This is a genomic window from Marinigracilibium pacificum (assembly GCF_012926615.1).
Lineage (GTDB): Bacteria > Bacteroidota > Bacteroidia > Cytophagales > Cyclobacteriaceae > Mangrovivirga > Mangrovivirga pacifica.
In genome coordinates, this window is the sequence record NZ_JABBNU010000015.1 from 1 (window position 1) to 57,671 (window position 57,671).

Below are 57,671 nucleotides of genomic sequence, written 5' to 3' on the forward strand. Positions count from 1 at the left end.
ACTTACCACTTGGTGGTAGGCTTTTGTCAGGTTCTTTGCATGTAGTACTTTCTCTATCATTAAGTGTTAATCTTGTCCGCTTAAGTGAAGGCTATACCAGTTTACTGGCATTCCAACACGAATTAAGACTCGTTTGACGTTCAGCCCTTCCCAACTTTGTGAGTCCTCTGTCGTTATCCGTTTCGGTGACAGCTCATTTGCCTATTGGTACTATGGCTTACCGCAGAGCGGTACAGGTCCTGCTGACTTCTCAAACTAATATTGTTTGAGATCTCCCCAGGTAAGAGCAGATTCCTTCCTCCGATTCCTGCGACATCTACCTAGTAAGGATTGTTGGTTACGGGCTTTGCAAAGATGTGCTTACTTACCCTCCTAATCAGGCCTCTGTATGTCGTTTCTGTACGTCAGTACCGGATTTTGTAGTCTCGCTTCCTTCACTGCATACCTCACGGTAAACCAGCTTGCGACTTACTAACAGGCTTCACCAACTCGCCTGTAAGGGACTTGCACCCTCTGGAATATTATGGTATATTCAACACCAAAAAAAAACTGCCCATGCTGGGCACACACAGATGCTAAAAATCCATAGACTTACTGAAGTATTTGCCAATGTTGTGAGGGTACGATACTTACCCGATATTTACTTATGTCCAGTCTACGGATTTTAGCTGGCCGTTGGCAGTAATGCAAAACAGACTAAAACCATAAAAACGATTTAAAATTAGAACAAATGAATTGGATAATATTAATAATTGCCGGACTCTTTGAAGTCGCATTTGCTGCTTGCTTGGGAAAAGCTAAAGAAGCAACAGGAACTGAATCTACATATTGGTATGTTGGATTTGTGATTTGTTTAGCTATTAGTATGTTTTTACTTATAAAAGCGACTCAAGAATTGCCGATTGGAACAGCTTACGCAGTTTGGACAGGAATTGGTGCAGTTGGGACAGTTCTAATTGGAATTCTAGTATTTAAAGAACCAGCAACCTTTTGGCGACTATTTTTCATTACGACTTTAATTGCCTCAATTCTAGGACTGAAAGTAGTTTCACACTAAAAAACACGAACTAAAAAAAGAAAAGCACATACTGCCAATCGAGTAGGCGGCTGACAGTCCATTGACTGCCAGTGCGCCTCTCACACCACCGTACGTACGGGTGTCTCGTATACGGCGGTTTATTAAGCATACTGTAACCGCTCTTTACACCAGCTACAGCTTTGTCTTAGTTTAAGGTTAGGCTATGTAGCTTAAAAACCATCATTCCTAACCGAATTTCAGACTACCTAATATTCAGCCCTTCCCAACTTTGTGAGCCCTCTGTCGTTATCCGTTTAGGTGACAGCTCATTTGCCCATTGGTACTATGGCTTCTGCTGACTTCTCAAACTATAATAGCTTGAGATCTCCCTCGGTAAGACGAATATCCTTGTGCCTATTCCTGCTACATCTACCATTTCGGTATTTCCCTTTCCGGGCTTTGGACTTCAGTATGATGTGCTACCTCATCCAACCTAATGGCCTCTATATGTAGTTTCTGTCCGTCTGTACAGACACCGCAGTCTGGCTTACTTCAGTTCCAGAATCACTTCTGACAACCTTGCCACTTGCTTTGCTTCCAGGAGTCACCCCAGCGCATCCGGGACTTTCACCCTTTGGAACACTCACATTCATGAGTTATATTCGCCATTCAAGGCACACACAGTAGCTAATCGTCATACCCCACCCCGAGGGATGGTGTTCGCCGCTTAGCCTTGACGTTGGTAAAAATTAGAAAATCAGTAATGAAACAATTTAATAATGTTGAGTATTCTAAACCAATAGAATTATTTGGGCTTTTAATTTCAACATTTATCCTATTTTTTCTGCTACTTAGAGCCTTTTCTATATTTCTTTCTGATTCTATTTTCAGTTTAATTATTTCTTTATCTGGATCTATTATATTCTATATTCTATTAAAAAAGAGAATTATCAAAAAAGCTGATTTTTTAGTATCTAATAAAAGCCTTAAGTGGAATAATAATGAAATAGAATACTCAAAAATCTTATGGTACAGAATTAATTGGATGAAGGGAGCTTCCATTAAACTCAAACTAGTTGATGGATCGGTATTTAGATTAAGTGCAAATAGTACTTTCATTAATTCTGAAGACTTTATAAAGTTAGCTCAGCATTTAGATAAAAAACTAATTACTTATGGAGATGAAAAAATTATAAGAAAAAATTCTTTCGGAGAATCAAAGAGTGGATTCATTATTATGATTTCACTTACAATTATATTAATCGGTTTAACAATTTTCAAAATCACTAATGATAAAGAATTTAATATATCGAATATTGGATTAATAATTATTAGTTTATCTACTTTATGGAGTGGAATTAAATTAAAATAACATTTTACCAACAACATGTATGCAGTTATGGCGGCTGTAGAGTCACCTCAAGCGCCGGATTCTCGCTGGATTTCACTGGCCTATCGGACGCGAAATCGGCACGATAATCCGCCCCAAACTCAATAAGGTAATGTAGTAGCCAATTTAAGAAATGACAAAATTCCGATTGACTTTAGTAACAGAAAACCAAAAATCTATTGAAAAAGGAAAAAAATTTGCGGAACTGATTTGCAAAACTCTAAATCATAAAAACGGATATGAAATTTCAAAATATGAAAAGTTTGAAAATTCATATAGAATCGAAATTAGTGGACATATAGTGGACAAAAAAAACTCTGTTACGGAATCAATCGAATTAACTGACCGAATATGCTCACTTTGGATTGTGACTTATAAACGAGCCGAAAATAATATTGAATTAATGTTTAATAAATCGGACTTTTCTAATTTCCTGAGAAATGAATTTAATGTGCTAAACTGGGCGGAATTTGGAATTGAAAACGAATAAAAAACTGACTAAACCATTTTATAACTGCAATTACGTCGGATTCGACTACGCCCGAATCCTCTAGTAATTGAGAGCGTCAGTGCTAAACCAAAAAAAAACACATTTTAACCCGTAACTAACGTTTATACAAGACCGTCACTCAGAATAAGAGATGAAACAGCAATTAATATTAGTAATATTCATTTCCATTTATTGGACAACTTTTTCTCAAAATTCCAACCAAATAAAATCTGGAGTATATGGTTATGGAACTTTGAAAATTGCAGTCGATGAAGAAAGTGATTCAATTTCTGGGTATTTTCAAAATTCGATTAATAGAAGTGGTAATTGGGATTGTAGATTCTATTTTAAAGGAAAATTAGAAAATGACACCTTCAATATCACATTAGGTAGTATATCTGATTTCCCAGTTAGAATTGAACCTGTTAAAGGGAAAATTTATGGAAAAAATGACCAAATCACCCTAAAATTATCAGATGCATTTGATGCAGATTGTTGGAGGGTGATTCAAGGGGCTGAATATTCTGGATTTAGTTTTCCCTTAGATACCGAAAAAAACTGGACATCTATTGAAATAATTAAAGAGAAAACATATTTCTATAGTCAACCAAGCTATGAGAATAAATCAAATTCATACGTAATTGAAAATGATCTGATTTTTATTTCTGACAAAAATAATGGATGGTTATTTGGCGAATATCATGGTAAAGTCATTACTAAAGGATGGATACAAAACGGATCTATAAAAAAATAAAGCAGGTAACAGTATTAATGAAGTTATGTCGGCTTTAAAGTCAGCTCAAGCGCTGGATCACTCAGAATTATTAACATTACTATAATCTTTTTATTTGGCCAGGCTTTCGTTCGAACCTGCAACACGTGGGACAAAAATACTTTTAAATGTCTATTCATAAATTTAAACCCCAAAAACCATCTCCCCTGCTTTAAAAGTAGACTTTTTAATAACTACCTATTCAATCATGCCTAAAAAGGGATTATAATTAACACGGCTAAAAGGTTAAATTGATAACGGATCAAAAAATATCATTAAAAATTTGGTAAGTAATAAATGAACCACTTTTTTAATAACCAATTTACTTATTGCCATAAACTCCTTTATTGATCAATAACTGTAATATCAAATTCATTAAGCCTTATTAATAAGATTAAGAATTATAATCATTGGAAATTTTAAGTATTGAAAACAGTTGCCAGCAATTCCAGGAGATATGAAAATATTGGTCTGAAAAAATTCTATAAATGACAAATACAATTTCCCGGATTTATATCATAATGGGTGTATCTGGTGTTGGCAAAACAACCATTGGTGAGCTTTTGGCCAAAAAATTGGGACTTCCTTTTTTTGATGGAGACGATTATCATCCTGACCAAAATATAAAAAAGATGGCTGATGGTCAACCATTAAATGATATGGACAGGGAAGGTTGGCTTAAAAGTCTTAATGTTTTAGCTAAAGATCAGGCACAGAAATCAGGGTGTGTTATCGCATGTTCTGCCTTAAAAGGAAAGTATAGAAACTTACTGGAAGGTGGGTTAAGTAATCCTCCTCAATGGATTTATCTAGAGGGAAGCTTTACACTAATTTCAGAACGATTAAAAGAAAGAAAAGGGCATTTTATGCCATCCGGTTTACTTCAATCTCAATTTGACACCCTGGAAATACCAGAAAATGCATTCACTCTAAATATAGAACACCCTCCGGAAATATTAACAGAAATGATCATTCAGCGTTTTAAAGACCAGGCTGAATTCGGTTTAATTGGCCTGGGAGTCATGGGCAAAAGCCTATGTCGTAATTTTGCTTCAAAAGGAGTAACAATATCAATGTATAACAGACATGTTCCCTGGAAGGAAGAAAATATTGCTATAAATTTCAAAAGACAGTTTAAAGAACTGGATAATGCATTGGCATTTGATGAAATACCTAACTTTGTAAGCTCCCTGCAGCAACCCCGGAAAATATTTCTGATGGTAAATGCCGGACCGGCAATTGATAATGTCATCAAGGAATTAACGCCTTATCTGGCAAAAAATGACATCATTATTGATGGTGGCAACTCCCACTATGAAGACACTTCCGAAAGAGAAAAAATCTTATCTGAAAAAGGTATCAGTTTTATAGGTTGCGGAGTTTCGGGTGGAGAAAAAGGTGCTTTAGAAGGACCGTCGATTATGCCTGGAGGTAATCGGAAAGCCTTTCAAGAAGTAAAGACATATCTGGAAAAAATTGCAGCTAAAGATAAAAGTGGTAATGCTTGCTGTACTTATATTGGGAAATCGGGTAGCGGACATTTCACAAAAATGGTGCATAATGGTATTGAATATGCTGAGATGCAGTTACTGGCTGAGTTATATCAAATATTCAAAACTAAAGGCTACACGCCTAATGAAATTGCTAATATCCTTTCTGAATCCGAAGCAGAAATGCAAAGCTATTTACTGGAGATCACTATTGATATTTTACGAAAAAAAGAAGGAGATCACTTCCTTATTGACAAAATTCTGGATAAAGCTGGCAATAAAGGTACCGGGAACTGGACAACAATTGCCTCTGCAAAATTAGGAATACCATCTACGCTTATCGCAGGCTCATTATTTGCCAGATATATATCTGCATTTAAAGATGAAAGAATAAGGATGGAGAGTATTGTGCCTTCCGAAATAAATACTATCAACATCAATGATGATATCATTTTAGAAGCCTATCAATTAGGTAGAATCATTAATCATATACAAGGTTTTAAACTACTTAAGGAAGCCTCAAAATCATACAATTGGTCACTTGATTTAAGCGAAATTGCCAGGATATGGACTAATGGATGTATTATAAGGTCTTCGCTAATGGAAAAACTGGTGGATATTCTTAGGAATGAGGATGAGCTAATTCTCAATACAGAGATAATTTCTTCAATTAAAAATTTAAAACCTTCTCTTACAAAGGTGGTAGCCAGATGCATAGAAAGCAACTTGCCTGTCCATTGTTTGAGTGAGTCTATTAATTATCTAAATGGAATTTCACAGGCCAATTCACCCGCTAACCTGATACAGGCACAAAGAGATTATTTTGGCGCTCATACTTATCAAAGAGTGGATGATAAAACAGGCAGCTCTCATCACACAGAATGGTAAAATCAACTTGAATATGGATTACAATTTACTTTTAGCAGTTTTTACAGGGATAGCCGTATTATTGATTTTAATACTTAAAGTAAAACTACATGCTTTTCCCTCACTACTAATTGCAAGTATTACTGTTGGTGTGCTGGCGGGACTTGAGCCAATTGCGATTATGGATACCATAAACCAGGGCATGGCCAACACCTTGGGTTTCGTTGCTACGGTTGTTGGACTTGGCGCAATGTTTGGAGCCATTCTTGAGCATTCTGGAGGAGCCAAAATCGTTGCTGATTTCCTGATAAAGAAATTTGGAGTTAAAAATGCTTCCGGAGCCATGGCAGTGGCAGGATTTATAATCGCTATACCTGTATTTTTTGAGGTTGGTTTTATATTGTTAGTACCCATGATCTATGCGTTGCATAAGCAGACCGGTAAATCATTGTTAGTTTTTGCACTTCCACTTTTAGCTGGTCTGGCAGTAACCCATGCATTTATGCCACCAACCCCGGGTCCAATTGCTGTAGCCGATATTATTGGTGCTGATTTAGGTTGGGTTATTTTAATTGGAGGACTTGTTGGCTTGCCCTCAGCAATCATTGGAGGTATACTTTATGGTAAATTTATTGGCAACAAGATTTTTATCGGATTACCAGCTTTATCTAATATTAATAATTCAGTTAGCGAGGAAAACAACAAAAAACAGCCCAATATTTATACCATATTAGTAATCATTGGTATTCCGATCTTTCTAATTCTCCTTAGTACTTTTAATAGTAGCGGATTACTACCTGTATCAAACCAGGCATTTAGTAAAGCTATAACCTTAATAGGACACCCCTTTGCAGCATTAATCATAGCTAATATTGTAGCATGGTATTTATTAGGGATCAAATTAGGTTTCACTAAAGAAGAATTACTGGATATCAGTACCAAATCATTGGGTCCTGCTGGCTTGATTATTTTAATCACAGGAGCTGGCGGTGTATTTAAGCAGGTTTTAGTAAATACGGGTGCCGGTGAAATGCTAGCCAATAATTTATCTGAGATAGGTTTTCCAGTTTTGATTTTTGCATTTATTGTAGCTCTTTTGATTAGAATAATGCAAGGATCATCTACGGTAGCGATGATTACTGCTGCCGGATTAGTTTCACCATTAATTATGGATGATACAAGTAGCTTTAGTCTGGCATGCCTGGTGATTGCTATTGCTGCAGGTGGCACGTTTATGTCGCATGTAAACGATAGTGGCTTTTGGATGGTAAAGGAGCTGCTAGGAATAACAGAGAAACAAACTTTTAAAACCTGGACTATAATGACTGGCATAATAGCTGTTTCCGGGTTTATTATGGTTATGCTAATACATTCTCTCTTTCAGTGAAATTTTCATATTTCATAATAAATTTTAGTTGGAAACGACAACTTTGGTCAACAAAAATAAATATTAACAAAAATAACAACGATTTATTTAGGTGGTAAAAGATTTAAATTTAGATTGTAATTCCTTTGTTAGAGAGCATCAAAATGTGAAAAGGAGTAGAAATATTAGAAAAGCAAATAGCTAAGAAATAAAAAAGTGAATTATAGCAACCGTTCTTCCTAAATGGTGAATTTATTGACAAAATCATTGTTCTTTATTTAGAAATTGAGAATTGGATTCATATTGCAACTACTAATGAAACAGTAACATTTAATGATTTAATAACTATGCTGACCTGGATTTAACGGGATTTTCTGAATTAGTGGACAAGGAGTTCCAGGAACTGTATGCGGTATAAAAATTTACTTTGAAAATGGATTAACGTTATTTATGTATTCAAATCCAAAAGAAGAAACATAGGCAATATTTAATGGGAAAATCCCAAATAATATAAAAGAAAAAATGCTCAGAACAAGTTAAATAAAAGACTTTGGAACGAAGTAAAATCCAAAATTTATCTAAATATGAAAATCCAAACCATAGTATTTATTGCATTCTTGGTACTTTGTGCTTGTAACAATCAGCCTGATATGGCCAACCAACCTACTCTTGCTGATTATCAAATTGGTGAAAAATGGGTTTGGAAATATAAGGGTGTAACAACTGAAGGAGAAGTACGCTCGGAAGGAGAAGACACAAGAGAAATAATCAGTGTAGATGGAGTTTTAGGTATGACAATTGGAAACGATACCATTCCTGTTGCTGATATTGTTAAGCCCGATGAAAGTGAAACGCCTAAGTACGACTGGCCTCTTGAAGTAGGTAAAAAGTGGAAATTTGTAAACAATTGGACAAGTCAAGATGGAACAACCGGAAGTCAAAATCAGGATGCGGAGGTTTTGTCATATCAGGAGGAAACCGTGGAAGCCGGAACATTTATGGCCTACACAATTAAATATACTGGTAAAATAACTAATTCAAGAGGCTATAACGCAGATGAAGAGGAGGTGTGGTTATATGCCCCGGAAGTAAAAACGTTTATTAAGCTTACCCAAAACCAAGGTGATTTTGTCTATGTCGAGGAACTAATAGAATATTCAAAACCTGAATAAAGCTTAATGTTACAGCAAATAAAATTTCACTTAATTACTTCACTTCAAATATCTTGGTTGAAAAAATTATACCCTTAAGTATTGTAATAATTCTATCAAAGGCAAATCATAAGGGCTCATTATTAACTAAATGAAATCAAGCACTCTCCATATCGCTATATTTTCAGCAGTTATAATGCTATCAGTCAGTTCTTGCAGTATGAATAATGCTAAAGATCAGGAGAAAGTTGAGAATAAAATAGACCTGGAAGCCAATTCAAAATTGTTTTTGCTATCAAAAGGATTAACAACTGACACTCTGGAAAGAGAATTTTTAAATCTTCTTGAAAAGGAACCTCAATTGAACTCAGTTGCAGTAATTGTAAATGCGAGCTCAACAATTCAAAAAAAATATAAGAAAACAGAAAAGGTAAAAATTCAATTTACTAAAATGGGATTTGACTCAACCAAAATAGAGTTGTTTGATCTAATGAAAACCTCTCACAGGGAACTTTCACGATTTGACATCATTTACATACTCGGAGGCAATCCATTTCTGCTTCTTAATGAGGTTAATAAAAGTGGTGCTCATAAAACTCTTGAATCACTAATGTTTAAGGATAAAATTCTAATGGGTTATAGTGCAGGATCTTTGTTACTTGGTCCCAATTTATCATTAATGAATCATGTGGATTCTTTATTAGGTTTCAACGAAATTAATTTAAAAGAACTCTCATGTATTGGTTTATACGACTTTTACATTTTTCCTCACTACACTGAATTCACAAGTCAAGTTCCGGAACTAGCTGCAAAAATTGAAAATTTTGAATCCCTATCTGATAAACCTTTACATAGATTAAATGATAATCAGGGAATTATTATTCAGAATGGAAACATGGAAATTATTGGGAATTAATATTTCAACTTTATCTTAATCCTACAAAACTTCATACCTAATGTAGCTTCAAATAGTTTGACTACTCACTTCCATTAGTTAACTTACCCAAATATGGAAGCTATTCAGCTTAATCATTAATCACCCGATAGAAAGTCCGATATAACTTATATATCAACAAATTAAAAATGATACTATCAATCACCCTAAGCATTATCTTCCTTAGCCTAGGAATTATTCATTTTAATTGGGTATTAGGAGGTGAATTTGGATTTTCAGCTTCATTACCTACAAATGAAAAAGGGGAAAGAGTATTAAACCCGAAAAGACTTGAAAGTGCAATCGTCGGAATTGGCTTGACAGCTTTCGGACTGTTTTATTTTACAGATTCAGGTCTTATAAATATTCATTTACCCAATTGGGTTACAGAATATGGCGGGTGGATAATTCCTTCGATTTTCATTCTTCGTGCTATTGGGGAATTTAAATATGTTGGGTTCTTCAAAAAAATAAAAAATACTGAATTTGCTAAATGGGATACAAAGTTATTTTCACCTCTGAGTTTATTGATTGGATTACTTGGCATAATTATTCAAATCTCATAAGTGAGATAGCAAAATAAAGTATTGATTCAATGCTCCCAACCCTGAGTCTAACTACCGTTCAGGCTGTTTAAAAATCCGTGTTTTAAAGATTTAAAAAGGTTTATTTCCATAAAGACCTACCAAAAAATCAAATTCCACTTATATCAATAAATATTTAGTCAGGATATTGCATCATAAGACTTTCTGCACAACCCTATAAGCTCCAAAAACGACCCTTTTCATCTTAAAAGATTTCTCACAAACTAACACCACATATTTAAATCAATAACCGACTGTTTTTCAGTTAGATATAATGAAAAAATTATCTATCTTCTACAAAAGATTAACCCTACACTAAAAAAAACTAAATCATGGGAAAAACAACAGTTAAGTCAACAACCAAATCAACTACTTACCCCAACTGGATGCAGGACAACATATCCTTATTAGGAAATAAGCGGTTAGCCGACATATGTATCACTGGATCTCACGACTCGGGAATGTATAAGCGCACAGTAGGTGGCACATTTGGAGCTTTAGATTGTAATACATTAACACAAAAGTACGGAGTAGCAGATCAGTTACAATATGGCGCAAGATATTTTGATATCAGACCATGTATCGCAACCGGAGGATCTTATTATACCGGCCATTATTCAGAAACCGGAGGTTTATGGCTTGGTGCTAATGGAGAAAGCATTACAGATATCATATCCGACATAAATATTTTTACAGAAAGCTCAGATGAACTTATCATTTTAAATCTTTCTCATGCAAAAAACACTAATGACGGCTATCGCGATTTAAATCAATCAGAATGGGATGCTCTATTTGAAATCTTGAAAGTGAACCTTAAATGCCTGTTCTCCATACCTGGAGATCTGCCTGATCTAGTTATGAATCAAACGCTTAATACATTTATCGGAAATGGTTCCGCTGCAGTTGTAGTAATTGTAGAAGCAAATGGTATCGACCTTGGCTCATATGCTAACCAGGGATTTTATCCTTATGAATCTTTGAATGCAATCAACAAATACTCAAATACAGATAGCCTAGGCAAAATGATAAGCGACCAGGTCGAAAAAATGAATTTGTATGCAAATGATTATTTTTTACTTTCCTGGACATTAACACAAGATGCTAAAGATGCTGTCTTGTGTAAAACTGGTCTCGCAGACAGTATCATTGACCTGGCCAAAAAAGCTGCAAAAGGACTTCCTAAATTAATGCCATATGTTACAGCTAATAACAAACCGAACATTTTATATATGGATAATATAGGGTATCGTGATTATGTCTCTGTAGTTATGGAAATAAATAACATATAAACTCTATTTCTATATTTCTTTCATTTTTAGTTTTAAAAATAGAATAAAGCCAAATCAAAACAACCGACTATTAAGTAGGTTGTTTTGATCTTAACTTTGTATCATAAGTATTCTCATAGTAGAAACCCAACATATTATCTTAAGTACTCTTTTTGCCAATCAATAGAAAAGTATAACCATTATTCTACAAAAAAGCTTTTCAAGGCAAACCTCATTTTGGTGTATGAAAATTATGATTTAATTCTGAAAGACAATAGTGAGATTAATGCGTACACAGAAGAGCTAAAAGATGACAAAATTCTTGTTCTACTAAACTTTTCAGATCAAATAGCAATAGCTACACTGCCCAATACCATTTCGAATGGAAGAACTATGATAAACAATTACAAAACAGATCCTTTCAAGGAAAAACAAGCAATAGAACTTGAGCCTTATCAGGCTTTAATTGTGGAAATAGAGTGAACTTGAATATAAAAATTACAAATTAAATACTATGCTCGAGATTAGACTTAACTGTGAAAACTGCGATAAAACCCTGCCGAATGAAAGTGATGAAGCAATGATATGCACCTATGAATGTACTTTTTGTAAAGACTGTGTTGATAATGTCTTAAAAAATGTATGCCCAAACTGTGGTGGTGGATTTGAAAAAAGACCCACAAGACCAAAAGCACAACTCATAAAACATCCACCAAAAACGGATAAAGTATTAAAGCCGGTTGTAGAGAATAAATATTTAGAAAAGAACTTAAATATCGATCCCAGAGAAAGATAAGTGATTCACACCAGACCACACTTTTTATAATCTCAACACACTACACATAACAATGGATAACATATTTGAATACTATTTAATTGACTGGTTGGGCATATCCTTAAGCCTCCTCGCAGTCTATATGCTGGGCAACAAAAACCAATGGGGATTCATAGTATTTGCTGTTTCTAATATAGTCTGGATTTATTTAGGTTTGGTTCTCATGAATAGTTTAGGGACTGCTATTGGAAATGCTGTTTTTTTAATTATAAATATTCGTGGATTTATTAATTGGTATAAGCAATTTAATACTTCTGAAAATTCTAATTTGGTAAGAGATTAAACTATCAGTAAACCCGCTTATTCTCAAATTTATTGAAGCTTATACTCATCAATTCAATAATCCAATTTCAAGATATATCCATTGTTCATTTGTTTGAACCAAATTATTGTTAAATGAGCTAGTTATTTCACTGAAACTAAATGAAATTCAGCTATATAAAGAAGGCCTAATGAGAAACTTAATATTATTAATTATATCATTCTTAGCTATAATATCAACAATAGCACAGGAGACCAAGAATTTCAAAAGGCCTCAGGAACCACAAAAGCCATATCCATATCTGTCAGAAGATGTGACATTTCATAATCAAAAGGCAGATATAACGCTATCAGGAACATTGACCCTTCCAAAAAATAAAACTGATTTCCAGACTGTTATACTGATTTCAGGTAGTAGTCCTCATACTAGAGACGAAGATATAGCAGGACACAAACCTTTTTTAGTAATCGCTGACCATCTGACAAAAAACGGTATTGGTGTACTAAGATTTGACGACAGGGGTGTTGGGAATTCCGAAGGTAAATATAAAACTGCAGCTTACAATGACCGAATCAGTGATGTTTTAAGCGCTTTTGACTACCTAAAAGCTAGAAAGGACATCAATAGCAATAAAATTGGATTAATAGGCCATAGTGAAGGAGGTCTGATTGCAGCTATGACGGCTGAAAAATCTCAGGATGTAGGATTTATCATATTAATGGCAGCACCTGGATTAACGGGTTATGATATGATTTTACTTCGGACTGAAAAATCAAACAAGCAAGCCGGAAAAAGTCCAACCGAAATAAATAAGGAAACTATCCTTTTGAAAGGCATTTTTGAGGTCATCATGAAAAGTGATAATTTGGATGAAAGCAAAATTGCCTTAACTGATTCTCTACAAAATCAATTGAAAACAAACCCTGCACAATTTCCTAAAGGATTGAAAGCCGAAGATCTTGACCTAATGGTTGGAACATTTTCAGCACCATGGTTTCAAAGGATATTAAAGTCAGACCCTAGTGCCAGCTTAAGAAATGTGGAGTGTCCTGTATTAGCTATTAACGGTAGAAATGATAAGCAAATTCTTCCAAAAGAGAATCTGGGTGCTATTAGGCAGGCATTAGAGCAAGGAGAAAACACAAGTTTTGCTATAAGAGAAATCTCAGGCCTAAACCATATGTTTCAAGAATCTGAATCTGGATTGGTAGATGAGTTTTCAATTATCGAACAGACTTTCTCCCCTATTGCACTAGATGTTGTTACTAACTGGATCAAAGATAACAGCAAGCATTAATAAAATTAACTGAAAATGAAAACCCAGTTTCATTTAATCCTGACCATAAGTTTAATTTTCATTGGTTGCACACAAATGAGCGAAAGTTATACTGATAAAAATGCAGGTATTAATGGTGGTTTTGAAGTATCAAAAAATGGAATCCCTGCGAATTGGTTACTTTATACCCCCAAAACTGTTCCTGAAGGAAATTTCAAAATAATTCTTGATTCAAAATATAAAAAGGAAGGCAACCAATCCTTAAAATTTGATATAAAATCATGCGCTGGTATTGAAGGTTGGCGATCTCCAGGGTTAACCAAAGAGTATAATAATATGACAGAGGGTCAATATAAATTGAGCTTTTGGGTAATGAATAAAGGCACAGAATTTAGTGTTAAAGCAGGAGGTGTTTCAGATAAGAGTGGAAGTATGAAGAACCTCATAAAATCAGATGAACAAATTAACAATTGGGAATTCTATGAATGCAATGTTAGTGTTCCAAAGGGTGAATGGTTACGCATAGAAATTAACCTATTGAAACCAGGAGAATTTTGGATCGATGATCTAAAAATTGAGTAGAATCTAAAAACATTAATCCGTTATGAATCCCTGCCTTACCTCTAGTTATTAAAACATTTTTTCCGGAAGGGGAAGAGTTAAACCCTAAAATGGATTTAAAGGATCAGAATAATTTGTTCTTTGTAATTAAGCTACCTAACAAAAAAGCTCCAACTAAAATTGAAAATAACTTTAGTCAGAGCCCTTAATCAATTTATTATCTTATGTGATTTAATTAACTCTTTAAACAAATCTAAATCACAAATCATTTCATATTAAGCAAGTTTCTTTTCTAAAAGATTACTTGCTATAAACCATAATATCAGCGATAGTAAATAAATAAAAAGTCCATAGAGAGTAGTAATCATTGATACTTTAATCCCACTATACACTAATGCTGGAGTAACACCAGATGTAGATTCAATAAATGAAAAGGCATCATACATCCCCATTAACTGTCCCAAAATACCAATGATTAAAGCAAAAAGTCCAATAGATTTACCATATCCGATTTTTCTGAGTGATTTTTCATCAGAGCCCTCGTTGAAATAATTGCGCACAAAATAAATGATATTCCATACAACCATACCTATCATTATGATTGAGAGAAACCCCATAAAAACTGGCCCGCCGGCAAAAAACAAATCTTTCATAATTAGAAAATTAATAGTTAAACATATAGAACAAAGTAATGCCGAAACCAGGTTCGTATCAAGGCCGAATCCGGTTCTAACTATGTCATTCGTCGACTTTAATTAGGTATCTCTATTTTGTATAGTAAATTTGAGAAAAAAGAATAAATGACCAAAAGTTTTTCTAATCCCAAATATCACTTTTTCTATTGGATACTGGTTATTGTTGTTTTAACCCTTGTATTTGGACTCTCCTGGAAAAATAATATCGCTGCTTTTTTCTTTATCAGCATGCTTTTACCAATCGTTCTTGGCACGTCCTACTTCTTTAACTACGTACTTGTGCCCAGGTATTTTATGAAAAAGAAATATTTCTGGTTTGGACTATATACATTTTATACAATTGTAGTATCGCTCTATCTTGAGCTTTTTGTAATTATGTTTTCCTATATATATCTGGGGAACTTCAATTTTGAAGGACTGGGACCCAATATCACCAATATCTTTTTAATGGCAGCAATGTTATATCTACTGGTATTTGTAGGATCCTTCCTTTTAATGAGTCTTCAAATCAAGGAACACCAGAATATCATACAGGAACTTATGATTGAAAAAGAAAAAATGGAAGTTCAGGTTCTGGAATTAATTTCAAATAGAAAAAAGGTAAAAATCCCATATGATGATATCGTATATATTGAAAGCTTTAGTGATTATATAAATGTTCATACTGAAAATGAATCAATAACAAGTAAGGAAAAAATCAGTGCCGTAGAAAGCATGCTTCCCGATATGTTTATTAGAATCCACCGCTCTTTCATTATCAATAAAAACAGATTAAAGGAATACTCATATTCTGAAGTAATGGTAGATAACATTCAACTAAATATTGGACGTACTTATCGAAAACAATTTAAGGAGGCTATAAACAATCAACCAAACTAAAATATTATCACCTATTAGCGCAAATAATTCAGTAATGCATAGTAATAAATTAGAACTTTTAATTGATCATTTTGAATCATACATCGATCTTTCAGATGATTTAAAAGTAGAAATCATTAATAGAGTAAAGCCTGTAACTTTCAAGAAAGGACAGTTGGTTTTTGATGCTAATAAGATTTGTACTGAAAGTCATTTTATTCAAAAAGGAATTCTAAGAACGTTTTTCGTGAAAGACGGAAAGGAAATCAGTGAATATTTTAGTGGGGCTAATGAATGGGTAAACTCTCCAAAAAGCTTTATGCAACGAACGAAAGATATTTACTATATCGATGCTATTGAAGAAACCGATGTATTTACCCTAAATGTTAATGATCTGGTTTTTCTTTTTGACCACTACCCCACTATGGAACGATATGCCCGATTATCTATGGGTAATGTTTTCGGGCACTTTTTAGAGAGAATTACATCAATGCGATTTACCTCCGCAAAAGAAAGATATTCACACTTTAAAAAGGTTTATGCCGATATATATCCAAGAATCCCTTTAGGCATGGTCGCTTCTTATTTGGGTATTACCCAGGAAACATTGAGTAGAATTAGAGCAGAAAAATGATTTTTTGATATAGGTCAAAAGAAATTGAAGGAACAGTCAATAACTTTGGTTCTTAACCTAATTCAGAATGAAAAGAACAATCATATTTACACTCACCTTCATTTTATTTGCTTCCGGACTAATTTATTTATTTACTTATACGCCTGAACTTTCTGATAAACATGGAGTAGTTGATTCTAAACTATATCTAGGGAATTCAAAAAAGCAACCTTTAATTGTAGCTTTCGGAGGTGGCGGAGGAGGAAACGATTGGATAAGGAATTATTTAAAAGGGAAAAGAGACACGCTTAATCAAATGGGATATGCAGTTCTTGCAGTTGGTTATTTTAATGCTTATGAAACACAGCAGTATTTAGATCGTATTTCGTTAGATGCTATCAGAGATACCATAATATCTGTTGCAAGTCATCCAAAGATAGATGCTGAAAGAATCATATTATTAGGAGGGTCAAGAGGTGGTGAACTAGCATTGAATTTAGCAAGTAGGTTTGATGATATAAAAGGAGTAATCGCATTGTCAACATCAAACGTTAGCTTTCCAGCTATAACCTGGTCTGCAAATACATCTTCATGGATGTACAAAAACAAAGAAGTTCCTTATGTTCCGGCTCCATTTAAAACTATATTACCAGCAATTAAAGGTGATTTATATACTGCTCATAGCATGATTCTAGAAGATAAAAAAGCAGTAAAAAATGCAGAAATTCAGGTAGAAAATATCAATGGGCCAATTTTGGTTTTGTCAGGCAAACTTGATAAAGAATGGCCTGCTCCGGAGATGTCAGACCAAATTATAAGCCGATTACAAAAAAATAACTTTAACTACTATTATTCGCATATAATGTTAGATGGTGGACATACGGCTCCCTTAAATCACTTTGACCTGGTTTACAGTTTTTTAGAAGAACATTTCCCAACTCACCAAAACAAAAATCCTTAGTAGATTTTAATATTTTAAAAACGTTAAAACAAGTTAAAAAACTTATTTTGGCGCGAAAATTGATAAAATATCGTCAGGACGTCCTATTTAAATTTTTCTATTAACCATATAAACCTTTTTAAAGTGAGAAAATCATTTTTGATTTTACTGTGCCTCTCTATGTCTTATGTTTTGACGGCACAAGAATCTGTTAAGCAAAAAGAAATTGGATTAGTTTTTAGCAATCTGGATAATTTTGGATTTACCTACAGAACTGGAACTAACAAATCACTATGGAGATTTAATTCTTTATTCATCTCTGGAATTAATCAAAAAACCTCAAACGATAATAATGATGATTCCAACAGTCGCATAGGATTTGGTGTTAGTGTAGGAAAAGAGTTTCGTAAAAATATAGTTGAAAAACTCGATTTGAGATATGGAGCGGATCTTTCATTTGGGTATTCTAAATTAAAAACAGAACATCACCTTTATAATAATTCTACAAAAATGATCAATTATTGTACTGGAATAAATTTCATAGTTGGATTTAATTATTTACTCGGAGATGACTTTCTGATCGGGGCAGAAATATTACCAGGTGTTTCATATAGTAAAGGAAAAACAGAGAATCACAATTCTGATGAACCTGTAAGCATCAATAAAAGTTCTAGTTTTTATTATGGGATTTCTAACTCCTCAGTTCAATTTTCTTTAGTGTACAAATGGTAAGAAACTGAATAAACGGCTCCTTTAGCTAAACTATTGGAGCTGTTTGTTATTCCTTAACATGTTGCCATTAAAGTTTAATTTTTAAAAGTATTTCTCCTTTTAAAAATTTTGTCCTTTTCTATTATAGTACTTTTACTAGTCACGAACCGATTAACAATATAGGGCTTATCCTTATAAAATTTCTATCAATTAACCCTGTTACTTATTGTACCCCTCTAGTATAACAACCAGTTGATTATTGTATTAAAATCTAAATACTTTTTACCCATTATTATTACCAAATACTTCTTCCTTTTGGATCAGACAATTTCCTGAATTATATTAACTATCTATTATTGCCAATACCAACATAAACTATGAAATTCCTCAGGAAAATAAGAGAAAAACTACTTTCAGAAAATAAGTTTACCAAATACCTGATATATGCCGTTGGTGAAATATTTCTTGTAGTCATTGGTATTCTGATTGCTCTCGGTATCAATAATTGGAAAGAAAACTGGAAAGACTCTGCAATGGAAATAAATATATTAAAGGAGATTTCTGAAAACCTTGGCAATGACCTTCTATCTCTTGAAAATGATGTCAGGTTAAATAAAATGAGTATTAAAAATATCCAGGCTATTGAAGAATCACTCGATTCAAATCAACAATTAACAGATACATTACTTATGCGTTTTGGCCGTATTACCTTCAACCCAACATATACGCTCAAAAGTAGTGGATATAAACATCTATCTTCTATCGGATTTCAAATTATCAAAGTAGATTCAATCAGGCAATCAATAACAAACCTCTATGAAACTCAATATTCATTTTTAAAGGAACGCGAAGAAACTGCTGAAAAATTGACCTATGAATATTTAAACACCCAGCTTCAAGGATATTTCAAAGAAATTAAATTTGATTCAAGTAGGAATAAGCTTTCTCCAACCAGAATATACCATCCGAAAAATTTTGAGACACTAAAAAGTGATGATGATTTCCAAAGGCTACTGGATTATTCCAAAGAAATTAAATATGGTAACCTTTATGAATTAAATATTGCCCTAGAAGAAATTACCCTTACTAAAAGAATGATTGATAAATATCTTGAAAACCGATCAAACTAAACCAAAAAATTAATGTGGTTAGGGTAACATTCTACCCCATAATTTCAGGGACAAAATCATCTTATTAATTTGTTCAGTTCTGAACGACTATTTGTTCATTTTCGGATATTCCTCAATTAGTGAAATACCTATTAATGGAACCAAGGCAATATTATCTGATTGGCCAAATAATTGCATGTTAATGGTACACAACAAATAAATGCTACCGAAACATGATTAAATTTATTCCATTATTCCTATTTATGGCATGTGTTATTACTATGTCATTCATTTTAAAAGATAACTCCCCTGCCGAAAAAAATGACATCGAAGCCTTTGACAAAATTTCCATTACAGGAGGAGGCAATGTTTACATATATTATTCCAAAACACCTACTCTGGAAATTTCCGGAAGTGAATCTTGTACTAAAAATATAAAAAGTAATGTTTCATCAGGAACATTAGAAATAATTATTAATGATAGTAGTTGTACTCCTGATATCATTATTGGAACATCCTCTTTAAATGAAATTGAGCAAAACAATGGCGGAATAATCACAGTTAGAGAGGGATTTCCGGAAGCAGATTCCTTTAAATGTTTAATTAATAATGGAGGAAATGTTGACATATCTAAAATTAATATTAATTCACTAATAGCTGTTATAAACTCAGGAGGGAAAATTTCTACATATGTCGAAAATGAATTAAGAGGAAATATTAACAATGGAGGAGAAATAATATACGAAGGATTACCACAAGTTGAATCAAATATTTCAAATGGAGGTCGAATTACTCAAAAATAAAATGAAGAGAATCATATTTATTTTTTTCATTGCAATTGGCATGCTGAGTCTTTTTTCATTATCAAATTTAGACAAGCAAAGCATGTCAATTGAATTTAATGAATTTATAGACTCAAGAGACAACCATAGTTTTCAGACTGTAAAAATTGGAAATCAGACTTGGTTTGCCGAAAACTTTGCTTACCTACCATATATATGTCCTCCTGATTCTGCTAATTATGGTGTTTGGGTATATAATTATAATGGCCAAAGTATTTCAGATGCAAAAAACACCTTAGAATACAGAGAATTTGGCGCATTATACAATTGGCAATCAGCCAAGGAATTAGCTCCGGATGGGTGGCACTTACCTACAGATGAAGAATGGAAAGAATTGGAAAAATATCTTGGAATCGATGAAGACGATATAAAACAAAAGACATGGAGAGGAACAAATAATGAAGCTAATCTTTTAAAAGTTAGTGGTTATACCGGATTCAATATTGTATTTGGTGGTTGGATGACTGATTATGGCAAATTTAATTTCAAAAACCAACATGCTAATTTTTGGTGTGATACCGAATTCGATAATGAGCGAGCTTATGAACGCCTAATCGGATTAACAAATGGAAAAATAGGTTGGGACAAAGGAAATAAAGGTTGCGGTTTTAGTGTCAGGTATGTTAATGACGTTGAAAATTAATAATTTCTTGGTTCAATATTGATTTATTATTATTTGAATCAATTTAATATCATCTTATATCCTACTCCACGGACATTAACAATTTTCAAACTTGAATCGCTACCCAGCTTTTTTCTCAATTTTGAGATAAATACATCCAGAGTTCGTCCTATGTAATCACCTTCATCTCCCCATACCTCCTTTAAAATATCATCACGTTTTAGAGTATTATTGGCTGAGGCGTATAAAAGAGACAGTAGATCTGATTCTTTACTTGTGAGTTCAATTACATCACTTTCATAGTAAAGCTTCATATTTCGCTTATCAAAACGATATTCCCCAATAGGTATAAGCTCAGATTCATTAATCAATTCAGACGAATTATTCTTTTTATAAAAAATTATGCCCGCAAATAAAAAAATAAGTAATGACAGAAAAATAAATATTGAGTACTCACCATACCAACTCTCAGTATATTTCTGTTCATCCATATTTGATACGGCAAGGTTTGGACTGATTCTTCTTTCTATAATTGTAAAATAAATTGAATAGCAACCCTCAGGTTGAATCCTTCCTTTACAGGGAACTAAATCAGACTTTCCCTGATCTCCAATTTCGTAACTATAAACAACATCCTGAGTATTGCACTCCTCAATTTCCACAAGGTAATTTTCAGCAATATTGCTTTTGTTGACTACACTATCTACTAATTTCACCAGATCATCAGGATCAAACTGGAATTCAGAAGCAAATTGAAGTCTATACCTCTCTCCCACTTTTTCTACTGGCAAAACTCTTGAAGTGCTATCACCGGAATAAATCAATACTTTATGGCCTATCATTCTTAATGAAACCATAACATGCGATTCATCAATTGAATTTTGAGAAAACACATTTCCAGCTGCTAATAAGTAAAGACTAAAAGTAAGTATCAATATGTTGAAATGCCTTTTGACCATTGTACAAATCTACCCTTTCAATTTCCTATTTAAAATGTTTTACCACTGGTTTTACATTAATTTACACTACTTAACAGCGATTTGCAGCTTCAAATTTTACTTTCGAAGAAAAACAAAACCAATTATGTATCGACAACAATTAATTTCTGCAATCTTGCTTTTATGTTTAGCTATTCTATCGTGTCAAAAGACCGAGGACGCTAAACCTAATGTTAACACAAAAGATAATAGTACCGAATCAGCAATAGTAAAGGCTGAATCATTTTTTGTTAAACAATTTGGGGCTGAATTTGGAATACAATCTGAACAACCTGAACCTATCGCTCAATATGTACGAAGGATTTATAAGGATACTAAAGACAACTTCTGGTTTGGAACCAATTCATTAGGTCTTGGTCGCTTTGATGGTAGAAATTTGGCATACTTTTCAACAAAAGATGGTCTTAGCGGAAACCAAATAACCGGAATTATAGAAGATCATAATGGGAATATATGGATGTCAACAAATGGAGGTGTTTCAATGTTTGATGGAAAAAGATTCACAAATTATACTACAGAACAAGGTTTAACAAGTAATTATGTTTGGAGCATTTTTGAAGATAGCAAAGGAATAATCTGGGCTGGGACTGGCGAAGGTCTTTGCAATATCGACCCTAGTTCCGAACTAGACTTTTCAGAATTCAATTTCCCAAAAGTTAAGGTCCAAAAGTCAATCCCAAACAAGTCAGCAAAACGAGTTTCTTCAATTATTGAGGATAATCTAGGAAATCTATGGTTTGCAACTGATGGTCTGGGTGTCTGGAAATATAATCCTACCGATAACAAAAAAGAAAAATTCACTCATTTCACACAAAAAGACGGGCTGTGTGGCAACAGTATATTATCAATTATTCAAGATAAAAATGGCAATTTTTGGTTCGGTTCGCGTTACGGTGGTATAAGTCAATACGATGGTAATTCATTTAAAACCTTTAATAGTTCAAATGGATATATAGGTAATGATGAAGTATGTGCAATATATGAAGATAGCAAAGGCAACATTTGGTTCAGTTCCGAAGGATATGGCATTTATCGATTTGATGGTAAAAAACTAAAAATCTATGGTGAATCCGAGGGACTTCCAATCAGAGCCGTACAGACAATATTTGAGGATAATGATGGCATGTATTGGATAGGCGGAGGAAGCGGGCTATATCTCTTTGATGGTAATAACTTTATTCACGTTTCTAAAAACGGACCATGGGGAATGTGCTAATCACAATTTAATAAACTAAAAGACTTATAATTTTTACATTTTGATGTTCAATATTTCCCTGATTAAGTTCCTGGGGCATACTTTATTTTCTAAATTTAGAATGCCTTAGGAACTCGATTTTTCATATGAACAAAGCTGAAATAATAAATTTTATTAGCCAGAACCACTCCCTTTTATCAACTGAGTGTAAAAATGAGTTTACAAATATTACTAAATCTATTAGTGGTGAAAAAGGAACTACTCTTGTTAAAGATGGTCAATTATCTGATAAAATATATTATTTAATTGATGGATGCGCCCGAGCCTTTTATATAAAAGATGGCAGGGATATTTCAGATTGGTTTGCTTTCGAAAATGAATTTATTTGCTCTATAAATAGCTTCTTTCAAAATATACCTAGCCCTCATTATATCGAACTATTAGAAAACTCTACTCTTTTGGAAATATCCAGAGATGATATTGATAAACTTTCCAATAAGTATCCGGATTTTGATGGTTTAACCAAAGTTATTATTACCAAAACGATGCTTCAGCTTCAGGAAAGAATTTCTTCGATTCAGTTTCAATCTGCCGAACAACGATATAATAACATGTTAACAATTCGCCCAAATATTACTCAGAGAATTCCTTTAACACATATAGCTTCTTATATAGGTATAACCTTAGAGACTTTAAGTAGGATAAGAAAACCTAAAAAAGCCGAATTTGATATAGATCAAATGAATGCTTGACTATTTGATTCATCTTTAAAACAAAAAATGAAGAGAATTCACTATATATCCGGTATTACAATATTTTTATTTATTGCCGTCCATCTAGTCAACCATTTTATAAGTCTTCTGGGATCAGATTCACACATTAACTTTATGAATGCAGTAAGGCTGGTATATAGAAATATATTCGTTGAAAGTATATTGTTTCTTTTAATTACAGTTCAGATTGGCAGCGGGATAATATTATCTATCAACAAATGGAAAAAAGCATCAACATTTTTTGATAGGCTTCAAATTTGGACGGGTTTATATCTGGCATTATTTTTTATAATACATGTCAGCGCAGTATTAACGGGCAGGCACATGTTAAATCTTGATACAAATATATATTTTGGAGTTGCCGGGTTAAATACTTTTCCGTACAACTTGTTTTTTATTCCATACTATGGGTTAGCTATAATTTCATTCTTTGGACATATATCAGCTATTCACGCATCAAAAATGAAAAAAGTCATTTTTGGAATGAATCCAACCTGGCAATCATACGCTATTCTTTTAATTGGCATTATATTTACCCTTATAACACTTTCAGGACTGACAAACATGTTTCAAGGAATAGAAATACCTCAAGAATATGGAGTCTTAATAGGGAAATGATCATTTTATATATTTAAAAACACTATCAACTACCCCATATAACATCAAATAATGAAGTATTCAATCATAGGAGCAGGAATCGGAGGGCTATCAATCGCATTAGCCTTCGAAAAATTAGGAATAGATTATCATATATATGAAAAATCACCTGTTTTAAATGAAGTAGGTGCAGGAATCTGGCTTGCTCCTAATGCATTACAAATTTTGGAATATCTTAATCTTTTAGAGGAAGTTAAGTCAACAGGAAACTCTATCGACAGAATCACAATCGGAAAAAGGGATCTCACTCCAATTTCTGATACGGACCAACAGTTCGTTAAAGAACATTTCGGCTACTCCTCAATTGCTATTCACAGGGCAAAACTTCAAAATTTATTATTCAATAAAATACCATCGAGTAAGATCACGCTTGGAAAAGGTTTCAAGTCATATGAAGAATTAGCAGATCAAAAGCTCAAAATTACTTTTGAAGATAATTCACAAGCAATCACTGATTTCATCATAGGTGCTGACGGTATTAAATCAAAGGTCAGAAATCAACTTTTCCCAGATAGCCAAATTAGATATACCGGCCAAACATGCTAGAGAGGTGTGACGGAAACACCAATTGATAATACATTTCAAAATAGAGGCTATGAACTTTGGGGAAATCAGGTTCGGTTTGGGCTTTCCAGAATTTCAGAAAATGAGACCTATTGGTTTGCTGTTGCATTAGACCAACCAAATCAGAAGGATAATCCTGATGAAATTCATAATAAACTTATACACATGTTTAAAGAATTTCATCCGGTAGTAAAGCAACTAATAACAAATACCCCAACTGAAAAAATACTCAGAAATGACATAATTGATTTAAAACCAATGAAATTTTGGTGGAAGAATAAAATATGTTTGATTGGTGATGCTGCACATGCTACTACTCCAAACATGGGACAAGGTGGCGCTCAGGCAATAGAAGATGCTTATTGTCTTAGTAGATTAATTGCTGAGGGTACGGTTAATAACCATTTTGGTGAATTTCAAGAGAAAAGATATTCAAAAGTAAATAAAATTGTCAATCAATCTTTTACAATAGGAAAGATGGCTCATATGAAATTTGGTAAGCCTATAAGAAACTTCCTTTTGAAAAACACACCGAATAAGATGATGGAAAAAATGATGCTGGAAATGTATTCAGTTGAGGATATAAAATAACGTATATAATTTGTATTTAAACCTTACTAACTAAACATCTGGAAAACTGATTTAATTTAAACACATAACTATTTTAATAATATTCTAATAAATAATTAATATTATTAAATTAACCTTTCGTAAAAATAGAAAGAACAATTTATTTAAACAGATTTGAACACTGATGTATTTATTCTATAAATTAATCATAAGCAGAACGGAACAATAAACTTAACTTAATCCTTTTTAGTTATTTATATTTACATTAGCCAACACTGATATTTAAATCTTTATATTTTAAGGTAAAAAAGTTAATTATAAATCTGGCTGGCTTTCTTATAGATTCCACATAATTTCTCCAAATAGTTTAATAATTACTGGATACCAGTAATATTCTTAAGTAAATATTGTAAAAAATTCCATTTACTTAAAAAGTTTATTATTTTAAGAAATAAACTAAGCAAGCATTATTTGCAACAAACATTTCCCACTAAATAAAAATTGTATGATAAAACATCTTACACATTACTTAAAGACAAGCAAAATCCTGAATTTCGGATTGTTTATGGCCTTTTTTTCTGTATTTTCTATGCAGTTGCAGGCACAAACCATGAAGGAGGTTACCGGGACTGTAATTGATTACAGGAATAATGAACCCATTATTGGTGCCAGTGTGCAAATAAAAGGAACAACGCGTGGAGCTGTAACAGATGAAAACGGTCGATTTACCGTAAAAGCTAGCGAAGATGAAGTACTGGTCATTTCATTTATTGGTTATGTAACTGAAGAAATCACAATTACAAGTCAATCAACATATAACGTTTCACTTTTAGAAGATATTTCTACACTACAGTCAGTAGTAGTTGTTGGTTCACGTGGTAGTCCCAGAACAGTTATTGAATCTCCGGTTCCGATTGATAATATCAATGCAGGTGCTTTAATGCAAAGTGGTCAGGTTAATATAGAACAAATGATCACATACCGGGTACCGTCATACAACTCATCAAACCAGGCTATTTCGGATGCAACTGCACACTTTGACCCATCTGAACTTAGAAACCTGGGACCATCAAGAACTCTTGTACTTGTAAATGGTAAAAGAAAGAACCAAAGTGCTCTTGTTTATGTAAACGACACTCCTGGAAAAGGTGAAGTTGGAGTTGACATGAAAAGTATTCCGGCTTCAGCAATTGAACGTGTTGAAGTATTAAGAGATGGTGCTGCAGCTCAGTATGGTTCTGATGCAATTGCAGGGGTAATTAACATTGTACTTAAAGACTATGATAAGGGTTCTGTAAATGTTTCTTCCGGTATTAGTCAGGAAGGTGATGGTTTCATGTATGACCTTGCATTAAATAAAGGGTTTAAACTAGGTGAAAATTCCTTTTTAAATATTACAGCAAATTATTCTCACCAAGATAAAACTAACAGGGCCGGAGAACCTGGCGCAGATGGCTTATTTGATGTGCCAGCTAATGATCCGACATGGGGCGACTGGTTAGCTGCCAATCCTGACCTGGGCATGACAATTGGTCAACCTGAATTTGACAAGCTATCATTTTTCGCCAATTATGGAACTTCATACTCAAATGGCAATGGTGAATTTTATGCTTTTGGTGGATATACCAAACGTGATGGAACTTCATTCGCCCTATATAGAGCTCCTTACTGGATCACTGATGATGCAGGATTATTAACCCCTCCTGGTCAGCCATATAATGGATTCCAGCCAACATTTGAAACAGATATAAATGATTATACATTTACAGTAGGTAACAGATATAAATTCGGCGAATGGAAAACAGATTTAAGTGTTACAACCGGAGGCAATGATGTTGCTTATACCATTGGTAATACTATCAACACTTCATTACTTCCAAATAGCCCTACCACTTTTGATGCCGGGGATTACAGGTTTGGATCAACTCTTGCAAACTTGGATATAGCAAGAACATTCAATGACAACTTTACTCTTTATTTCGGTACTGAAATAAGAAGAGAAGTTTTTGAAGTTGGTGCAGGTCAACCTGAATCTTATGAAGGTAGCGGTGCACAATCATTTCCGGGACTTCAGCCGTCAAATGAACTTAAGGAAAATAGAAATAATGTAGGTGTATATGCAGGATTTGATTGGGATGCTACTGATAACTTCTTGATTGGTGGTGCAGTTAGATATGAGAATTATTCTGACTTTGGTGGTAATGTATCCTGGAAGGTTAATGCCAGACAACTGTTTGCTGATGGAAATGGTGCAATCAGAGCTTCTGTCAGTACAGGTTTTAGAGCACCTTCTTTACATCAAATCTACCTAAGTAACATTCAAACAATTGTTACTGCAGGAACAGTATCAAACCAGGGAACTTTCAATAATGTAGACCCGGTAATTAGGTCATTGGGTGTTCCTGCTCTTGATGCAGAAACATCATTTAACATTTCTGCGGGTATTACATATCGATTCAATGATCATTTCTCAGTTTCTGCTGATTATTATAATATTAGTATCGATGACAGAGTATTATTTACCGGAGAAATCGGTCAAGATGATGATCCTGATACAACAAATCCGGTTGAACAAATCCTGGAAGATAATAATATTACAACACTTAAGTTTTTTGTTAACGCATTAGACACCAAAACTCAAGGTGTAGATATCATTGCTGATTACACAAATATTTATCTTGGTGAAGCTACTTTAGATTTGATTTTATCAATGAACTATAATAAAACTAGTATTGAAGGATCAATTGATGCTCCTGGAATTATTGGAGAAGTAGGCTATGATATCTTTAACAGAAAGGAACAATCAAGGGTAACTACAGCGCGTCCGAATACTAAAGTATTATTTGGTATGCACTTGGAAGCTGGTAAATTTGGAGCAACACTCAACAACACCTATTTTGGTGAGGTAACATGGCAACATGCTGATAATCCAAGTTTCGACCAGACTTTCTCAGGTAAAGTTATCACTGACCTAATCTTAGATTATGATATAATCAACAAGTTAAATTTAAGTCTTACTGTAAATAACTTGTTAGATGTTTATCCTGATGAAATAGATACAAAAGGAGATGTTGTAACTGACCTTGGAGGCAGATTTAAATACCCTTGGGAAGTTAACCAATTCGGATTTTTAGGTCGATTTTACAAAGTTGGCTTGAATTATAGATTTTAAAATAAATACAACTACATTTAAAGTCGTATCCAATGGATACGACTTTTTTTTGTTTAACTAATTTTATCTTTTTCGATTAAAGTTTAAAAACCATTACTATTTCACCGATACTAAAATACCTGTTCAATGAAAAATTTTATTCCTCTATTTATTTTTTTAGCATTATTTAGCTGTACCAAGAATACAGAGAATAATAGTTCAACTATCACTAATTCCGAGGTAATAATAATTGGGGCAATGAAAAATGTAATGCGAAAAGGTGAATTACATGGAAATATCTTTCTGGATACCCTCGCAAATAAAAATGGTCTGTATGGACTAGGTCCTGTAAGTTTTCTGACCGGTGAAATACTTGTGATAAATGGCGAAAGCTATGTCTCTCAAGTCACATCAGACACTACAATGAAGGTTCATAAAAGATATGACATTTCAGCACCATTCTTTGTCTATTCATATGTCTCAGATTGGAAAGAGGTTAAATTATCTACCAATGTAAAAACCATTAATGATCTTCAAGATTTCATAAAAGAATCTGCACCAATAAGTGATGAACCTTTTGTCTTCCAGCTAAAAGGAAAAGTTTCTAAAGCATTAATTCACATTCAAAACCTTCCAAAAGGAACAAAAGTTTCATCTCCTGAAGATGCTCATAAAGGACAGAAGAAATATACAATTTTAGATGAAGAGGCAGATATCATCGGTTTTTATTCTACACGTCATCAAGGTATTTTCACTCATCATGATTCCTATTTACATATGCATTTAATCACTAAAAATAAAACCAAAATGGGGCACCTTGATGAATTACAAATAGATAACATGACTCTATACTTGCCAAATTGATATATTTTACAGCTTTCTATTCAAAAGAGCAGAAAAAAATTTAAACTATTTCGTTTCGCTTATTGATTCTCTATAGGCAATTCCCCAGTTCGCCAAAGCATTAATTACCGGAGCCAATGTTTTTCCTTGTTCAGTAATTGAATACTCAACTGTAATGGGCTTGGTATCCATTATAGTTCTACTCACCAACTGATTCATTTCCAGATCCTGGAGCTCCTTTGAAAGCATTTTAGTTCCAATTCCATTAACCTCTCGTAATAAATCCATAAAACCCAACTTATCTCCTTCAATTAAGGTTCCTAAAATATGAAACTTCCATTTTCCTGATAGAATGCTCATCGAATCACTTATTGCTTGTATTCTCACTTTACAAATGGGAGAATTATTTACTACAGATCTTTTCTTCATCGACTCTTTTTATTGTTTGATATTACTCTACAAAAATTCATAATAGTTTCATAAAGGAAACCACTTTCTAAAAGGAAATGCATGCTAAAGATACATCACTTTCACATTACTTTTACAACAATAAAAAAGTAAATAATATGAAAAAATCAATCTTCAAAACTGCAATCATCATTACTATATCACTATTTATTTCATTAAACATAAGTGCCCAGTCGAACTCCACAAAGGAAATCGAGGTAGTAAATAAAATGTTTAATGCATTTGGGACGGGTGATATGAATGCGTTAACATCTACTGTTTCAGATTCTACAATTTGGACTTATCATGGCAGTAATTCTATACCCTATTCAGGCATTTTTAAAGGCAAAAAAGAAGTGACCAGGTTTATTAAAAGTATACATTCAAATGTCGAAATACTTGATTTTAAAATTGACCAGATCATATCAGAACGACAAACAGTTATTGTGCTAGGATCAGAAAAACAAAAAATTAAAAATAATGGTGAGATCCTAAAGCAAAATTGGGTTCAAATATATCAAGTTGAAAATGGGTTAATCACAAAAATGGATGAATACGCTAATACTGCATATTCTGAAAAGCTCTTTAATAAATGAAAACGATATCCATTACAATAATATTTATTATGCTTTGCACTCTTAGTTGCAATGGACAACAAGATAAAAATATGAATAATAAAAACCCGTTACTTTGTAATCCTGCAACAGGAATATGTGAAATGCCTGAAAATTCAAATCAAGATAAGATTGAAATGAAAAAGGCTGTAAATACAGTTAAAATAGTTTATTTCACCGATCCAATATGTTCTTCCTGCTGGGGTATAGAACCACAATTAAGAAAATTAAAGCTCGAATACGGAAGTAATATTGAAATAGAATATCGCATGGGTGGGTTATTACCCGATTGGAGTTACAATAGTGGCGGCATAAGTAAACCATCAGATGTTGCTCATCACTGGGATGAAGTAAGCCTTTATTATGATATGCCAATTGAAGGTGATATATGGCTAGAGGACCCTCTAGATTCTTCCTACCCACCTTCTATAGCTTTTAAAGCAGCTCAATTACAAAATCAGGAACAAGAATTATCATTTTTAAGAGAACTAAAAGAAATGGTTTTTATCCACAAAAAGAATATTTCTAAATGGATATACATTGAAGAAGCTGCAACTAAAGTCGGTTTAAATACAGAGCAGTTAAAATTTGATTACGAAAACAAGGCTAAAGAATTTTTTCAGAAAGATTTAAAATTGGCCAAAGACTCTGGTGTAAGAGGATTTCCAACATTATTCTTTTATGATACTGAGGGTAACAAAGAACCACTTTATGGCTTCAGACCTTATGAAAATTTTGAATTGGCTATTCAAAAAATATCACCAGGCATCAAAAAACATAATTACAGCAAAAATTGGAAATCAATATTCAATTATTACAACACTTTAACAACACGTGAATTCAGAGAAATTAGTGGAATATCGAAAAATGAAGCAGACAAGCTACTTAATGAATTAGCTAAAACAGGGGAAATAGATCAGTTTAGGATCAAAAACGGAACTTTATGGAAGTTAATTAACAACAGTCATTAGATATTAGTTAATCTAATCAAGGTAAAATAGATTATGAATTATCTATAATCAAATGAGGCCCGTAATATTTGGGCCTCTTTTGATTTCTAATAATCTTTTATATTTAAAATGCTTTATATTAAATCTTTGTCAAAACCGACAAAGTTCTTTCAATCTCATTATTATTTGAATCAGTAAATATTTGAGTAAACTCTAATTCTCCACAGGTATTAAGTAAACCCGAACCAGAAACAAACACCTCCTTTTGATTATAAACATAGGCAGTCTGTTTAGGTATGTTAACGTTGTACGTTACATCATCTACCTTGGTAATATATAATCTTATGTCAAACCCTTCAGCATATAAATTTTTAGCTACTAACTGATTTATGCCTTTTATCAAATTCACTTCGTAGGGTTGCGAGGCCTCTGAAAATTGGAAGCCATATACTCCTTCTAAAAAGTTTAATGAATATTCACAAAACTTTGATACCTCCAGACTAACTTCACTTCTCAAGTCGTTTTCACCCTCACTCCTAACAATTCTAAAAGCAATTTCAGATTTCTCAAATGGCTCTAAAATATCATACTCACTACTCACCTTTAATGACCCATATAATTCACCTGCAGGAACAGTTACCTCAGGATTAAAGTTAAAATCATCACCCAACACCAGGTCAGTCTTCTCATCAATAAGCTCTACTGTAAAAGTTCTTGGTGAAGGACTCACCTTCGTCAGATATAAAGGTAATTTAAAAGTATCCTCCGATGAACTAACATTAAATTTATACTTCTCTTTAGCGAAATGTGCAATGGAAGGACCTTTATAAAAATTATCATTTTCTTCACAAGAACCCATTGCACTAAGTACAAACAGGACAATAAATATTTTTATATACTTCATAATCTTAAAATCAATTTTGTGAATAACCAGGGTTTTGCTGAATATTCTCATTTGCAAAAATCTCTTCTTGTGGAATAGGTAGATTAAATCTGAAATTACCCGCCTCTAATGTGCAAGGAATTGCTCCACCACAATCTAATCCTGAACGCTCTATTGGCAACCCATTTCTTTTCAAATCAAAAAATCTATGTCCTTCAAATGCAAGTTCCTTTCTTCTTTCCAAAAGTATTTCTTGAAGTAATTGATCTTTATCTGAAATATTTTGAGGAACATATCCGTAAATTCTTTGAGACCTTAAACTATTTAAATCTTCATTTGCTTTAGCTAAATTTGAATTTATGGTTTTCAAATTTGCTTCTGCACGAATCAAGTACATTTCGGAAACTCTGAATACTTTAATGTCATTTTGAAATAACACACCATTACTACCCAGGTATTTAGCTACAATCTGCCTACCATCATTTAGCGTATAGAAACTTGAATAATATCGTATATCAACATTTGGGTTTATTACAGAAGTTATCTCATAAGATGGAGCGAAAAAGATATCTAGATTAGTTCCAGTCCAGATGGTTCCAATCTGAAAATTCTCAGAAGTTCTTTCCAGTTTAAAAATTACCTCATCAATACTTGCATCCTCCCAAATAGAAGTATAGTCATTAAAGGCACATAAATCCATATTTGCAATCACTATATTAGCTGCGTTAATAGCCCTGTCATAATTCTCGGCATATAAAGCTGCTCTTGCTTCCAAAGCCTTAATTGCATAGTAATTAAATCTGGAAACATTTCCTGAACTTACTGATTCAACTGTTGATGTTTCAAGCGCATCTTCAATATCCTTGAATAGTTTGTTGAAGAACTCAGGAATCAGTAATCTGGATGGCTTTAGTTTTATTTCCAATCCATCTGGACTTCCATTACCATTATTATCATCAAGGTCAATATACGGAACTGCCAAACCTGTAGAGCTATACTTTTCACCCATAGCTCTATACAAATCAAAATGTTTATGTGCTCTAAGCGCCAACATTTCAGATTTAAATTGATTTGACTCATCAACTGTAATAACTCCCTGAGCAATTAGACTTTCAATAGCATTAAGAACCCTGTTAGCTTGAGCAATAACACGATATGAATTATACCATAGATTGGCAGCCTCAGTGTTTGAAGTAACATAAGACCATGAATTCAGTTGAACACCCTGCCCTCGGTTAGTCGATGGCCTATAAACATCATCACTGGCTACTGAACTAAACTCAATAATATTTTCATCGGTTGCAAAACCATACGCAGCAATTACCCCAGCTTCAATATCGTCTAATGACTTAAAAGCTTCATCTCCTATAATTAAATCAGTTGGTTCTACATCTAAAATCCCTTCACATCCTGAAGAAATTACTAATAATAGCAGTAAGTATATATAATATCTTTTCATGTCAATAATCTTTAAAATTTCACGCTTAGTCCAACTGAATACACTTTTGAAGCAGGATATTCAAACGTGGCAATATTATTACCATCTTCAGGGTCAAATCCCGTGAATTCTGTCCATGTCATCAAATTTTGACCCTGGACATAGATATCAAGACCTTGAAATAATCCTTTCGTTTTTTCCAATAACTTTTCAGAGAAAGAATATGATAGTCTAACATTTCTCAATCTTAAAAATGATGCATCCTCAATATCTTTAGATGAAAACTGTCTTTCATACTCATAACTTTGAATTTCTGTGATATCACCTGGTTCTTTCCACATGGTGTTCATCTTTTTTGACAAGTTGAAGTTTACGAAATTCGGATTCTCACTGAAGAACAATTGATTATTATATCTGGAATATCCATGAGCAAAAGTGAAAAACGCATCAAGTTTAAGTCCTTTAAATGTCCATGCGGAGAAAAACCCACCAGTAATTGGAGGTTGTGAAGTACCAAAAACAGCCTTTGGACCAGCAGCATCATAATCGTTTGTTATTTCTCCATTTTGCCCAACATAAAGTGGCTCTCCATTTGAAGGATTAACACCGGCCCACTCTTGTATATAATGAGACCCAAGAGGTAGACCAACCTTCACAATACTAGTTCCAAATTCAAACTCACTTACTTGTCCAAGATCTAATATCTGGTTCTTATTGTATGCGATATTCCCTCCTAATGTCCATATAAATTCTCCAAATGTAACGATATCAGCATTTAAGGTAAATTCAATACCCTTATTACTCATCTTACCTTCATTACTTTCTATAGACTCAAATCCTGTAGTTCTGGAAAACTGATATTCAACAAATAGATCAGAAGTAATATTGTTGTAAAGATCAAGGCTACCATAAATCTTAGTATTTAAGAAACTAAAATCAATTCCAATATTAGTCTGATTAGATACTTCCCATTTTAAATCAGGATTCCCAGCTCCTAAAATTCCATTTCCTTGTAATGCACCATATGAAACTGATGTATATGTTGGTAATGACTGGAAATTTCCAATACCTGTCTGGTTACCTACTGTACCATAAGATGCCCTTACCTTTAATTCATCTATAATTTGTGAATTTTCTAAGAATGACTCTTTTTTCAAGCTCCATGAAGCACCTAATGACCAGAAAAGTGCAAATCGATTATTAGCTCCAAATCTTGAAGAACCATCTCTTCTGATACTCGCCTTTATGTTGTATTTGTCTTTAAAAGAATAATTACCTATGGCAAAAAGTGAATGCAATGAATTACTATTCTTTCCTCCTGATATTTGAGGAATTGATCCATCGGCAGATCCTGGTGTAATACCTTCTGGTGTTTCTGGTAATTTAGGGTTTATTCCAAAACCAACATATCCATAAGTATTTTGAGAATTTAAGTAAATCTCATGACCTAAGGTAAACTCAACGAAATGATCTGAAAAATCTTTACTGTAACCCAATAAATTGGTCCATATATAGCTGAAATTTTGAAACTGACTCTGGCCAAAGCTTCCAGTTCCGCCATCATAACTCTCAGGAGATATATACCTTTCAAAATTAGTTTGGGTATAATCAATTCCAAAAGTTGATTTAACATATAGTGGTTCTGCAATATTAAACTGACCAGAAGCGCTTAAAACTGATTTTATCTGATCATTTGTTCTGGTTCCCTCTTCAATAAACTCAAGAGTGTTTGGCCCAACCAATCCAGGTCCTGTATTGTAATCTCCAGATTCGTTATATGGTGAAACATATGGATTGGCTAAATAAACAGTTGCAAATGGGTTATTTGTTACAATTTGTCCTTCTGAAGGAATTACATTTGATTCACTATAACCAATCGAACTATTTAAATCAAATCTTAGTTTTTCAGAAACATTTGATGATAGATTCATTCTCAAAGTATATCTTTTCAGATCAGACTTCAATGCTTGTCCTTCCTGATCCAGATAAGCCAGTGAGGTATAGTATGTAGTTTTTTCATTTCCTCCACTAAAGGCAACTTCATGACTTTGAAGTTTACCGTTTCTTATAAATATATCTTTCCAGTTAGTATTTGTATTCTTATATTGATCAAGTACTAATTTATCGGTAGGGTTGTTTGGATCTAACTGACCAGCTGGCCCTCTTCCCATAAATTGTTCAAAAGCTATTTTTTCAGCAGAGTTCATCATCTCAAACTTCTCTCGTGCTTGTTGACTTACTCCATATTGCATTCTATAGGTAACACTCGAGGTATTCTTCTTACCATTTTTTGAGGTAATTACGATAACACCATTTGCTCCTCTTGAACCATAAATTGCTGTAGCTGAAGCATCTTTCAACACAGAGACACTTTCAAAATCATTTACGTTTAACGTTGAAAATTCTGTTGCCGAAATAGGAACGTTATCTAATATATATAGCGGTGTATTTCCCGCATTTATTGATCCTGATCCTCTTAATCTAACCGTAGCAGAAGATCCTGGCTGACCTGAACCTGAACTAATATAAAGACCTGCTGTTTTACCTTGAAGTACCTGATCAAAAGAAGGTATTGGAATATCCTCCATTTCTTTTGATTCAACAGTACCTACAGATCCTGACAACCTATCAAGCTTTTCATAGGTATAACCGGTAACAACTAATTCTGATAGAGATTGAATATCCGGATAAAGTGTAACGTCTAAAGTACTTTCTGTAGTGACACGGATTTCCTCTGTTAACATACCTACAAAAGAGTAAACTAGAATTGTATAGCCCGGAGGGAGTCCAATTGCATATTTACCATCCGCGTCGGTAACTGTACCTTTGGTTAAACCCCTCACAATAATATTGACACCTGGTATCGGTTCATTATTATGATCTGTTACCCGACCGGTAACCAGTTTATCCTGTCCAACTAAATCAAAGCTAATGATTAATAGAAGTGAAAAGGTTAAAATAAAAATTTTGTACATACGATAAAAAATTAAGGTGATAAGCTGATGCAAAAATCAAAACATAACACATGTATGATTTTCAGTCGAAAGTCACATTTATTGATTGAAAAAAGTCTAAAAATTAAAATCTAGCTTAAAATGAATCTTTTCATATTAAACTAATCACTAAAAAATATCCACAAAAACAGCACGAAAGTAATAATATTTTTAGTTATAATCAAAACATTAATAGAATATTACCATAAGGTTATCTGAAAAATCAAATTCACTGCTCAGTACTTTCATAGACCCTAACACAAAAAAACGATGTAATTTTTAAGCACAAAACATCAATTACAATAGAAAATTATTGAAAAACTCAATTTTACAACACACTTGTATTCATACAGAAATGCCATACTTCAAAAATTAAAAGTTTAAGGAAGATCCTATCCCCGTCCAACAAAAGACTTTTATAGAATATGTTTAATGAAGAGAATTAGAAAAGAACAATACCTAACAAAAAGAATCTAATAAATCTTTGAAGGGAATTAGAAGTTTAATATTAATCCAATAAACTTAAGACAAGTGACACTGAGGAGGTAAGGCTTTTTTTATCTGCTGCAATCTTCCCCACAACTTTAAGTCCGTTATAAATCGTAAATAATAATGAAGCTATTGACTTTAGATCTTTCCCTTTTGTTATCTGATTTGAATCTTCACCTTTCTTTAGGTACTCAAAAAATAAATTCTCAAATGAAGCTTTATTGGATTTAAGAATTGGCACAAGTTTATTATCAGATGGAACCAATTCTGTAGTAGTATTTACAACAAAACAACCTTTCCTATCTTCATCATTTACGGATTCTTCAATTGCATATTCAAAAAGTTTCCTCAACCCTTCTTTTACATCCGGTTGACTTTCAAGAAATGATTTAACACGCTCGATATTTTTAGATCTATACAGTGCAAATGATTCTTTAAAAAGATTCTCCTTTCCTCCATAGGTATCATACAAACTAGATCGGCTTATTCCTAAGTGATCAACAAGATCTTGCATAGAAGTAGCAGCAAATCCTTTTTGCCAGAATAATTCTATCGCCTTTTCTAGTACTAAGTCCTGATCAAAATTCTTTTTCCTGGTCATCTTTTATAAAATCAAAAGAGGGCATAAATCGCCCTCTTAAAATTAAATATACGGAACGATTGTTCCAATTTTTGGTATAATAATTAGCCAAGAACAGGATTAATATTAATCCCGCCATCAACATTAATTTCGGAACCATTAATAAATTTGGCATCATCGGAAGATATAAATACCACTAAATTTGCAACGTCTTCCGGAGTCCCGAAGGTTTTTAATGGAACTCTGTCTTGCATTGCTTGAGCAAATCCATCCAACTGTTCTTCAGCCATTCCTGTCTTTCCATAAATCGGAGTATTTATTGGACCTGGATTAATTATGTTTACTCTGATTTTTCTTTCAGCCAATTCTGTTGCCGCTGATCTGGCATAAGCATTTAGAGCTGCTTTGGTAGCACTATAAATTGATGAGTTAGCCATTCCTGTATTAGCCAGGATCGATGATAATGCAAGAATTGATCCGCCTTCAGGTATTAATGGCAGAAACTTTTCAATAGTGTATACCGCTCCTTTGAAATTTATTCCAACCTGCTGATCAAACATTTCTTCAGGTGTTTGACCAACCGGTGATCCGAAAAACACCCCTGCATTTACAAAGAGTATATCCACCTTACCAAATTTTTCTTTCACTGCTATTGAAGCTTTATCTAAAGCAGATACATCAAGTACATCTGCTACTAAGCCAGTTGCTCCAATTTCATTAGCAGATTTACGTATTCTATCTTCTGACCTACCTATAATTACTACTTCAGCTCCAAGTGACTTATATTTTTTTGCTGTTTCGTATCCTATTCCGCTATTACCACCTGTGATAACTACTACTTTTCCATTAAATGATTTCATTGTTCTTATGTTTTATACTTTTTATTGGAATGTTCATTCCAATTATACATTTATTGGAACGATCGTTCCATTATAAGGTTACAAAAGATTAACTAATCTGCTATATACAACGATTACTAATTAAGGAAATCAATTCAAAAGACATAAATCCAATAAAATAACTAACCCAAATTGAGGTATTTTAAATACTGAATATCAATACTTTATATTTTTAAGTATAAATTAAATTTCATATTACCCTAACACCCAAATACAATGAAAAATTTATATATAATTATTACCACCATTTTAACATTTTATAATGTTAGTGCACAAAATTCAATTCCTTTAGACTTAAAACATTGGGATATAAATGCTAAAAATCATCAGTTTGAATTCTATAAAGGAAAGAATGCTCTATTAATAGATCAAGGCTTGGCTATATTAAAGGATTCCACTTTTAGAAATGGCACAATTGAATTTGACGTTTTCATTTCTGAAGAGAGATCATTTCCTGGAATTCGTTTTCGAATCACAGATAGCTTAAATATGGAATCATTTTATCTCAGGTCACATCTATCTGGAAAACCCGATGGAAACCAGGCGGCACCGGTTATCAATGGCATTACCGCCTGGCAATTCTATTTTGGTCCTGCTTATTCTAGCCCTACCGAATATAAATACGATGATTGGAATCATGTAAAAATGGTAATTAACGAAAGTAAAGCTCAAGTATTTTTTAATTATAATAAAGATGCTCAATTATGCTGGAATCTTGTCCACACTCCAAAAGAGGGACAAATAGCAATTGGAGGAAGCTTTGCACCTGCCTATTACGCAGACATTAAAATCAATAAAAATCTAACTGATATTAAAAATTTTAAAGTTGAAGAACGTCAACCAGTAGAAGGAATAATAAATAAATGGACAATATCCGACAAATTTGAGGAAAGCAAATTAAATGACATTTTGAATATTAGTGAAACTATAAAAGAAAGATCATGGAATAAAAGAATTTATGTAGAAGAAAAAACAGCAGCAAACATATCAAGAGAAGTAGTTCTAAATGATGATAACCCAGGGAACACAGTATTCGCCAGGCTTACAATTGATTCAGATAAAGACATGATGAAACTTTTTGATTTTGGGTATAGTGATCGGGTAGTAGTAATATTAAACGGTGTACCTATTTATAAAGGAAATAATAAATGGCAATCTAGAGATTATAGATATTTAGGTACAATAGGCATATTTGATTCAGTTTATTTACCGTTAAAAAAGGGAGAAAACACCTTATTGCTTGCTGTTTCAGAAGATTTTGGTGGTTGGCTAATAACCGGTCGATTTGAAAATTATGATGGAATAGCTATTAAATAACACAACCTCTTTAATAATCAATTTACTAAAATAAAAAATGAAACACCTTTCAATTTATGTGCTATAACAAGCTCTTTATCTGTTCAATTAAGTACATATATGTTATATTAACCAACAAATAATTCCAAGCTAATACAAAAAATATGACTACAACTGCCAAACATGATGAAAAAGTAGCCAACATGAGTTTTGCTTCTGTCTATCCACACTATATTACTAAAGTAGAAAAGAAAGGCAGAACCATTGAAGAGTTACACCAAGTCATAGAATGGTTAACAGGTTTTGATGAAGAAAAGTTAAATAAACTGGTAGCAGATAAGACAACCTTCAAGGATTTTTTTGATCAGGCAACTTTGAACCCAAATGCCCCATTAATAAAAGGAGTGATATGTGGTTACCGCATAGAAGAAATTGAAAATCCGACCACCAGGCAAGTCAGGTATCTTGACAAGCTGGTAGATGAACTAGCAAAAGGCAGAAAAATGGAAAAGATTTTGAGAACCAACTGATATCAAATCAATTACAACAAGGGTTCATAATTCATTAACTTTTTATATTAAGAATCTAATTAATTTACAAAACTACAATTCACAACCTACGTTGATCAACTAAAACAATCAACTAAAAGATACTATGAAAGCACTAACATTTTCTGAGTTTGGTGAAGCAGATGTTCTAAAATATATAGAGGTGCCAGACCCTGAAATTAGTGAGAATGAAATTTTAATTAAGAATAAAGCAATTGGATTAAACTTTGCTGATATATACAGAAGGAAAGGGAATTATCATTTAAAAGGCACCCCGCCATTTATTGCTGGTTATGAAGGTGCCGGAACAGTTATAAAATCAAATTCGGATAAGTTTAAAATTGGAGATAATATAGCATATACAGATGTTCCGTTTGCAAATGCCGAATTAATTAGCATACCCGAAGCACATGCAATCCCTATCCCCGAAAATGTTGATTTCAACCTGGCTTCATCAGCATTACTTCAAGGGTTAACTGCACAATATCTGGCCAATAATAGTTATTATGTTACCAAGGATGATACTGTATTAATCCATGCTGCATCTGGGGGTGTCGGGCAGATCCTGACCCAGTTTTGTAAATTAAAAGGCGCCACAGTAATAGGCCTTACAAGAAGTGAAGACAAACTTGAAACCATTTTTAGCTGTAAGGCTGATTATGCTATTTTACTGGATTCAAACTGGAAAACAAAAGTAATAGAAATTACCAACAACATAGGTGTAGATGTTGTTTACGATAGTGTTGGTTCAACACTTATGGATAGTTTTGATGTCACTAAAGATTGTGGAAGTGTAGTGTTCTATGGCATGAGTGGCGGAGACCCGGCTCCAGTAGATCCAAGAATGCTCATGGATACTAGTAAATCTTTAATTGGCGGGGACCTTTGGTCGTATCTGGTTAATGAAGAAGAACGAAGATCACGTGCAAATAATCTGTTTGACTTGATTTCTAAAGGTCAAATTACAATAAAAGAGCCTGTTAAATTTAAATTATCAGAAGGTAAGAAAGCGCATGAATACCTCGAAAGCGGCAAAAGTTCCAGCAAGGTAATTCTTATTCCCGATAGCATTTAATAGTTCTAGAATATTAAAAATATAAAGCACCTTTTGTTATCCGGAAGGTGCTTTAGTATATAAAGAAACATAATCAATATCCATCTAAGCCTTTTAAAAACTATTTACTACTAAACACCTATAAAAAAAGTCCTTAGGCAATTAAATATTATTTGCAATTAATCTTTGAAGCTACATATGAAGGAATGAAATTACGGCTGAATTAACCTTATCAACCAATTTATCAAGATGAACATTAACATTTCAGACACCCGAAATATTGAAAAACAACAAATAATTGATCTTTACAAAGCAAACAAATGGAGTTCGGCAGAAAAACCAGACAAGCTATATAATGCTTTAATAAATTCGCATTCTCTGATATCAGCCTGGATAGATGATCGATTAGTTGGTCTTGGCAATGCCATTTCAGACGGGCACCTCGTTGTATACTACCCTCATTTATTAGTTCACCCTGATTTTCATGGAAAAGGAATTGGTGGGCAGATTATGGAAAAGATGCACGAAATATATGGTGATTACCATATGCAAATGCTAACTGCTGATGGAGAAGCAATACATTTTTATGAAAAAAATGGTTTTAGCCGAGCTGGTAAAACTGAACCTATGTGGAAGTATAGTGGTAATGAGCATTAAAACTTAATCACTTTTAAAACAGATAATAAAAAAGGCCTTCATTTGAAGGCCCTTCTTTTTAGGTTATTTATACAAATCCGGAAATTTCTTCGGATCGAATTCATTCATCATTTTATATACTGTTTCAAAAACAGTTTCAGTATTTGGCTTACTGAAGTAATCTCCGTCAGAGCTATATGCTGGCCTGTGTTCTTTAGCAGTGATTGTCATCGGCTTAGAGTCCAGATATTTATATCCATTTTGCTCCTCTAATACCTTCTGCATCATAAATGCTGTTGCACCACCTGGAACATCTTCATCCGCAAAAATCACTCTGTTTGTTTTCTTGATTCTATCTACAATAGTGTGATTTATATCAAATGGAATCAATGACTGAACATCAATTACCTCCACAGAAATACCAAATTCTTCAAGTTGTTCAGCAGCTTCCATTACTATTCGACACATCGAACCATATGTTACAACTGTAACGTCAGACCCTTCTCTGATTACTTCCGGCACGCCTAATGGAGTAGTGAACTCATCTATATTTGAAGGAAGCTTTTCTTTTAACCTGTACCCATTTAGACACTCAATAATCATTGCAGTATCATCCGACTGAAGCATTGTATTATAAAATCCAGCTGCCTTAGTCATGTCTCTTGGCACAAGAATGTATATTCCTCTTAAACTGTGCAGTAAAGCTCCCATAGGAGATCCTGAATGCCAAACACCTTCAAGACGGTGACCTCTTGTTCTAATTATTACAGGAGCTTTTTGACCACCTTTTGTTCTATATTGAAGGTTTGAAAGATCATCGGCCATGATCTGTAATGCATAATATATATAATCAAGATACTGAATTTCAGCAATTGGCTTTAACCCTCTGATTGCAGCACCAATACCTTGACCAAGAATTGTAGCTTCTCTTATACCTGTATCAGTAACTCTTAATACACCATGCTTCTCCTGAAGACCAGCAAATGCCTGGTTAACGTCACCGATAAAACCTACGTCCTCACCAAAAGCAAAAACTCTTGGATCCTTAGTCAGGTTAGCATCAAAACAAGCTTGCAATACCTCTCTACCATCAACTAATTTGCTATTTTCATCAAATACAGGATCAATCTCAGGTACATTTAGCGCAGCTTCATCTGATTGAGAATATAAATGACTGCTATAACGGTCATTATTTAACTCCTCTTCTCTTTTTAGCCAACCTAATAAGTTAGATTTAGCAGTAGAATTCTCATTTGCAAGGTATCTTAACGCCTTTTTAACAGCCCTGAAAGAATCCATTCTTATCGGGTTTAACGTTTCTTTTAGGTCCTTAGCAATTTCAAGTATCTGCTTTTTATTAGTTGAAGACTCAGCTGTAGCCTTAATTAATTCAACTGCCTCTGCATGAACGTCTGCAATTGAACCATTAAACTCTTTCCAGGCATTATTTTTTGCTGTTTTAGCTTCATTTTTAGCTTCTTTCTCGAGCTCTTCAAGTTTAGCCTCATCAGCAATTCCTTCCTCAAGAATCCACTGACGCATCTTTAATAAACAATCGTGCTCTTTTTCCCACTCAAGTCTTTCAGCACTTTTGTAACGTTCATGAGAACCTGAAGTCGAGTGTCCTTGAGGTTGAGTAATCTCAACAACATGAACCATTACAGGAACATGTTCTTTTCTACACACCTCTTCAGCTTTTCGATATGTCTTTATCAATTCAGCATAATCCCAACCATTAACGGTAAAGATTTCATAGCCCTTTTCATTTTTATTTCTCTGGAATCCGGCTAATGCTTTTGAAATATTTTCTTTAGTTGTATGATAGCTTTTAGGAACACTGATACCATATTCATCATCCCAGATAGAAATCATCATTGGAACCTGTAAAACACCTGCAGCATTGATTGTTTCAAAAAACAACCCTTCTGAAGTCGACGCATTACCAATTGTACCAAAAGCTATTTCATTTCCATTATTAGAAAACTGAGTAAACTTATGTAGATCCTTATTCTCCCTGTATAATTTAGAGGCATAGCCTAATCCCACTAGTCGAGGCATTTGACCTGCTGTAGGAGAAATATCAGACACACTATTATATTCTTCAGCTACATTTTTGAATTTACCATTCTCATCCAGCATCCGTGTTCCGAAGTGACCATTCATTAAACGACCGGCACTAGCAGGTTCAGCATCAACATCTGTATGAGCATATAACTGAGCAAAGTACTCCTGAATTGTAAGTTCACCGATTGCAAACATAAAAGTTTGATCTCGATAATAACCTGACCTGTAATCACCTCTCTTGAATACTTTGGCCATTGCGATCTGAGGAATTTCCTTACCATCGCCAAAGATTCCAAATTTAGCTTTGCCCATAAACACCTCTTTACGGCCTAATAAACTGGCTTCGCGGCTGGCAACAGCTAATTTGTAATCCTGTAATACTTCTTTATTGGATAATTTCAAAGTTTTCAATGGGGTCTCTGATTTTGTAACTTCCATATAATGTGTTTATTGAGATGGAAAATCATTTTTGGGCATTTCAAAAATACTTAAAAATCAGGGGGTTTCAAAGTTTAGAGAAGGTCATAAATCATCATAAATTCATAATATTTCACAAGTAAAGACACAAATATAGCTCTGTAATTATAATAAAGACCTGATACTTACAGAATTATATTTAATAAAACCTGATTTTATCAGAATAAAATTTTTATTTTAAAAAATCAACAAAATCTAATCAAACGGATTAATCCGTAAACTTCTTTTTTCCCTTATAAACTGAATTTTAGGCCACTAAAGTGCTAGTAATTTAGAAGTGCTTACTATATTTGCAAGCACTTATATAAACAACATTATTATGATTATCAGTGTCCCAAAAGAGATAAAAAACAACGAAAACAGGGTTGCTCTTACCCCTGCTGGTGTAAAAGAACTAGTAAAGAGAGGTCACGAAGTTCACGTGCAGCAATCTGCTGGTGAAGGTAGTGGATTCAGTGATGATCTTTACGTTCAGGCTGGAGCGATTATGGAGCCTACAATTGAAGCTACATATGCTATAGGTGAAATGATCATGAAAGTTAAAGAACCAATTGAGCCTGAGTATGGCTTAATTAAAGAAGATCAGCTTGTATTTACTTACTTCCACTTTGCTTCTTCTGAACCTTTAACAAAGGCAATGATCAAAAGTAAAAGTATTTGTCTTGCTTACGAAACAGTTGAAAAAGCAGACAGAAGTTTACCACTTTTGATCCCAATGTCTGAAGTTGCTGGTCGTATGGCTATTCAGGAAGGTGCTAAGTACCTTGAAAAACCACTTAAGGGAAGAGGTATTCTTTTGGGCGGTGTTCCGGGAGTAAGACCTGGTAAAGTATTAATCCTTGGAGGTGGTATTGTTGGTACAAACTCTGCTAAAATGGCAGCTGGTCTTGGTGCTGATGTTACTATCATGGATGTTAATCTTGGTAGATTAAGATATCTTGATGATATTATGCCTGCTAACGTTAATACAATGATGTCTAACGAATATAATGTTCGTGAGATGATCAAAACTCACGATTTGATCGTTGGTGCAGTATTAATCCCAGGTGCTAAAGCTCCAAAGCTTATTACAAGAGATATGCTTAAAGAAATGCGTCCTGGAACTGTTCTAGTTGACGTTGCTGTTGATCAGGGAGGTTGTATCGAAACTTGCGAGCCTACTACTCACGAAAATCCAACATTTATCATTGATGATGTTGTTCATTACTGTGTAGCTAACATGCCAGGTGCCGTGCCTTACACTTCAACTCTTGCTCTAACAAATGCTACTCTTCCTTACGCTATAGAACTTGCTAATAAAGGATGGGAAATTGCATGTCGTGATAACAAAGAGCTTGAATTAGGTCTAAATGTTATCAAAGGTGAGATCGTTTATAAATCAGTAGCTGATGCTTTTGATCTTCCTTACACTAATGTAGATAAGTTTCTTAACTAAGAAATAAGTATAATTAAAGAAAAACCGAAGCCTAACAGCTTCGGTTTTTTTATTTGTATTTAGGAAATCCTCCAAATGGTTCATAATGTCCTCCCTCCTGTTTAAAACATAAATGAACCAACCCATTGGTTAGCATTAAATATTTTGCTCGTATGGTATGATTATACATAACTGCCTGCTCAAATACAGTCCTGTCAATTTTAACATCCGAAGCTTTACATTCTACAAGCATAAATGGGTCACTTCCTTTATAAATTATAATATCCGATCTTTTTTGCCTGACATTTACCATTAAGCCACCCTCGATATTTATTAATGAAGCCGGATAATCCATATCATGAATCAAATATCTGATAAAACTTTGTCGTACATATTCTTCCGGAGTCAAGACAAGAAATTTCTTTCTGACAATATCCCAGATAAACTCCTTCCCACTTTCCCTTTTAGTTTTTATATTGTACTCCGGTAAATTAAGCTTATTCATCAACCAACTTTTTTATAATGCGAAATAAATATATAATTCTTTATCGAACTATTTTTCTATTGACTTTGACCGTCTGCTTTTCGTGCAGTTCCCCAAAAGAAGCTGATCTTATTGTCCATAATGGTATAATTTATACTGTTGATGAAGATTTTTCAACAGTCGAGGCTATGGCCATAAAAGATGGGAAAATTATTGAAACAGGAAATAGCATTGATATCCTTGCAAATTACAAATCTGAATCCACAACAGATCTTGAAGGTAAAAGTGTGGTGCCAGGACTAATTGATGGTCATGCACATTTTTTCAGATACGGACTTGGCTTAGTTAATGCAGACCTGACAGGAACTAGCTCTAAAACAGAAATTTTAGAAAGATTAGTAGCACACCGTGAATCATACCCTAACAACCCATGGATTATTGGCCGTGGCTGGGATCAAAATGACTGGGAAGAAAAGGAGTTTCCTTCAAGGTTAGATCTTGATAGTTTGTTTCCTGATGTTCCAGTTTACTTGATTCGAATAGATGGTCATGCTGCCTGGGTAAACACAGCTGCCATTAGTCAGGCTGATATAACTCCGGACAATAGTGAAATCAAAGTTGATGGCGGAGATATTTTGCGTAATGAAGACGGTATTCAGGGCATCTTTGTTGACAACGCTATGGATCTGATAAACAGACATATTCCAGATGCTTCCGAAGTCCAGCAAAAGGAAGCCTTATTCCAAGCTCAGAAAAACTGCTTTGAAGTAGGATTAACAACCGTTGTTGATGCTGGTCTTGATAAGGAAACAATTGATCTAATTGATGAAATGCAGAAATCTGATTACCTGAAGATAAGAATCTACGCAATGTTGAACCCTACTCCTTCTAATAAAGAGTATTACTTCAAAAACGGTCCATATTTCACAGATTTCTTAACAGTTACTTCTTTTAAAATATATTCTGACGGAGCCCTTGGAAGCAGAGGTGCTTGCTTGATTGAACCCTATGCCGATAAACCTGACCAAACAGGATTTTTACTTCAGAATATTGAGTACTTTGATGAAACCGCTAAAGAGATGCTTAAGTATGGTTTCCAAATGAATACACATTGCATTGGAGATTCATCAAACAGGGCTTTGTTAAATATATATGCCAAATGTCTCGAGCCAGGAAATAACAAAAGGTGGCGAATTGAACATGCACAAATTATAAATGAAAGTGACCTCTCTACATTTGGAGAATACAATATTATTCCGTCCGTTCAACCTACCCATGCTACATCTGATATGTACTGGGCAGATGAAAGACTTGGAGATGAGAGAATTAAAGATGCTTATATATTTAAAGAGTTACTAGATCAGAATGGATACATAGCACTTGGAAGTGACTTCCCTGTTGAAGACATTAATCCTTTACTTGGATTTTATGCTGCAGTAGCAAGAAAAGACCTTAAAGGTTATCCGGATAGCGGATTTCAGAAGGAAAACGCCCTTACAAGAGAAGAAACCCTTAGAGGCATGACTATTTGGGCAGCAAAAGCAAACTTTGAAGAAGAGAAAAAAGGATCACTTGAAAAAGGAAAATTTGCTGACTTTATTGTTTTAGAGAAAGACATCATGAAAATTCCCGAAGATGAAATCCCTGGCACAAAAGTACTGCAGACCTATGTTGGTGGAGAGCAAGTGTACAATAGAAAATAAATTGAACAATAAAGCCGGATTTTATTAATATCTGGCTTTTTCTCTAAAGATCAGATGTAATAGTAAGGTTGATGTAGTCATTTGACGCTAACCAATACTTAAAAATCATTTATTCTTTATAGCCCAGAATATTTTACAACAACTATTTATAATAACAACATAAACGAATTAATCATATATTATAAACACAAAACCATGAATTAAATAAATAGGATCTTTTTCAATTTGCCAAATCAATAAACTTTTACGATTTTAACTTTAAGCAATTAAAAATTCCGGTTGAATAAATACCAAATACAAAAGTTCTGCATACTTTTGTTGCCTGTAAAACAAGTGTATAAACATAAATAATGATCCCAATACCCTATCAACCCTATATAGTATTTCTAGCAATAGTGTTTATGTTTATTGCGATATACAGAAACTGGCTTCGACCGGTTGTTGCTTTTGCATATACTATCATATTTTTTGTAATAACCGGAATTATAACCGCACCAACTGTCATCAAGGGATTATCTAATGATAAAATCGCTAGTATCATTTTGATTATTCTGATAACTACAGGCATAAGGAAAAACTTCAATATTGAAATAATTTTCAATAACTTATTTAAAGACGGGATTTCTTACCGAAGTTTTCTTTTCAAAATGATGTCTCAGGTTGCATTCCTGTCAAGCTTCGTTAATAACACTCCAGTAGTTGCTCTGATGACTCCGTATGTTATCAAATGGGGAAAGAAAAATAAAATCGCTCCTTCGAAATTATTGATACCGATGTCATTTTCTACCATAATGGGTGGAATGATAACCATTATAGGTACCTCCACAACTTTATTATTAATAGGGTTTCTCCAAAAAAGTAATGAACCATTACTGAGATCAACGGACCTGCTAATCATTGGACTTTCAATAACGATAATAGGTGTTATTTTCCTTACTTTTTTTTCAAATAAGCTATTGCCAAACTATAAAGATCTGGTTGACAGCTTTAAAGAAAAGCAAAGAGAGTATTTAATTGAGACCAAAGTAAAAAGAAATTCAGAATACTTAGGAAAAAGCATTGTTAAAGCCGGATTAAGAAACATGAAAGGAGTTTTCCTGGTAGAAATTATCAGAGAAAATAAAAAAATATCCCCTGTTGAACCTGAGGAAGTCATTATGAAAGAAGACATCCTCATATTTGCAGGTAACACTGAATATATAATCGATCTTGCAAAAAGTAATAACGGGTTAAAGCTTCCTCAGGATGACCTATATTCTGTTGAAGAAGAAATAGAAGTAACTGAATGTGTTGTCAGTAATTATAGCAGTATGGTAGGAAAAACTGTCAAGGAAGTTAGCTTCAGAAACAGATATGATGCAGCTGTAGTTGCTATTCACAGACAAGGTCACAAACTAAGTGGTAAAATAGGTGATATTCCATTACAGGCCGGAGATGTATTACTACTATTCAGTGGTAGTGATTTTAAAGAAAGGGTTGAATTATACCGAGATCTGTTTATCATTTCATCAACAAGAGAAACTGTTCAAAATGACAACAAAAAATTCTGGGTATTAGGAGCAATTGGGACACTAATAGCATTTTTATTAATCTGGGGTGAAATTTCTCTCTTCACATCACTTTTGATCATCTTTTCAATTTTAGTCGGGTCAAAAATGCTCACTTTACAGGATGTAAAAAGGGAACTTGACCTTAACATGGTTGCTATTTTAGTGATGAGTATTGCACTTGGAGAAGCAGTCTCAAACTCTGGTGCTGGAAATATTATGGCAAATTTTATGATTGAGTATCTAATGGACTTTGGTACATTAGCAATTCTTGCTGGTTTAATGTTAGCCTGTACAATCCTGACTAATGTAGTTTTCAATGCTGCTGCAGTTTCAGTAGCTTTTCCAATAGCCTATGAAGTAAGTCAGCAATTAGAAGTGCCTGGAATGCCTTTTTACTTGGGTATTGCATTCTCAGCTTCCTGTGCATTTTTAACTCCAATCAGTTACCAAACTCACCTAATTATTTTTGGTCCGGGAGGATATCAGTTTAAAGATTTCTTTAAGGTTGGTTTACCCGTTACTATTTTATATCTGACTATTTCCTTTTTCTTAATTATTTATCTTTATCCACAGATTATATAATTTCGAAATACAACAAACTTTTTGAGTTATTATGTTTACCCATTGTTAAAAATTAATTTCAGTGGAGATTTCATAAATCAAATTCAATCATAAATTTTAAGCATTATTATAATGAGATTTTTCAAAGAAATAACCTTTCTTTTTACAGTACTAATTATTGTAATTAGCTGTAATAATGAATCAAACGAACAGGAACTGGTTTCTTATTCCGAAGAAGAAATCAAAAAAGAATCTGAAAAGGCAAATCATTTTTTTGATTCTGTATTTGACGCCTCGGTAAACCGTAGCCCTATTTACCAAAGTTATCTGGGGATTAAAAAGGATTATGATAAGTGGGATGACATCTCTGATGAACAAACACAGAAAGAGTTAGAAATAACTAAAAAAGAGCTACAATATTTACTCGATAACATCAATCCTGATGCATTAGATAAACAAACCGGAATTAGCTATAAGCTATTTAAAGAATCAGCTGAAAATGAAATTGAAGATTTCAAGTGGCGATTCCATAATTACCCGGTAAATCAAATGTTTGGCTTACACTCTCAAGTCCCTGCTATGCTAATTAATATACATCAGGTGAGTGACTCAAGTGATGCTGCGGCATACATTTCCAGACTAGAAGGAATCAATTCATTATTTGATCAGTTAATTAAAAACCTTGAGATAAGAGAAGAAAAAGGTATAGTGCCACCAAAATTTGTCTTCACGAAGGTAATTGAAGATTGTGAGAACATAATTAAAGGTGCTCCTTTTGATACCGATCAACCGAGTACTTTGCTTAACGATATAACTAAAAAAGTTAATGCATTGAACATTTTTGATGAATCAAAATCAGCATTAATTAAAGCAGCTGAAAAGGAACTCATTGAATCTGTTCAACCTGCCTATGTTAATCTTCTTTCATTCCTAAAAGAACAGCAAGAAAGAGCTACAAACGAAGACGGAATCTGGAAATGGCCTAATGGCTCTGAATATTATAATATAGCATTAAAAAGAACAACCACAACAGACCTTACCAGTGATGAAATTCATGAAATCGGGCTTAAAGAAGTTGATCGAATTCACAGTGAGATGCGAGAAATCATGAAAAAAGTCGGATTTGAAGGTACTCTCCAGGAGTTTTTCACATTCCTTAAAACGGATGATCAGTTTTATTATGCAAACACTGATCAAGGAAAGGAAGAGTATATGGATAGTGCCAAGTCTATTATTGACAACATGGAAAGCAGACTTGATGAGTTATTTATTACAAAACCTAAAGCCAGAATTCAAGTAAAGAGAGTAGAGAAATTCAGAGAGAATTCTGCAGGTAAAGCATTTTATCAGGCACCGGCACCTGATGGATCAAGACCAGGAACTTACTATGCTAACCTGGCAAATAGTAAAAATATGCCAAAATTCGAAATGGAGGCACTAGCATACCATGAAGGAATTCCTGGTCATCATATGGACAGAACTATCGCCCAGGAACTAAGCAACATTCCAAAATTCAGAAAATTTGGCGGATATACTGCATATGTTGAAGGTTGGGGGCTATACAGTGAGTTTATTCCAAAAGAAATGGGACTATATGAAAATCCATATTCTGATTACGGTAGATTAGCTATGGAACTTTGGAGAGCATGCAGACTTGTTGTAGATACAGGTATTCATTCCAAAAAATGGACCCGTGAACAAGGTATTGAATATTACTTGACAAATACCTCAGGAAGTGAAAGAGAATGTGAAAGAATGGTTGAAAGACATATTGTTATGCCTTCTCAAGCAACTGCATATAAAATCGGAATGCTTGAAATATTACGTTTACGAGAAAAAGCTCAAACTGAACTGGGAGACAAATTCGACATTAAGGAATTCCATGAAGTAGTATTAACAAATGGTGCAGTTCCATTAAATGTACTTAGTGATTTAGTTGAAGATTATATCGCTAATGTTAAAACGAAGTTATCTAGATCTTAATAGCGAATTCCATTATTTAACTGTGAATTAGTCTATTGACTCATCTTTAATTATTCGTAAATAAGAGTAAGCTTACTCAGTTAGAAATAATTAAAACAAAAAAAGGCAGGTCTGAGACCTGCCTTTATCATTTTCCTACACTCAATTATTTCTTTTTTAGCAATATTTCCACCTGAGTGAAATCATATGCAGCATCAAGAAATTTAGTCATATCAGTCCATTTTTCCTTAGGGAAGTAGTTATCAGAATAGTACTTAGTTGTTGAAATTTTCAATTGATTTCCAGAAACTGTTGCTTCACTAACAAAACCACCTGTTTCATTTTCAACATTCTTGTTTAATTTATCAATCCCATCTACCACATATCCATCGGGAATATTCAAAGTGACATTATAGTTATATGAACGTGCATAAGGTTGATAGATGTCATAATCACGTTTTCTTTCTTCTTCAGTAAGATCAACCTGACCTTCAATAAACTTACCAATTGAAACCAGATAGTTTTTACCAACCCTTTTTATAACACCACTCAGCTCAGATTCAAAACTATATACAAATTCAGGTGCGTCATCATATCTACCTGTTTGAACTATCTTACGACTATTAGCATTTTCAACTGTAAAATCAAGATCATTATCAACTATAGTTTTTAATACATCATTAAATTCATCATCTCTTTTTTCAAGATACTCTTCTTTTACAATCAGCATCTTTTCTTTATCCTTTCGTCCTAAGTTTATAAAACTTTCTCCAACATCAAACCTGTTTTTTTCCTCATCAATGTAATCGTAATAATCCATTACATATTTTTGATAAAAATGCTTTCCTAAACCTTTTATCGATTTTTGAGTAATAATTCGGGTTTTATCTTCATTCAGATCTTCTAAAAAAATCTCACTATCTGACCTGGTATGGTTCTCATCAAAAGTCATCTTAGGCATTGTAATCTTCTCTGATTCAAGGTAATACAAATTTTCATTCATATCATAGCTATATGCTTCAACTCCCTGAAGATCTTCAGGAATAGTTGTCGGAGTCGAAAAGTTAGAAATATTACTAATATAAAATGGTCTGGAAGTGTTAACCTTTAACACATAAGACATTTCATTAAGTAAAATCAAATCATCCAAAGCTGAGATATCCCTTGGAACAGAAACTATTATTTCATGAGGGATTTTTTGAGACTTATAAAATTTTGATAGCGCAATAATATCTTTTAGATTATTTCTACTATAACTACTTGTCCCCTTTATTGTAGCTCCTTCTTCATATTGAATTTCGCTATAATATCTAAATGCATAATAAATTTCTCTGGCTTTAATATTTAAGTCTTTTTCCTTTGCTAAATTCTTTTTAGTGTACTTAATCACCTCTTTAGGAACATAGTACATCTGACCATAAAATCGCTTAAACAAATTATCCACTTCACGTTTTGAAACCTTAGATTTTAATTCTTCAGGCTTTCCTAAGAAAAACGGAAGTTCATTTGCCATAGTAGCAGAAGCATATATAACCTGCAATTTTATTGAAGCTAGTTGTCGGTTTGGAAAAAACCAGCGAATATCTTTGGCACTTTCTCGATCTTCATCAACAAGAACATACTTCTTACTATCATCATCTTCTTTACTAACAACCTTAAAATCCGGAGCACCATTTAATGTATTAAGATTGATATAACATCTCCTCATTACATCAAAAGTGATCTTTTGCTTCATTATGGGATAGTCATCATTTAACTGGAATAGCTTTGGATCAAATATGTGATATTTAACATTCTGTACCAATTCCTGTTCCTGACTGATGTAATAATCAATGATATCGCCAATCTCTAAATTTGGAATTGCTAATTTATAAATATCGAAACCTTCATTATTAAGCTCACGCTCTTGTTTAACTGCATTTTCAGTCGATATTTCAATTTCTTCGCCTGATGGCTTTATGATTTTAAACCCTTGATAAACATCGTACCTACTTCGTCCATCCCGAGAACTTCCAGGAAATGAAAACTGAGAGTACTCTTCAACAGCCGATTGATCAAGTATTTTCACCCTGTAATGAGAATAAAAATCATAATGTAAAACTCCACTTAATGCTGGTTTTCGATATGATAATGAATGTGATTTGGCAATTATAACCGCTGACTTACCAGTCCATTTCTCTGGGATTTCTGTTACTCTAAAATCAGAACTGGCTTCCTCCCACATCATTTTTTGAATTTCTGCTGCTCTTTCTTCGTTTGTTGGGAATAAATCCTTAGCCCCAATTGAGAATACAGAAATTATCAAAAAGAAAAACATTAAAAAATACAGCTTATTGAGCCGTTTGCAATATAATCTGATCATTATAAAAGTTATTTAATAATTTAATTGTCTCATTCCACTTGGTAAATTCCTTTACAGGAAGAACTGGTTTAAGTATTCTTACTTCCTTTGAATATATTATTTTACCTTTTTCTTTATGATATTTCATTTTAAATGAATAATAATCATTTTCAACGCTAATTGGTTCAGGTAAATAATTCACTTTATATCCGTTAGGAATCGAAAGTTCGCCTATTGTTTTACTATATTTTTTATCTCCAAAAGAATAGGGTATTGTCCTTTCATCATCAATCCTTCCTCCAGCAAATTCTTCATAAAAATCAAGATCAAGATATAGTTCATCACCAAAAGAATTTATATTCTTTAATAAATCCATTGTGTATGATACTTCAAATGGTTTTTCTCTATCAAAAGTAGAAAAATTACTAATTTGAAAGTGATCAACATCACCGGAACCTGAAATAATAACTTTCAATATTTTCTCAGCATCCTCACTTTCCTGATTATTTAAAAAATTCAATAAATCTTTTTTCTTTTCCCCCTCAAGAATAGTTTTACCTTCACCTGTAAGACTTTGTCCATCTAATTTATAATTCCATACTGATTTTGTGATATAGCGATCAATAGGCTCTACCTTAACTGTATCAATAATAAACTGATCTCCATCTTCAATCAACACCTGCTTACCCTGAATACGTTCTGCATTATAATTGATTTTATTAAACTTCTCTGTAGCATCTAAGAAGTATACTTCCCCTCCTATATAAGCAGCACAAATCATGTGATTATCAACTGCTAGTGTAGGCAAATCATAGGTATAGGGTATACGGTTTGTTCCAATCCAAGCTAGCCTGGCATCAATTCCTGCAATTATTAGCATCTCCCTTGTCAGATTAGCCATTCCCTTGCAATCACCATAAAGATTGTAGAAAACATCCTTTGCATTATCCGGTTTAAACCCTGCTAAACCATCCTCGAAGGCTATATATTTAATATTATCCTGAACCCAGTAATATATAGATTTCATCTTTTCTAAATCTGTAGTCTTACCTTCAGTTAATTCAGTGACTTTACTTTTCAACTGATTAACATCTCGGGATACCTGTTCTGTTAAATGATGATACCAACCATATAAATCAGACGTTGATGATAACACTTTAACATCTGCACCATTAACTTTATACGATTTAGTCAGAACCAATATATGCGGTAGAAAATGTAAATATCCGGGAGTATTTTCATACTCTGAAAAATCGTCTATCTCTTTTAAATTATAAGTATAAATTGTAGCGTCATCTTCTCTAGTAACTGTCTTCTCAATATCAAAATGATCAAAATTGAGTTCAACTAATTCAATATTTGCAAACTCAGGAACTTTAAATTTGATTGTTCTTTGCTCTACGGGAATATCGTCAGAGAAAAATATTTTTGTAAGGTATTTCGGATCGGTATATACCTTTTTAGATTTGAAATTTATTCCTCTTCCTTTAAAATCAAATTTAAAGTTGTAAGCGCAAACTTTAGCATCAGAATAGAAGATGTCACCAGACTGAACATGACCACAGTACTTCTCATAATTCACAGATTTACCCCGGTCGTTCTCAATACTATACTCCTCTATATAAGAATTATCGTTATAATAGTTCCTCTGGATGTACTCAGTCCCTGATTGAAGACTTATAAATTCCAAATTATCGACTAATGAAGCATTTAATTGATTTGTCTTATTATCAATATAAAATTCATATTCAGATGTTGATTTTAATATTACAATCTTATCATCCTCATATTTCTTTTTTAGTTCGTTAGCTCTCTTAACTAAATCATCATTTAGTTTTTGTGCATATACAAAGGTGCCAGATGCAATAAATATTGCAATAAAAAACAGCTTATTCATAATCATTAAATTCCCCTAAAAAATTAACAAAAAGCTCAACTGAATATACAATAAATCAATCTTCAGGAACTTCGCTTACTTTAAATCCTTTTGAAAGCGGAATGGTAACCAGTGTAATTAATCCAAGAATAAATAATATTGTAAGCCAAATAACTGAATTCCTCATATTTTGGGTAAACTGCTCTACAAATCCCCATCCAAAAGTCCCAATTACTATAGAAATATTAAATGTCACATCATAGAAGCTAAAGTAACCAGCGTGATCTATAGTTTTTTCAGGAATCATTTTCGCAAAAGTAGCTCTGGATAAACTTTGAATCCCTCCCATTACAAAGCCAACAAAAAATGCTACAAATATGAAATGAGTTTTTGTATAGGTATTATAGGCAGCAAAACAGATCCCTATCCACATAAAAAGCATTAATACTAAAGAAAATTTATTTCCTTTTTTCGTAGCAAGATGTGCGAAAAATATTGCACCGATAATTGCAACAAGCTGTATAATCAACACAGTTAGTATGAGAAAATCTCCATCAAATTTTAGTTCTTTTTCACCGAATGTAGCTGCCAGGTACATGGTGGTCTGTACCCCCATGTTATATAAGAAAAATGAAAGTAGAAATTTTTTCATATATGGTAAATGTTTTAAAGACCTGAAAACTTTTCTTATCTCCTTATATCCACTAGCCAAAACCTGTTTGGTGACTTTTCTATTATAAGGGTTTTCAGGAAGTCTGTTAAAACTTATCTGGGCAAATCCTGCCCACCATATACCTACCATCAAAAAACTTATTCTTACAGGAAAATCAGTGTCCTTTTCCATAAAAAACCATTCAGGATAAGAAATCATGGCAAGGTTTAAGATTAATAAAATTACAGAGCCTGCATACCCAAAAGAATATCCTCGAGCACTTACCTTATCAATTCTGTCTTCTGTTACTATCTCTGGCAAGTAGGCGTCGTAAAAAACAAGCCCGCCACTATAC

53 protein-coding genes (1 of these 53 running past the window's edge) are annotated in these 57,671 nt (G+C 33.4%); 39 read left to right on the forward strand and 14 right to left on the reverse strand.

The annotated features are described in order from the left end of the window. Positions 1-730: 730 nt before the first annotated feature. Entirely contained in the window at positions 731-1,057 is a 327-nt protein-coding gene (locus HH304_RS19765; protein WP_169685025.1) for a DMT family transporter, read from the forward strand. Positions 1,058-1,521: 464 nt separating this feature from the next. On the opposite strand, the gene HH304_RS19770 is transcribed toward HH304_RS19765, so the two are convergent. Further along, positions 1,522-1,665 (reverse strand): hypothetical protein, encoded by a 144-nt coding sequence (locus HH304_RS19770; protein WP_169685026.1) that lies wholly within the window; start codon positions 1,663-1,665, stop codon positions 1,522-1,524. Positions 1,666-1,781: 116 nt separating this feature from the next. Between HH304_RS19770 and HH304_RS19775 the strand changes: the two genes are divergently transcribed. The 14 genes from HH304_RS19775 to HH304_RS19840 all read left to right on the forward strand — a co-directional run bounded on the left by HH304_RS19775 (position 1,782) and on the right by HH304_RS19840 (position 14,285). Then, positions 1,782-2,390, forward strand: coding sequence for a hypothetical protein (locus HH304_RS19775; RefSeq protein ID WP_169685027.1), 609 nt, complete (start codon positions 1,782-1,784; stop codon positions 2,388-2,390). 151 nt (positions 2,391-2,541) lie between these two features. Further along, positions 2,542-2,898, forward strand: coding sequence for a hypothetical protein (locus tag HH304_RS19780; RefSeq protein ID WP_169685028.1), 357 nt, complete (start codon positions 2,542-2,544; stop codon positions 2,896-2,898). A 151-nt stretch (positions 2,899-3,049) separates the two neighbouring features. Next, positions 3,050-3,652: a hypothetical protein gene (locus HH304_RS19785; RefSeq protein ID WP_169685029.1), complete on the forward strand. Its 603-nt coding sequence runs from the start codon at positions 3,050-3,052 to the stop codon at positions 3,650-3,652. Between the two features lie 506 nt (positions 3,653-4,158). Continuing rightward, the gene (gndA, locus tag HH304_RS19790) at positions 4,159-6,048 is read left to right on the forward strand and encodes an NADP-dependent phosphogluconate dehydrogenase (RefSeq protein WP_271711706.1); all 1,890 of its coding nucleotides are present in this window, start codon (positions 4,159-4,161) and stop codon (positions 6,046-6,048) included. Between the two features lie 13 nt (positions 6,049-6,061). Continuing rightward, positions 6,062-7,414 carry a GntP family permease gene (locus HH304_RS19795; protein ID WP_169685030.1) on the forward strand — a complete coding sequence of 451 codons (1,353 nt, stop codon included), beginning with the start codon at positions 6,062-6,064 and terminating at the stop codon, positions 7,412-7,414. A 563-nt stretch (positions 7,415-7,977) separates the two neighbouring features. Next, a complete protein-coding gene (locus HH304_RS19800; RefSeq protein ID WP_169685031.1) occupies positions 7,978-8,565 on the forward strand; it encodes a hypothetical protein in 588 nt (195 codons plus the stop codon). A 199-nt stretch (positions 8,566-8,764) separates the two neighbouring features. Further along, positions 8,765-9,460, forward strand: coding sequence for a Type 1 glutamine amidotransferase-like domain-containing protein (locus tag HH304_RS19805; protein WP_271711707.1), 696 nt, complete (start codon positions 8,765-8,767; stop codon positions 9,458-9,460). Between the two features lie 167 nt (positions 9,461-9,627). Then, positions 9,628-10,044, forward strand: coding sequence for a DUF3995 domain-containing protein (locus HH304_RS19810; protein WP_169685033.1), 417 nt, complete (start codon positions 9,628-9,630; stop codon positions 10,042-10,044). Between the two features lie 350 nt (positions 10,045-10,394). Continuing rightward, positions 10,395-11,351 (forward strand): PI-PLC domain-containing protein, encoded by a 957-nt coding sequence (locus HH304_RS19815; protein ID WP_169685034.1) that lies wholly within the window; start codon positions 10,395-10,397, stop codon positions 11,349-11,351. 96 nt (positions 11,352-11,447) lie between these two features. Next, positions 11,448-11,813, forward strand: coding sequence for an alpha-glucosidase C-terminal domain-containing protein (locus HH304_RS19820; protein ID WP_169685035.1), 366 nt, complete (start codon positions 11,448-11,450; stop codon positions 11,811-11,813). 31 nt (positions 11,814-11,844) lie between these two features. Beyond that, positions 11,845-12,126, forward strand: a complete 282-nt coding sequence (locus HH304_RS19825; RefSeq protein WP_169685036.1) for a DUF1272 domain-containing protein — start codon at positions 11,845-11,847, stop codon at positions 12,124-12,126. A 52-nt stretch (positions 12,127-12,178) separates the two neighbouring features. Then, positions 12,179-12,448, forward strand: coding sequence for a nicotinamide mononucleotide transporter (locus HH304_RS19830; RefSeq protein WP_169685037.1), 270 nt, complete (start codon positions 12,179-12,181; stop codon positions 12,446-12,448). A gap of 169 nt (positions 12,449-12,617) precedes the next feature. Continuing rightward, the gene (locus HH304_RS19835; protein ID WP_169685038.1) at positions 12,618-13,724 is read left to right on the forward strand and encodes an alpha/beta hydrolase family protein; all 1,107 of its coding nucleotides are present in this window, start codon (positions 12,618-12,620) and stop codon (positions 13,722-13,724) included. Between the two features lie 15 nt (positions 13,725-13,739). Beyond that, positions 13,740-14,285 (forward strand): hypothetical protein, encoded by a 546-nt coding sequence (locus HH304_RS19840; protein ID WP_169685039.1) that lies wholly within the window; start codon positions 13,740-13,742, stop codon positions 14,283-14,285. A 254-nt stretch (positions 14,286-14,539) separates the two neighbouring features. On the opposite strand, the gene HH304_RS19845 is transcribed toward HH304_RS19840, so the two are convergent. After that, positions 14,540-14,917 (reverse strand): MotA/TolQ/ExbB proton channel family protein, encoded by a 378-nt coding sequence (locus HH304_RS19845; RefSeq protein ID WP_169685040.1) that lies wholly within the window; start codon positions 14,915-14,917, stop codon positions 14,540-14,542. Positions 14,918-15,064: 147 nt separating this feature from the next. Here HH304_RS19845 and HH304_RS19850 point away from each other — a divergent pair, with 147 nt between their 5' ends. The 7 genes from HH304_RS19850 (at position 15,065) to HH304_RS19880 (ending at position 20,675) form a co-directional block, all read left to right on the forward strand. Then, complete coding sequence (locus HH304_RS19850) at positions 15,065-15,838, forward strand: LytR/AlgR family response regulator transcription factor (protein WP_169685041.1); 774 nt, start codon at positions 15,065-15,067, stop codon at positions 15,836-15,838. Positions 15,839-15,872: 34 nt separating this feature from the next. Then, the gene (locus tag HH304_RS19855) at positions 15,873-16,451 is read left to right on the forward strand and encodes a Crp/Fnr family transcriptional regulator (protein WP_169685042.1); all 579 of its coding nucleotides are present in this window, start codon (positions 15,873-15,875) and stop codon (positions 16,449-16,451) included. 67 nt (positions 16,452-16,518) lie between these two features. Next, positions 16,519-17,391 carry an alpha/beta hydrolase family protein gene (locus HH304_RS19860; protein ID WP_169685043.1) on the forward strand — a complete coding sequence of 291 codons (873 nt, stop codon included), beginning with the start codon at positions 16,519-16,521 and terminating at the stop codon, positions 17,389-17,391. 123 nt (positions 17,392-17,514) lie between these two features. Beyond that, entirely contained in the window at positions 17,515-18,102 is a 588-nt protein-coding gene (locus HH304_RS19865; protein WP_169685044.1) for a hypothetical protein, read from the forward strand. A 356-nt stretch (positions 18,103-18,458) separates the two neighbouring features. After that, a complete protein-coding gene (locus tag HH304_RS19870; RefSeq protein ID WP_169685024.1) occupies positions 18,459-19,211 on the forward strand; it encodes a DUF6090 family protein in 753 nt (250 codons plus the stop codon). A gap of 212 nt (positions 19,212-19,423) precedes the next feature. Then, entirely contained in the window at positions 19,424-19,993 is a 570-nt protein-coding gene (locus tag HH304_RS19875) for a GIN domain-containing protein (protein WP_169685045.1), read from the forward strand. A 1-nt stretch (position 19,994) separates the two neighbouring features. After that, positions 19,995-20,675: a fibrobacter succinogenes major paralogous domain-containing protein gene (locus HH304_RS19880; RefSeq protein WP_169685046.1), complete on the forward strand. Its 681-nt coding sequence runs from the start codon at positions 19,995-19,997 to the stop codon at positions 20,673-20,675. Between the two features lie 38 nt (positions 20,676-20,713). Here HH304_RS19880 and HH304_RS19885 read toward each other — a convergent pair whose 3' ends face one another. Then, positions 20,714-21,613, reverse strand: a complete 900-nt coding sequence (locus HH304_RS19885) for a winged helix-turn-helix domain-containing protein (protein WP_169685047.1) — start codon at positions 21,611-21,613, stop codon at positions 20,714-20,716. A 124-nt stretch (positions 21,614-21,737) separates the two neighbouring features. Here HH304_RS19885 and HH304_RS19890 point away from each other — a divergent pair, with 124 nt between their 5' ends. The 7 genes from HH304_RS19890 to HH304_RS19915 all read left to right on the forward strand — a co-directional run bounded on the left by HH304_RS19890 (position 21,738) and on the right by HH304_RS19915 (position 29,426). Next, positions 21,738-22,868, forward strand: a complete 1,131-nt coding sequence (locus tag HH304_RS19890; protein WP_169685048.1) for a ligand-binding sensor domain-containing protein — start codon at positions 21,738-21,740, stop codon at positions 22,866-22,868. A 125-nt stretch (positions 22,869-22,993) separates the two neighbouring features. Next, positions 22,994-23,599, forward strand: coding sequence for a Crp/Fnr family transcriptional regulator (locus HH304_RS19895; RefSeq protein WP_169685049.1), 606 nt, complete (start codon positions 22,994-22,996; stop codon positions 23,597-23,599). 27 nt (positions 23,600-23,626) lie between these two features. Continuing rightward, positions 23,627-24,238 carry a hypothetical protein gene (locus HH304_RS19900; protein WP_169685050.1) on the forward strand — a complete coding sequence of 204 codons (612 nt, stop codon included), beginning with the start codon at positions 23,627-23,629 and terminating at the stop codon, positions 24,236-24,238. 51 nt (positions 24,239-24,289) lie between these two features. Then, complete coding sequence (locus tag HH304_RS21315; protein ID WP_271711708.1) at positions 24,290-24,823, forward strand: FAD-dependent monooxygenase; 534 nt, start codon at positions 24,290-24,292, stop codon at positions 24,821-24,823. A gap of 6 nt (positions 24,824-24,829) precedes the next feature. Continuing rightward, positions 24,830-25,432 carry an FAD-dependent monooxygenase gene (locus tag HH304_RS21425; protein ID WP_333908770.1) on the forward strand — a complete coding sequence of 201 codons (603 nt, stop codon included), beginning with the start codon at positions 24,830-24,832 and terminating at the stop codon, positions 25,430-25,432. 484 nt (positions 25,433-25,916) lie between these two features. Beyond that, on the forward strand, positions 25,917-28,583 hold the full coding sequence (locus HH304_RS19910) for a TonB-dependent receptor (RefSeq protein ID WP_271711709.1): 2,667 nt from the start codon (positions 25,917-25,919) through the stop codon (positions 28,581-28,583). Between the two features lie 126 nt (positions 28,584-28,709). After that, on the forward strand, positions 28,710-29,426 hold the full coding sequence (locus HH304_RS19915) for an acetolactate decarboxylase (protein ID WP_169685051.1): 717 nt from the start codon (positions 28,710-28,712) through the stop codon (positions 29,424-29,426). Positions 29,427-29,471: 45 nt separating this feature from the next. Here the strand turns inward: HH304_RS19915 and HH304_RS19920 are convergent, their stop codons facing one another. Beyond that, entirely contained in the window at positions 29,472-29,834 is a 363-nt protein-coding gene (locus HH304_RS19920; protein WP_169685052.1) for a winged helix-turn-helix transcriptional regulator, read from the reverse strand. A gap of 137 nt (positions 29,835-29,971) precedes the next feature. Here HH304_RS19920 and HH304_RS19925 point away from each other — a divergent pair, with 137 nt between their 5' ends. Next, positions 29,972-30,448 carry a nuclear transport factor 2 family protein gene (locus tag HH304_RS19925; protein WP_169685053.1) on the forward strand — a complete coding sequence of 159 codons (477 nt, stop codon included), beginning with the start codon at positions 29,972-29,974 and terminating at the stop codon, positions 30,446-30,448. 71 nt (positions 30,449-30,519) lie between these two features. Beyond that, positions 30,520-31,437 carry a DsbA family protein gene (locus tag HH304_RS19930; RefSeq protein WP_169685054.1) on the forward strand — a complete coding sequence of 306 codons (918 nt, stop codon included), beginning with the start codon at positions 30,520-30,522 and terminating at the stop codon, positions 31,435-31,437. A gap of 118 nt (positions 31,438-31,555) precedes the next feature. Here HH304_RS19930 and HH304_RS19935 read toward each other — a convergent pair whose 3' ends face one another. The 5 genes from HH304_RS19935 to HH304_RS19955 all read right to left on the reverse strand — a co-directional run bounded on the left by HH304_RS19935 (position 31,556) and on the right by HH304_RS19955 (position 38,659). Further along, positions 31,556-32,320: a hypothetical protein gene (locus HH304_RS19935; RefSeq protein ID WP_169685055.1), complete on the reverse strand. Its 765-nt coding sequence runs from the start codon at positions 32,318-32,320 to the stop codon at positions 31,556-31,558. A gap of 10 nt (positions 32,321-32,330) precedes the next feature. Continuing rightward, positions 32,331-33,758, reverse strand: coding sequence for a RagB/SusD family nutrient uptake outer membrane protein (locus tag HH304_RS19940; RefSeq protein WP_169685056.1), 1,428 nt, complete (start codon positions 33,756-33,758; stop codon positions 32,331-32,333). Between the two features lie 11 nt (positions 33,759-33,769). Then, complete coding sequence (locus HH304_RS19945) at positions 33,770-36,712, reverse strand: SusC/RagA family TonB-linked outer membrane protein (RefSeq protein WP_169685057.1); 2,943 nt, start codon at positions 36,710-36,712, stop codon at positions 33,770-33,772. A gap of 526 nt (positions 36,713-37,238) precedes the next feature. Further along, positions 37,239-37,820 carry a TetR/AcrR family transcriptional regulator gene (locus HH304_RS19950; RefSeq protein WP_169685058.1) on the reverse strand — a complete coding sequence of 194 codons (582 nt, stop codon included), beginning with the start codon at positions 37,818-37,820 and terminating at the stop codon, positions 37,239-37,241. An 83-nt stretch (positions 37,821-37,903) separates the two neighbouring features. Then, complete coding sequence (locus HH304_RS19955; RefSeq protein ID WP_169685059.1) at positions 37,904-38,659, reverse strand: SDR family NAD(P)-dependent oxidoreductase; 756 nt, start codon at positions 38,657-38,659, stop codon at positions 37,904-37,906. A 255-nt stretch (positions 38,660-38,914) separates the two neighbouring features. On the opposite strand from HH304_RS19955, the gene HH304_RS19960 reads away from it, so the two are divergent. The 4 genes from HH304_RS19960 to HH304_RS19975 all read left to right on the forward strand — a co-directional run bounded on the left by HH304_RS19960 (position 38,915) and on the right by HH304_RS19975 (position 42,253). Beyond that, entirely contained in the window at positions 38,915-40,015 is a 1,101-nt protein-coding gene (locus HH304_RS19960) for a hypothetical protein (protein ID WP_169685060.1), read from the forward strand. 143 nt (positions 40,016-40,158) lie between these two features. After that, positions 40,159-40,524 carry a DUF2200 domain-containing protein gene (locus HH304_RS19965; RefSeq protein WP_169685061.1) on the forward strand — a complete coding sequence of 122 codons (366 nt, stop codon included), beginning with the start codon at positions 40,159-40,161 and terminating at the stop codon, positions 40,522-40,524. Positions 40,525-40,648: 124 nt separating this feature from the next. Then, positions 40,649-41,617, forward strand: a complete 969-nt coding sequence (locus HH304_RS19970; RefSeq protein ID WP_169685062.1) for a quinone oxidoreductase family protein — start codon at positions 40,649-40,651, stop codon at positions 41,615-41,617. A 228-nt stretch (positions 41,618-41,845) separates the two neighbouring features. Further along, positions 41,846-42,253, forward strand: coding sequence for a GNAT family N-acetyltransferase (locus HH304_RS19975; RefSeq protein WP_169685063.1), 408 nt, complete (start codon positions 41,846-41,848; stop codon positions 42,251-42,253). A 63-nt stretch (positions 42,254-42,316) separates the two neighbouring features. On the opposite strand, the gene HH304_RS19980 is transcribed toward HH304_RS19975, so the two are convergent. Continuing rightward, a complete protein-coding gene (locus HH304_RS19980; RefSeq protein WP_169685064.1) occupies positions 42,317-44,734 on the reverse strand; it encodes an alpha-ketoacid dehydrogenase subunit alpha/beta in 2,418 nt (805 codons plus the stop codon). Between the two features lie 358 nt (positions 44,735-45,092). On the opposite strand from HH304_RS19980, the gene ald reads away from it, so the two are divergent. Then, a complete protein-coding gene (ald, locus tag HH304_RS19985) occupies positions 45,093-46,208 on the forward strand; it encodes an alanine dehydrogenase (RefSeq protein WP_169685065.1) in 1,116 nt (371 codons plus the stop codon). Positions 46,209-46,257: 49 nt separating this feature from the next. Here the strand turns inward: ald and HH304_RS19990 are convergent, their stop codons facing one another. After that, the gene (locus tag HH304_RS19990; protein ID WP_169685066.1) at positions 46,258-46,692 is read right to left on the reverse strand and encodes a type I restriction enzyme HsdR N-terminal domain-containing protein; all 435 of its coding nucleotides are present in this window, start codon (positions 46,690-46,692) and stop codon (positions 46,258-46,260) included. A gap of 17 nt (positions 46,693-46,709) precedes the next feature. Here HH304_RS19990 and HH304_RS19995 point away from each other — a divergent pair, with 17 nt between their 5' ends. From HH304_RS19995 to HH304_RS20005, 3 genes are all read left to right on the forward strand, one after another. Then, positions 46,710-48,374: an amidohydrolase gene (locus HH304_RS19995; protein ID WP_169685067.1), complete on the forward strand. Its 1,665-nt coding sequence runs from the start codon at positions 46,710-46,712 to the stop codon at positions 48,372-48,374. Positions 48,375-48,724: 350 nt separating this feature from the next. Continuing rightward, positions 48,725-50,506: an SLC13 family permease gene (locus HH304_RS20000; RefSeq protein ID WP_169685068.1), complete on the forward strand. Its 1,782-nt coding sequence runs from the start codon at positions 48,725-48,727 to the stop codon at positions 50,504-50,506. Positions 50,507-50,617: 111 nt separating this feature from the next. Continuing rightward, positions 50,618-52,468: a DUF885 domain-containing protein gene (locus HH304_RS20005; protein WP_169685069.1), complete on the forward strand. Its 1,851-nt coding sequence runs from the start codon at positions 50,618-50,620 to the stop codon at positions 52,466-52,468. A gap of 145 nt (positions 52,469-52,613) precedes the next feature. On the opposite strand, the gene HH304_RS20010 is transcribed toward HH304_RS20005, so the two are convergent. The 3 genes in view from HH304_RS20010 to HH304_RS20020 are tightly spaced (at most 55 nt apart) and all read right to left on the reverse strand, a layout consistent with a single transcriptional unit that may run on beyond the window. Beyond that, complete coding sequence (locus HH304_RS20010; protein WP_169685070.1) at positions 52,614-54,764, reverse strand: DUF3857 domain-containing protein; 2,151 nt, start codon at positions 54,762-54,764, stop codon at positions 52,614-52,616. Between the two features lie 13 nt (positions 54,765-54,777). After that, positions 54,778-56,685: a transglutaminase-like domain-containing protein gene (locus HH304_RS20015; protein WP_169685071.1), complete on the reverse strand. Its 1,908-nt coding sequence runs from the start codon at positions 56,683-56,685 to the stop codon at positions 54,778-54,780. A 55-nt stretch (positions 56,686-56,740) separates the two neighbouring features. After that, positions 56,741-57,671 carry the 3' portion of an MFS transporter gene (locus HH304_RS20020; RefSeq protein WP_169685072.1) on the reverse strand. It continues 410 nt past the right edge of the window, so only the last 931 of its 1,341 coding nucleotides appear in the window; its start codon lies beyond the right edge, outside the window; it ends in the stop codon at positions 56,741-56,743.

What these genes read in the sequence shown, in the direction of transcription:
- HH304_RS19850 (WP_169685041.1), top strand. Translation starts at nt 15,065, where the DNA reads ATGACCAAAAGTTTTTCTAATCCCAAATATCACTTTTTCTATTGGATA.
- HH304_RS19775 (WP_169685027.1), top strand. Translation starts at nt 1,782, where the DNA reads ATGAAACAATTTAATAATGTTGAGTATTCTAAACCAATAGAATTATTT.
- HH304_RS19955 (WP_169685059.1), bottom strand. Translation starts at nt 38,659, where the DNA reads ATGAAATCATTTAATGGAAAAGTAGTAGTTATCACAGGTGGTAATAGC.
- HH304_RS19855 (WP_169685042.1), top strand. Translation starts at nt 15,873, where the DNA reads ATGCATAGTAATAAATTAGAACTTTTAATTGATCATTTTGAATCATAC.
- HH304_RS19895 (WP_169685049.1), top strand. Translation starts at nt 22,994, where the DNA reads ATGAACAAAGCTGAAATAATAAATTTTATTAGCCAGAACCACTCCCTT.
- HH304_RS19875 (WP_169685045.1), top strand. Translation starts at nt 19,424, where the DNA reads ATGATTAAATTTATTCCATTATTCCTATTTATGGCATGTGTTATTACT.
- HH304_RS19950 (WP_169685058.1), bottom strand. Translation starts at nt 37,820, where the DNA reads ATGACCAGGAAAAAGAATTTTGATCAGGACTTAGTACTAGAAAAGGCG.
- HH304_RS19965 (WP_169685061.1), top strand. Translation starts at nt 40,159, where the DNA reads ATGACTACAACTGCCAAACATGATGAAAAAGTAGCCAACATGAGTTTT.
- gndA (WP_271711706.1), top strand. Translation starts at nt 4,159, where the DNA reads ATGACAAATACAATTTCCCGGATTTATATCATAATGGGTGTATCTGGT.
- HH304_RS19885 (WP_169685047.1), bottom strand. Translation starts at nt 21,613, where the DNA reads ATGGTCAAAAGGCATTTCAACATATTGATACTTACTTTTAGTCTTTAC.
- HH304_RS19910 (WP_271711709.1), top strand. Translation starts at nt 25,917, where the DNA reads ATGATAAAACATCTTACACATTACTTAAAGACAAGCAAAATCCTGAAT.
- HH304_RS19930 (WP_169685054.1), top strand. Translation starts at nt 30,520, where the DNA reads ATGAATAATAAAAACCCGTTACTTTGTAATCCTGCAACAGGAATATGT.
- HH304_RS19860 (WP_169685043.1), top strand. Translation starts at nt 16,519, where the DNA reads ATGAAAAGAACAATCATATTTACACTCACCTTCATTTTATTTGCTTCC.
- HH304_RS19840 (WP_169685039.1), top strand. Translation starts at nt 13,740, where the DNA reads ATGAAAACCCAGTTTCATTTAATCCTGACCATAAGTTTAATTTTCATT.
- HH304_RS19900 (WP_169685050.1), top strand. Translation starts at nt 23,627, where the DNA reads ATGAAGAGAATTCACTATATATCCGGTATTACAATATTTTTATTTATT.
- HH304_RS19805 (WP_271711707.1), top strand. Translation starts at nt 8,765, where the DNA reads ATGAATAATGCTAAAGATCAGGAGAAAGTTGAGAATAAAATAGACCTG.
- HH304_RS20010 (WP_169685070.1), bottom strand. Translation starts at nt 54,764, where the DNA reads ATGTTTTTCTTTTTGATAATTTCTGTATTCTCAATTGGGGCTAAGGAT.
- HH304_RS19925 (WP_169685053.1), top strand. Translation starts at nt 29,972, where the DNA reads ATGAAAAAATCAATCTTCAAAACTGCAATCATCATTACTATATCACTA.
- HH304_RS19970 (WP_169685062.1), top strand. Translation starts at nt 40,649, where the DNA reads ATGAAAGCACTAACATTTTCTGAGTTTGGTGAAGCAGATGTTCTAAAA.
- HH304_RS19830 (WP_169685037.1), top strand. Translation starts at nt 12,179, where the DNA reads ATGGATAACATATTTGAATACTATTTAATTGACTGGTTGGGCATATCC.
- HH304_RS19780 (WP_169685028.1), top strand. Translation starts at nt 2,542, where the DNA reads ATGACAAAATTCCGATTGACTTTAGTAACAGAAAACCAAAAATCTATT.
- HH304_RS19975 (WP_169685063.1), top strand. Translation starts at nt 41,846, where the DNA reads ATGAACATTAACATTTCAGACACCCGAAATATTGAAAAACAACAAATA.
- HH304_RS19960 (WP_169685060.1), top strand. Translation starts at nt 38,915, where the DNA reads ATGAAAAATTTATATATAATTATTACCACCATTTTAACATTTTATAAT.
- HH304_RS19810 (WP_169685033.1), top strand. Translation starts at nt 9,628, where the DNA reads ATGATACTATCAATCACCCTAAGCATTATCTTCCTTAGCCTAGGAATT.
- HH304_RS21315 (WP_271711708.1), top strand. Translation starts at nt 24,290, where the DNA reads ATGAAGTATTCAATCATAGGAGCAGGAATCGGAGGGCTATCAATCGCA.
- HH304_RS19990 (WP_169685066.1), bottom strand. Translation starts at nt 46,692, where the DNA reads ATGAATAAGCTTAATTTACCGGAGTACAATATAAAAACTAAAAGGGAA.
- HH304_RS20005 (WP_169685069.1), top strand. Translation starts at nt 50,618, where the DNA reads ATGAGATTTTTCAAAGAAATAACCTTTCTTTTTACAGTACTAATTATT.
- HH304_RS19890 (WP_169685048.1), top strand. Translation starts at nt 21,738, where the DNA reads ATGTATCGACAACAATTAATTTCTGCAATCTTGCTTTTATGTTTAGCT.
- HH304_RS19880 (WP_169685046.1), top strand. Translation starts at nt 19,995, where the DNA reads ATGAAGAGAATCATATTTATTTTTTTCATTGCAATTGGCATGCTGAGT.
- HH304_RS19920 (WP_169685052.1), bottom strand. Translation starts at nt 29,834, where the DNA reads ATGAAGAAAAGATCTGTAGTAAATAATTCTCCCATTTGTAAAGTGAGA.
- HH304_RS19870 (WP_169685024.1), top strand. Translation starts at nt 18,459, where the DNA reads ATGAAATTCCTCAGGAAAATAAGAGAAAAACTACTTTCAGAAAATAAG.
- HH304_RS19815 (WP_169685034.1), top strand. Translation starts at nt 10,395, where the DNA reads ATGGGAAAAACAACAGTTAAGTCAACAACCAAATCAACTACTTACCCC.
- HH304_RS19995 (WP_169685067.1), top strand. Translation starts at nt 46,710, where the DNA reads ATGCGAAATAAATATATAATTCTTTATCGAACTATTTTTCTATTGACT.
- HH304_RS19795 (WP_169685030.1), top strand. Translation starts at nt 6,062, where the DNA reads ATGGATTACAATTTACTTTTAGCAGTTTTTACAGGGATAGCCGTATTA.
- HH304_RS19915 (WP_169685051.1), top strand. Translation starts at nt 28,710, where the DNA reads ATGAAAAATTTTATTCCTCTATTTATTTTTTTAGCATTATTTAGCTGT.
- HH304_RS19800 (WP_169685031.1), top strand. Translation starts at nt 7,978, where the DNA reads ATGAAAATCCAAACCATAGTATTTATTGCATTCTTGGTACTTTGTGCT.
- ald (WP_169685065.1), top strand. Translation starts at nt 45,093, where the DNA reads ATGATTATCAGTGTCCCAAAAGAGATAAAAAACAACGAAAACAGGGTT.
- HH304_RS20015 (WP_169685071.1), bottom strand. Translation starts at nt 56,685, where the DNA reads ATGAATAAGCTGTTTTTTATTGCAATATTTATTGCATCTGGCACCTTT.
- HH304_RS19945 (WP_169685057.1), bottom strand. Translation starts at nt 36,712, where the DNA reads ATGTACAAAATTTTTATTTTAACCTTTTCACTTCTATTAATCATTAGC.
- HH304_RS20000 (WP_169685068.1), top strand. Translation starts at nt 48,725, where the DNA reads ATGATCCCAATACCCTATCAACCCTATATAGTATTTCTAGCAATAGTG.
- HH304_RS19835 (WP_169685038.1), top strand. Translation starts at nt 12,618, where the DNA reads ATGAGAAACTTAATATTATTAATTATATCATTCTTAGCTATAATATCA.
- HH304_RS19765 (WP_169685025.1), top strand. Translation starts at nt 731, where the DNA reads ATGAATTGGATAATATTAATAATTGCCGGACTCTTTGAAGTCGCATTT.
- HH304_RS19825 (WP_169685036.1), top strand. Translation starts at nt 11,845, where the DNA reads ATGCTCGAGATTAGACTTAACTGTGAAAACTGCGATAAAACCCTGCCG.
- HH304_RS19980 (WP_169685064.1), bottom strand. Translation starts at nt 44,734, where the DNA reads ATGGAAGTTACAAAATCAGAGACCCCATTGAAAACTTTGAAATTATCC.
- HH304_RS19935 (WP_169685055.1), bottom strand. Translation starts at nt 32,320, where the DNA reads ATGAAGTATATAAAAATATTTATTGTCCTGTTTGTACTTAGTGCAATG.
- HH304_RS19940 (WP_169685056.1), bottom strand. Translation starts at nt 33,758, where the DNA reads ATGAAAAGATATTATATATACTTACTGCTATTATTAGTAATTTCTTCA.
- HH304_RS19785 (WP_169685029.1), top strand. Translation starts at nt 3,050, where the DNA reads ATGAAACAGCAATTAATATTAGTAATATTCATTTCCATTTATTGGACA.
- HH304_RS19845 (WP_169685040.1), bottom strand. Translation starts at nt 14,917, where the DNA reads ATGAAAGATTTGTTTTTTGCCGGCGGGCCAGTTTTTATGGGGTTTCTC.